Source organism: Mesotoga sp. BH458_6_3_2_1, assembly GCF_003664995.1.
Lineage (GTDB): Bacteria > Thermotogota > Thermotogae > Petrotogales > Kosmotogaceae > Mesotoga.
The window spans coordinates 1-57671 of the sequence record NZ_JFHL01000021.1 but is presented as its reverse complement, the minus strand read 5'-3'; the positions used below and the strand labels follow the sequence as shown (position 1 = coordinate 57671).

General features: G+C 47.4%; 49 protein-coding genes (1 of these 49 running past the window's edge). 23 read left to right on the top strand and 26 right to left on the bottom strand.

Going from position 1 to position 57671, the window contains the following annotated elements:
* The 3 genes in view from Y697_RS10330 to Y697_RS10320 are tightly spaced (at most 38 nt apart) and all read left to right on the top strand, a layout consistent with a single transcriptional unit that may run on beyond the window.
* Positions 1-679 carry the 3' portion of a carbohydrate ABC transporter permease gene (locus Y697_RS10330; RefSeq protein WP_183083787.1) on the top strand. 194 nt of this gene lie to the left of the window's left edge, so only the last 679 of its 873 coding nucleotides appear in the window; the start codon falls outside the window, past its left edge; its stop codon occupies positions 677-679.
* Entirely contained in the window at positions 672-1523 is an 852-nt protein-coding gene (locus Y697_RS10325; RefSeq protein ID WP_121551538.1) for a carbohydrate ABC transporter permease, read from the top strand. Before Y697_RS10330 ends, Y697_RS10325 begins: the two co-directional genes overlap by 8 nt.
* Positions 1524-1561: 38 nt before the next feature.
* On the top strand, positions 1562-2308 hold the full coding sequence (locus tag Y697_RS10320; protein WP_183083786.1) for a glutamine amidotransferase: 747 nt from the start codon (positions 1562-1564) through the stop codon (positions 2306-2308).
* Positions 2309-2520: 212 nt separating this feature from the next.
* Here the strand turns inward: Y697_RS10320 and Y697_RS10315 are convergent, their stop codons facing one another.
* The 3 genes from Y697_RS10315 to Y697_RS10305 form a co-directional block, all read right to left on the bottom strand.
* The gene (locus Y697_RS10315) at positions 2521-3957 is read right to left on the bottom strand and encodes a cell wall metabolism sensor histidine kinase WalK (RefSeq protein WP_121551536.1); all 1437 of its coding nucleotides are present in this window, start codon (positions 3955-3957) and stop codon (positions 2521-2523) included.
* Positions 3954-4628 carry a response regulator transcription factor gene (locus Y697_RS10310; RefSeq protein ID WP_121526474.1) on the bottom strand — a complete coding sequence of 225 codons (675 nt, stop codon included), beginning with the start codon at positions 4626-4628 and terminating at the stop codon, positions 3954-3956. The genes Y697_RS10315 and Y697_RS10310 overlap by 4 nt, the downstream gene beginning before the upstream one ends.
* A 316-nt stretch (positions 4629-4944) precedes the next feature.
* Entirely contained in the window at positions 4945-5328 is a 384-nt protein-coding gene (locus tag Y697_RS10305) for a hypothetical protein (RefSeq protein ID WP_121551535.1), read from the bottom strand.
* Positions 5329-5514: 186 nt separating this feature from the next.
* On the opposite strand from Y697_RS10305, the gene Y697_RS10300 reads away from it, so the two are divergent.
* Positions 5515-6564, top strand: a complete 1050-nt coding sequence (locus Y697_RS10300) for a BMP family ABC transporter substrate-binding protein (protein ID WP_121551534.1) — start codon at positions 5515-5517, stop codon at positions 6562-6564.
* An 807-nt stretch (positions 6565-7371) separates the two neighbouring features.
* On the opposite strand, the gene Y697_RS10295 is transcribed toward Y697_RS10300, so the two are convergent.
* Positions 7372-8658, bottom strand: a complete 1287-nt coding sequence (locus Y697_RS10295; protein WP_121551533.1) for a HAMP domain-containing sensor histidine kinase — start codon at positions 8656-8658, stop codon at positions 7372-7374.
* Complete coding sequence (locus Y697_RS10290; protein ID WP_121551532.1) at positions 8639-9316, bottom strand: response regulator transcription factor; 678 nt, start codon at positions 9314-9316, stop codon at positions 8639-8641. Before Y697_RS10290 ends, Y697_RS10295 begins: the two co-directional genes overlap by 20 nt.
* Before the next feature lie 137 nt (positions 9317-9453).
* On the opposite strand from Y697_RS10290, the gene Y697_RS10285 reads away from it, so the two are divergent.
* On the top strand, positions 9454-9711 hold the full coding sequence (locus tag Y697_RS10285) for a (2Fe-2S) ferredoxin domain-containing protein (protein ID WP_121551531.1): 258 nt from the start codon (positions 9454-9456) through the stop codon (positions 9709-9711).
* 14 nt (positions 9712-9725) lie between these two features.
* Here Y697_RS10285 and Y697_RS10280 read toward each other — a convergent pair whose 3' ends face one another.
* Both Y697_RS10280 and Y697_RS10275 read right to left on the bottom strand, forming a co-directional pair.
* Entirely contained in the window at positions 9726-10475 is a 750-nt protein-coding gene (locus Y697_RS10280) for a nitrilase-related carbon-nitrogen hydrolase (RefSeq protein ID WP_121551530.1), read from the bottom strand.
* Complete coding sequence (locus Y697_RS10275) at positions 10472-11074, bottom strand: pyroglutamyl-peptidase I (RefSeq protein ID WP_121551529.1); 603 nt, start codon at positions 11072-11074, stop codon at positions 10472-10474. The genes Y697_RS10280 and Y697_RS10275 overlap by 4 nt, the downstream gene beginning before the upstream one ends.
* A 50-nt stretch (positions 11075-11124) precedes the next feature.
* Between Y697_RS10275 and Y697_RS10270 the strand changes: the two genes are divergently transcribed.
* Both Y697_RS10270 and Y697_RS10265 read left to right on the top strand, forming a co-directional pair.
* Positions 11125-13122, top strand: a complete 1998-nt coding sequence (locus Y697_RS10270; protein WP_259462492.1) for a S9 family peptidase — start codon at positions 11125-11127, stop codon at positions 13120-13122.
* A 7-nt stretch (positions 13123-13129) separates the two neighbouring features.
* Positions 13130-14161, top strand: coding sequence for a GNAT family N-acetyltransferase (locus tag Y697_RS10265; protein WP_121551676.1), 1032 nt, complete (start codon positions 13130-13132; stop codon positions 14159-14161).
* Between the two features lie 82 nt (positions 14162-14243).
* Here the strand turns inward: Y697_RS10265 and Y697_RS10260 are convergent, their stop codons facing one another.
* Positions 14244-14567 (bottom strand): cupin domain-containing protein, encoded by a 324-nt coding sequence (locus tag Y697_RS10260; RefSeq protein WP_121551528.1) that lies wholly within the window; start codon positions 14565-14567, stop codon positions 14244-14246.
* A gap of 70 nt (positions 14568-14637) precedes the next feature.
* The gene (locus Y697_RS10255) at positions 14638-15657 is read right to left on the bottom strand and encodes a TIGR00341 family protein (protein ID WP_121551527.1); all 1020 of its coding nucleotides are present in this window, start codon (positions 15655-15657) and stop codon (positions 14638-14640) included.
* A gap of 56 nt (positions 15658-15713) precedes the next feature.
* On the opposite strand from Y697_RS10255, the gene Y697_RS10250 reads away from it, so the two are divergent.
* The 3 genes from Y697_RS10250 to Y697_RS10240 all read left to right on the top strand — a co-directional run bounded on the left by Y697_RS10250 (position 15714) and on the right by Y697_RS10240 (position 18548).
* A complete protein-coding gene (locus tag Y697_RS10250) occupies positions 15714-16655 on the top strand; it encodes a DMT family transporter (protein WP_310793769.1) in 942 nt (313 codons plus the stop codon).
* A gap of 67 nt (positions 16656-16722) precedes the next feature.
* A complete protein-coding gene (locus Y697_RS10245) occupies positions 16723-17598 on the top strand; it encodes an acetamidase/formamidase family protein (RefSeq protein ID WP_121551526.1) in 876 nt (291 codons plus the stop codon).
* Positions 17598-18548: a lysylphosphatidylglycerol synthase domain-containing protein gene (locus Y697_RS10240; RefSeq protein WP_121551525.1), complete on the top strand. Its 951-nt coding sequence runs from the start codon at positions 17598-17600 to the stop codon at positions 18546-18548. Before Y697_RS10245 ends, Y697_RS10240 begins: the two co-directional genes overlap by 1 nt.
* A 22-nt stretch (positions 18549-18570) precedes the next feature.
* Here Y697_RS10240 and Y697_RS10235 read toward each other — a convergent pair whose 3' ends face one another.
* Complete coding sequence (locus Y697_RS10235) at positions 18571-19239, bottom strand: DJ-1/PfpI family protein (protein ID WP_121551524.1); 669 nt, start codon at positions 19237-19239, stop codon at positions 18571-18573.
* A 196-nt stretch (positions 19240-19435) separates the two neighbouring features.
* On the opposite strand from Y697_RS10235, the gene Y697_RS10230 reads away from it, so the two are divergent.
* Positions 19436-20740 carry a glycosyltransferase family 4 protein gene (locus tag Y697_RS10230; protein WP_121551523.1) on the top strand — a complete coding sequence of 435 codons (1305 nt, stop codon included), beginning with the start codon at positions 19436-19438 and terminating at the stop codon, positions 20738-20740.
* Between the two features lie 33 nt (positions 20741-20773).
* On the opposite strand, the gene Y697_RS10225 is transcribed toward Y697_RS10230, so the two are convergent.
* The 9 genes from Y697_RS10225 to Y697_RS10180 form a co-directional block, all read right to left on the bottom strand.
* Complete coding sequence (locus Y697_RS10225; protein WP_121551522.1) at positions 20774-21844, bottom strand: DUF362 domain-containing protein; 1071 nt, start codon at positions 21842-21844, stop codon at positions 20774-20776.
* A 331-nt stretch (positions 21845-22175) separates the two neighbouring features.
* Positions 22176-24980, bottom strand: coding sequence for a response regulator (locus Y697_RS10220; RefSeq protein ID WP_121551521.1), 2805 nt, complete (start codon positions 24978-24980; stop codon positions 22176-22178).
* Positions 24981-25025: 45 nt separating this feature from the next.
* On the bottom strand, positions 25026-25499 hold the full coding sequence (locus Y697_RS10215; protein ID WP_259462490.1) for a hypothetical protein: 474 nt from the start codon (positions 25497-25499) through the stop codon (positions 25026-25028).
* Between the two features lie 181 nt (positions 25500-25680).
* Positions 25681-26349 carry a lipid-binding SYLF domain-containing protein gene (locus tag Y697_RS10210; RefSeq protein ID WP_121551520.1) on the bottom strand — a complete coding sequence of 223 codons (669 nt, stop codon included), beginning with the start codon at positions 26347-26349 and terminating at the stop codon, positions 25681-25683.
* A 25-nt stretch (positions 26350-26374) separates the two neighbouring features.
* Entirely contained in the window at positions 26375-26899 is a 525-nt protein-coding gene (locus Y697_RS10205; RefSeq protein WP_121551519.1) for a hypothetical protein, read from the bottom strand.
* A complete protein-coding gene (locus Y697_RS10200) occupies positions 26896-27609 on the bottom strand; it encodes a glycerophosphodiester phosphodiesterase family protein (RefSeq protein ID WP_121551518.1) in 714 nt (237 codons plus the stop codon). Before Y697_RS10200 ends, Y697_RS10205 begins: the two co-directional genes overlap by 4 nt.
* A 1048-nt stretch (positions 27610-28657) precedes the next feature.
* Positions 28658-29755: an ABC transporter ATP-binding protein gene (locus Y697_RS10190; protein ID WP_121551516.1), complete on the bottom strand. Its 1098-nt coding sequence runs from the start codon at positions 29753-29755 to the stop codon at positions 28658-28660.
* A gap of 23 nt (positions 29756-29778) precedes the next feature.
* A complete protein-coding gene (locus tag Y697_RS10185; RefSeq protein WP_121551674.1) occupies positions 29779-31992 on the bottom strand; it encodes an iron ABC transporter permease in 2214 nt (737 codons plus the stop codon).
* 74 nt (positions 31993-32066) lie between these two features.
* On the bottom strand, positions 32067-33068 hold the full coding sequence (locus Y697_RS10180; protein ID WP_121551673.1) for an ABC transporter substrate-binding protein: 1002 nt from the start codon (positions 33066-33068) through the stop codon (positions 32067-32069).
* Between the two features lie 1028 nt (positions 33069-34096).
* Between Y697_RS10180 and Y697_RS10175 the strand changes: the two genes are divergently transcribed.
* The gene (locus tag Y697_RS10175) at positions 34097-34693 is read left to right on the top strand and encodes a GGDEF domain-containing protein (RefSeq protein WP_121551515.1); all 597 of its coding nucleotides are present in this window, start codon (positions 34097-34099) and stop codon (positions 34691-34693) included.
* Between the two features lie 64 nt (positions 34694-34757).
* Positions 34758-35975 (top strand): MFS transporter, encoded by a 1218-nt coding sequence (locus Y697_RS10170; protein ID WP_121551514.1) that lies wholly within the window; start codon positions 34758-34760, stop codon positions 35973-35975.
* A gap of 89 nt (positions 35976-36064) precedes the next feature.
* On the opposite strand, the gene Y697_RS10165 is transcribed toward Y697_RS10170, so the two are convergent.
* The 3 genes from Y697_RS10165 to Y697_RS10150 all read right to left on the bottom strand — a co-directional run bounded on the left by Y697_RS10165 (position 36065) and on the right by Y697_RS10150 (position 39633).
* Positions 36065-37570, bottom strand: coding sequence for a bifunctional UDP-sugar hydrolase/5'-nucleotidase (locus Y697_RS10165; RefSeq protein ID WP_121551513.1), 1506 nt, complete (start codon positions 37568-37570; stop codon positions 36065-36067).
* Between the two features lie 1114 nt (positions 37571-38684).
* Positions 38685-39299: a carboxymuconolactone decarboxylase family protein gene (locus Y697_RS10155; protein WP_121551512.1), complete on the bottom strand. Its 615-nt coding sequence runs from the start codon at positions 39297-39299 to the stop codon at positions 38685-38687.
* Positions 39300-39435: 136 nt separating this feature from the next.
* Positions 39436-39633, bottom strand: coding sequence for a DUF6485 family protein (locus tag Y697_RS10150; RefSeq protein ID WP_039882561.1), 198 nt, complete (start codon positions 39631-39633; stop codon positions 39436-39438).
* A 160-nt stretch (positions 39634-39793) separates the two neighbouring features.
* Here Y697_RS10150 and Y697_RS10145 point away from each other — a divergent pair, with 160 nt between their 5' ends.
* The gene (locus Y697_RS10145) at positions 39794-40117 is read left to right on the top strand and encodes a hypothetical protein (protein WP_121551511.1); all 324 of its coding nucleotides are present in this window, start codon (positions 39794-39796) and stop codon (positions 40115-40117) included.
* 325 nt (positions 40118-40442) lie between these two features.
* Positions 40443-40655, top strand: a complete 213-nt coding sequence (locus Y697_RS10140; RefSeq protein WP_121551510.1) for a hypothetical protein — start codon at positions 40443-40445, stop codon at positions 40653-40655.
* A 645-nt stretch (positions 40656-41300) separates the two neighbouring features.
* Here Y697_RS10140 and Y697_RS10135 read toward each other — a convergent pair.
* Both Y697_RS10135 and Y697_RS10125 read right to left on the bottom strand, forming a co-directional pair.
* Positions 41301-41528, bottom strand: coding sequence for a HEPN domain-containing protein (locus tag Y697_RS10135; RefSeq protein ID WP_121551509.1), 228 nt, complete (start codon positions 41526-41528; stop codon positions 41301-41303).
* A 163-nt stretch (positions 41529-41691) separates the two neighbouring features.
* Positions 41692-42003 carry a nucleotidyltransferase domain-containing protein gene (locus tag Y697_RS10125; RefSeq protein ID WP_121551507.1) on the bottom strand — a complete coding sequence of 104 codons (312 nt, stop codon included), beginning with the start codon at positions 42001-42003 and terminating at the stop codon, positions 41692-41694.
* Between the two features lie 516 nt (positions 42004-42519).
* Here Y697_RS10125 and Y697_RS10120 point away from each other — a divergent pair.
* Together Y697_RS10120 and Y697_RS10115 are read left to right on the top strand one after the other, a co-directional pair.
* On the top strand, positions 42520-42939 hold the full coding sequence (locus tag Y697_RS10120) for a Thrombospondin type 3 repeat protein (protein ID WP_121551506.1): 420 nt from the start codon (positions 42520-42522) through the stop codon (positions 42937-42939).
* A 328-nt stretch (positions 42940-43267) separates the two neighbouring features.
* A complete protein-coding gene (locus Y697_RS10115; protein WP_147433196.1) occupies positions 43268-43987 on the top strand; it encodes a hypothetical protein in 720 nt (239 codons plus the stop codon).
* A gap of 559 nt (positions 43988-44546) precedes the next feature.
* Here the strand turns inward: Y697_RS10115 and Y697_RS10110 are convergent.
* On the bottom strand, positions 44547-45206 hold the full coding sequence (locus Y697_RS10110; RefSeq protein ID WP_121551504.1) for a molybdopterin-dependent oxidoreductase: 660 nt from the start codon (positions 45204-45206) through the stop codon (positions 44547-44549).
* Between the two features lie 1092 nt (positions 45207-46298).
* On the opposite strand from Y697_RS10110, the gene ltrA reads away from it, so the two are divergent.
* Together ltrA and Y697_RS10100 are read left to right on the top strand one after the other, a co-directional pair.
* The gene (gene ltrA, locus Y697_RS10105; protein WP_259462489.1) at positions 46299-47474 is read left to right on the top strand and encodes a group II intron reverse transcriptase/maturase; all 1176 of its coding nucleotides are present in this window, start codon (positions 46299-46301) and stop codon (positions 47472-47474) included.
* Positions 47475-48196: 722 nt separating this feature from the next.
* Positions 48197-49366, top strand: a complete 1170-nt coding sequence (locus tag Y697_RS10100; protein ID WP_121551503.1) for an ABC transporter substrate-binding protein — start codon at positions 48197-48199, stop codon at positions 49364-49366.
* A gap of 700 nt (positions 49367-50066) precedes the next feature.
* Here Y697_RS10100 and Y697_RS10095 read toward each other — a convergent pair.
* A complete protein-coding gene (locus Y697_RS10095) occupies positions 50067-51341 on the bottom strand; it encodes a hypothetical protein (RefSeq protein WP_121551502.1) in 1275 nt (424 codons plus the stop codon).
* A gap of 793 nt (positions 51342-52134) precedes the next feature.
* Here Y697_RS10095 and Y697_RS10085 point away from each other — a divergent pair.
* The 4 genes from Y697_RS10085 to Y697_RS14995 all read left to right on the top strand — a co-directional run bounded on the left by Y697_RS10085 (position 52135) and on the right by Y697_RS14995 (position 57652).
* Complete coding sequence (locus tag Y697_RS10085) at positions 52135-53943, top strand: hypothetical protein (RefSeq protein ID WP_121551500.1); 1809 nt, start codon at positions 52135-52137, stop codon at positions 53941-53943.
* A gap of 932 nt (positions 53944-54875) precedes the next feature.
* Positions 54876-55256 (top strand): hypothetical protein, encoded by a 381-nt coding sequence (locus Y697_RS10080; protein WP_121551499.1) that lies wholly within the window; start codon positions 54876-54878, stop codon positions 55254-55256.
* A 1252-nt stretch (positions 55257-56508) separates the two neighbouring features.
* On the top strand, positions 56509-57162 hold the full coding sequence (locus tag Y697_RS15000; protein WP_259462487.1) for a reverse transcriptase domain-containing protein: 654 nt from the start codon (positions 56509-56511) through the stop codon (positions 57160-57162).
* Complete coding sequence (locus Y697_RS14995) at positions 57128-57652, top strand: group II intron maturase-specific domain-containing protein (RefSeq protein ID WP_259462486.1); 525 nt, start codon at positions 57128-57130, stop codon at positions 57650-57652. Before Y697_RS15000 ends, Y697_RS14995 begins: the two co-directional genes overlap by 35 nt.
* Positions 57653-57671: the final 19 nt, after the last annotated feature.

Sequence of the window (57671 nt, the reverse complement as noted above, 5' to 3'; positions counted from 1 at the left end):
ACTGGTCAACACTCTCAAGCTTACACTGGTGTTTATCGGCGTGACGATCCCTCTTGGTCTCTTCCTTGCGGTGCTTCTAGACCTCAATTTGAAGGGAAAACAGCTGTTCAGACTTATATTTCTGCTCCCGCTATCCTTTTCCTTTGTTGCCTCGGCATCAATGTGGACTTGGATGTTCTCTCCGGAGATAGGCTCGGTGAATGCCTTGCTTCGGGCAATCGGACTAGATTCTCTTACTCAGCCGTGGATCACATCTGACAAACAGTCATTGATCTGCATTGCAATAGCTTATGTATGGCAATTTTCAGGTTTTTCAACGTTGGTATACTACGCTGGGATAAGCGGAGTAGCGCCAGAGATAACCGAAGCTGCGAAGATCGACGGAGCTTCGACTTTTCAGAGGTATATGAAGGTCATAATTCCCATGCAGAGACCGGCAACGCTCACGGTCCTCATGATTCTTCTCATGTATTCACTGAGAGTTTTCGACCTCGTCTGGCTAATGACCGGAGGAGGACCGGGCAGTTCTACGGAGATACTTTCGACCTTCATGTTCAGGACGGCCTTCAACAGAAATAGATTCGGATATGGGGCGGCCGTCGGGGTCGTGATGTTTGCCATATCGATCCTGATTGTCATTCCCTTCTTTGCGAAACTGAGGAGAAGCGAGTATGAGTAGGGCGAGATCAAAATCGATTTCAGGAGTAGGGGATATTACAAAGAAGGGCATCATCTATCTGTTGCTTCTAGCCGCAGCCTTCTTCTATCTCTTCCCGATATACACGGCAGTGAACACTTCTCTGAAGAGCAATCAAGAGCTGGCCTACGGTCCCGTCAATATAGTCAGAAATCCCGAATTTGCGAATTACCTCAAGGCCTTTTCCGAGATAGACAAACCGATCTGGAATAGCTTTGTGATAACTATGGTTGCAACTGCGATATCTTCGGCGCTCGGTGCATGGGGAGGCTTCGGATACTCCAAACTGAAATTCAGGGGAAGTTCCGTTCTCTTTCTGATTCTAGTTCTGGGATTTTACATTGCTCCCCAATCGATACTGATACCGCTGCTGAGATTCATTGGAAGTATCGGTTTGTACAACTCTTACTGGGGGCTGATACTTACACATACTGCGTACGGGGTTCCAATTACGACACTGCTTTTCAGGAATTATTTCGAATCTCTGCCCACCGAGGTTGTTGACAGTGCGAGAATAGACGGATGCAGCTACATAGGCACCTTCTTCAGGATTGCGCTCCCGCTATCATTGCCGGGTTTCGCAGTTGTAGCGATCTTCCAGTTCACAAATATCTGGAATGAATTCCTTTTCGGGTTGATCCTCACCAGGGGAGCCGATTCTCAGCCGCTTACGGTTGCGATAGGCAATCTGAAAGGGACGACCGTTGCATCGTGGAATATTCAGATGGCCGGGATGTTGATTTCTGTTCTTCCCGTACTTATCGTGTACATATTCTTTTTGAAGCTGATCGTGAAGGGGCTGCTTATGGGTTCGGTAAAAGGCTAATATATTGAAGATAAATGACTGAAAATGGAGGTGTTAGCGTGAAGAAAAAGGTATTGCTTCTTGGAGAAACATGGACAGTAACAAAGATTCACACAAAGGGTTTCGACGTTGTAGAGCTCGGAGGTTTCGATGACTACTCTGTGTATTTCAAAGAACCTATGAAGGCCTTTGAGGACATAGAAGTGACACACATCCCCAATCATCAGGTGCTCAGCATGTTCCCGTCGACCGCAGAAGAGCTGGCGAAGTTCAACGTAGTAATCATTAGCGACTGCGGAAGAAACACCCTGACAATGTACCCCGATATGTTCAAAGTACCTATGGGCCCGAACAAGGTCCAGATGTTGTCGGACTACGTTTTAGATGGCGGATCGCTCATAATGACTGGTGGATACGTTGACTTCCAAGGCTTCCAGGGCAAGGGTAACTACCACGGCAGCCCGATCGAGAAAGTAATGCCTGTCAATATGATGGAGACTGACGACAGGGTAGAGGCAACTCAAGGGGCCTCGGTCAAAGTATTGAATCCCAATCATCCGATCTTGAAGGGTATAGATACAACGTGGCCGAGATTCCTGGGCTACCAGAAGGTCTTTCCAAAGGAAGGTTCCGAAGTACTTGCCGAGATCGACGGCGATCCCTTCATAATTGTCGGTGACTCGGGAAAGGGCAGATCGATGGCCTTCATGTCAGATCTTGCACCCCACTGGGGAACTGACTTCGTGAAGTGGGAGTACTACGGCAAATTCTGGCATCAGGCTATTAGCTGGCTCAGCAAGGAGTAGATAAGAAGAGAGAGCTGAAAAAAGCTATCTGCCTAACTGGGGTTCGGTCACTATTCCAGTTTTATGCGAATGATTTCAGAGAATGGAAGGCTGGCCTTGGATGGGCCGGAAATACAAGAGGGCACGGTTTGCGCCCTCTTGTTTTGTCTCGATCATTTTGAATTCAGAAAGTGGCTAGTGTAGCGGTGTTCTTCCGGAAACAAAAAAGAATTCTAAATCGGTAGCTCGACTATCGTGGCCACGAACTCCTCTTCATTAACCATTGAAATGGTTCCACCATGCAGTTCGATAATTCTTCTCGTTATGCTCAGGCCAAGTCCGGTTTCTCCTCCAACCCCCTTGTTGAAGGGTTTGAAGAGCTCTTCCAGTTTGGCTTCGGCGATCTTCTCTCCATCGTTTGCGAATCGCATCAAAAGATTCTCTTCTCTCTCGTCTACTTCCATAGTTACCTCTATCCTGTTCTTTGCATAGCGAATCTGATTTGAAAGTATGTTTTCTATGGCTATCGCCAGCTGTTCCTCATTAACCTCGGTCTTGAAGTCTTTGAGATTCAGGTTCCAGTCAATATCGTCCCTCTGGAATGAAAATCGGCCGACTGTGTCCTCAACCAGCTCTGAGAGATTGACTTCCTCTTTTTCGAGGTCGTGACGCGACAGGTATTCAAGTCTCGTTATGAAGAGCAGATCCTTTACCCTCAGATCCATTCTCTGGATCTCTTTATCTATGACGTCTATAGCACTATCCAGGTCGCCCCCGGGATAAATGTCGTCTTTGATTGCCTGTGCGTAACTTCGTATAACCATGACAGGTGTCTTCAGTTCATGGGAGATAAACTGGAGCATTGACTGTTGTTCTCTGTCCTGCTCGCTGAGGCTCTTTCTCATATTTTCGATTGAATCGGCTAGCTCTCCGATCTCGTCGCTTCTATTCAAAGAAATCGGCCTGTCCCAGTTTCTCTTTGAGATCATTCGCACGTCCTCTGAAAGCTTCTTGAGAGGCTTAGTAAGGTATCTAGAGAAGACTACTATGAAAACCAGACTGACCACAGTCATTATCGCCATTACGAGCAGCAGCCTGGATAACAACGTTGATGAAAGAGTGTTCATGTACGTATCCCACATATAGGAAATCATCGTAACGTCTCTTCCCGAAATCTCTTCAGTACGAATCACATAGAAAAGACTCCGGCCGGAGAGAAGCGTTTCGTACCTCTCTGAAAGCGACGTCTGCTTTTCTGCGTTTTCTCTAATGGATTGCATAACAGGAAGTATTTCGGGAATAATCGTTCCGCTAATTAGTACGTCCCTGGAAGTTGAGTCCTGAAGTGGAGGAGTTCTGTCGGAGCTATCCTGGGTTCCAAATCTGTTCAGGTAGTAATCTATTAGGTCAAACTCCCTGTCGAAGACCATTATGTGTCCTACGTCTCTGGCATTTCTAAGACTGTTGAGGTCGATATCCTCGAAGGGGATGAACCCTCCCTGTAATTCGATAATCCTCACTTCTTGAGTGTACTCTATCGTTCTGTACGCTTCGGTGGTGAAAAAGTCTCTTATAGACCATCTGAAGACGATACCCAGAAGGAGGAATAGGATAGAAAGAACGGCGGCAAATAGCAGCCAGAGCTTGTCGGACAGACGCCAGGATTTCATATGTTCACACTCTTATAGCCAAAACCGTAGACGGTTTCGATCTTGAAATGGGGCATCTTCTTTCTAAGTCTCCGTACAAGATCGTCAACTGCTCTATCACTACCGTAGTGGTCGTAACCCCAGACTCTGTCAAGTATCTGGTCTCTTGAAAAAGGCTTGCCTTTGCCGTTGACAAAGAGCAGGAGCAAATCGAACTCCATGGAAGTGAGCTCAATAAGCTGTGACTGATTCTCGTCGATTTCTTCGGTAACTGTTCTTCTCGCCTCGTCGATCTTGTATGGAGGAACGTGTATGATTCCGCCAGAATGGTGGATGCGCTCAAGAATCTTCTTGACCCGAATGACAAGCTCCCTTGGGAGAAAGGGCTTGGACAAGTAGTCGTCGCTTCCCATCTCGAGTCCGACAACTCTATCAATATCTTTGTCCCTTGCTGAAATAAAGATCACAGGTATCATCGAATCTCTCTTCCTGATTTCTCTGAGAAGCTCGAAGCCATCGATCCCCGGCAGCATTATGTCAAGAATCCAGATATCGGGAGAGTCATCGATTTCATCGAATGCGTCGCTGCCGTTCTTGAACGACTTTACTTCCCAGCCCTCCTTCTCGAGATAGGAAGTCAGCACGCTGTTCAGATTTTTCTCGTCTTCAACAAGATTTATTCTTGTTCCCATGAATCACACCTCTGTTACTTCCGCCTCATTCAATAATAATCGATTACTCTGTGAATTACTAACCAATAAACCGGACTGCAAGGATATGTCTCAGTTTCAATATTGCAGTCCGGCCTTTCCAAAGAACTACCTTTTCTGAGTAACGATCAAAACACTGTCACATGCTGCACAGTCTTCGCCACTATCTATTGCCGTTCTCAGATTATCACGCTCCTTTACACGTACCGAATGGGGCGGTTCCAGTAATCTATGTCAGACTGTCATCGTAGCTCTGCTATTGTTCACGCTGTTCTTTGTTAAAGAGCTTTATAGAAACTTAACCGGGATCAACGCTCTTAACTGCCACAACTATTGTCTCAACTCCATTGCTCACCCTTGTAACCTGAATCGAGAACTCGGGCGGTTCGTAGATACAGCCCGCGGCAGATTGCAGTGTGTTGTGATTCATGTGAACCGGAGTCATATCGAGCATCATCACTTCCGTAATCGATTCCTCTTCCCAGGAACGCAGCGTTTCCTCAAGATCTTCAGGGTCGATTACGCGGTTATCTGTTACGAGACGAGTTTCAGTCCCTTCGATTTCGCTCACCACAACTCTGTTCAGAGAATACAGGCCCAAGTCCTTCAGCTTCTGGATAAGGTCGTCCAAAGTCATTTCCGTCTTATCTGAATATCGCTTCTCATGGCTTGTGACTAACATTTCTTCAACTCCTTGGAAGTCTCTGAGATCTAGTTCTCAGTAATATTATAGGAAGTAATATCCGAAAGAATTCGGCAAAAGTGTGGGATATAATGGGATTCATAAGACCGGAATTCCACTGGTATTGCAATGTAAGGTATTTAAAAAGGAGCGTTTGGGCTATTGAACTGCCTACGGAGGTGACTTATGAAAGGGATAATTACCGTTCTATTCATACTGTGCGCAGTTATTCTGGTTTCAGAGCCTCTCAGCATAGGATTCATCTATGTTGGTTCGGTCGATGACGGGGGCTGGACAGAGAAACACGACGAGGGCAGGCTGTATCTCGAGAAGACTTTTGGAAGTCAAATCGAGACTTCGTTCATAGAAAACGTGACTGAAGGAGAACAGGACCTGGAGGTTCCTAGAAGTTACGCCGAACGTAACGTCAAACTCCTTTTCAGTACAAGCTTCGGCTTCATGGACGACGTGCTGGAGATAGCAAAGGACTATCCCGATACGATCTTCATGCATTGTTCGGGATATGAGACTGCCGAAAATGTCGGGACCTACTTCGGAAGGATATATGAGCCGGCGTATCTGACCGGTCTCATAGCCGGTAAGATGACAAAGAGCAACATAATCGGCTATGTAGCGACATTCAAGATTCCGGAAGTTATCAGGGGGATAAATGCTTTTGCGATTGGAATCGCAAAGGTCAATCCCGATGCGCGCGTGCACGTTATCTGGACCGAGACCTGGTTCGATCCCTCTTCCGAAGAGGAGGCGGCCGACGCCCTCCTGGATCTTGGAGCCGATGTAATCGCTCAGAGCCAGGATTCGCCAGCTGCAGTTCAGGCGGCCGGACAACGGGGCGTTTACGCTATTGGTTACAACACCGATATGAGTGCCTTCAGTCCAGACACTTTTCTGACTTCTCCCGTATGGAACTGGGGAGTCTTTTACGAGAGAGTCGTAAAAGAAGTAATGGAGGGAAAGTGGACCAGCTATCAATACTGGGGCGGAATAGAGGACGGTGTAGTCGACATAGTGATGAGTAATCTGGTTCCCGCCGATCTTCAGGAACTTACGAATAAAGAGAGAAGCCGGATAATTGAGGACGATTATCATCCCTTCGAAGGGCCTTTGCAAGATCAAGACGGAAAACTAAGATATTCAGAGGGCGAAGAACCAACCGACGAAGAGCTTCTGACCATGGACTGGTTTGTGAGCAACGTCATCGGCAGCCCGAAGTGACTCTTATCTGTTTAGTCTAATGGAGCAGACCAGTCAAAAGGCGAGAATCATCGCCGCCAGTAAAGGCTTCGCCTTCGCCAGTACCACTTCGTGGTGCCAGTCTCGCCTTCGGCGAGGCCAGTTCCGCTGCGCGGGCAAAGAGCCATCCTTCGTTAATTGTCCCAAATCATGGACGGCTCTTAATGCTCTTGATCTTAAATCCCCGCTTGAGCGGGGGGGACCGCTTGCGGTGGGGAGTGTGGTCTTTGAACAGCTTTTGGAATAGATTGGCCTGTTCGAAATTGAACGACAAATTCACTCTTCAAGTTGTTTGGTCTGTGATCCATAGGTATTCTCATAGAAGCAACAAGGAATGAACATCGAACAACCGTCTCAGGGGACTATGTCAGGGCAGTAACTTTTCCAAACGTTGGAGACTCACACCCTCCGCCACTACGTGGCCCTCCTCCCTCAAGGGAGGATTAAAATCCTTATTCAGAAGCTCAAACAGTTTCTAGAGGATCATCCCTTGATCCGGGGCATGGACTGTTTTTTCACTGCGTGAAGCATTTTCTTTCAAACAAACAGCAGTCGTTTCGCCCGACATAGTGGGAGCTGGCCTACGAAAGCAGACTAGCTTCTGAATTCCTCCCGCGGAAGCGGCATCACTTCCCCGGATGCTCTTCCGGGCATCACTTCCCGACGAAGGCGGCCTCGCCTCCTGCCGGAGGCAGCATCACTTCTACTCTTGCTCTTCCTACCCGCAACCACCAACCCCGAACCTCGTTTTCATCATCATCTCATCAAAGTCCGGATATAAGAAAGAGCCTATTTGTGCTTTCTTGATGGTATTCGTATTTCAAATATGCTTCCTCCGCCGGGGCGGTTCTCGACAGTTATTTCGCCCCCTAGCGAGCCGATCATTTCCTTTGCTATTGAGAGACCCATGCCGCTTCCCGAGCTGTTGTGAGATTCGTCTATCTTGTAGAATCTATCGAATATCCTTTCCTTATCCGGGTCATCTATGCCGGGTCCGGAATCGCCTATCTGAATGAGGAGTGAAGCTTCTCTCTCAAAGGCCTTAACGGTGACATCGCTCTTCTCTTCGGTGAACTTGATAGCATTTTCAAGCACGGCCGCAACCGCGACTTTAAGTTTGTCCAGATAGGTCCTGACGAAGAGATCTTCATCGCTCTCAAGGATTATTCGGACCTCTTTCGATTCGGCGAAGGTTCTGTGATACTCTTTCATCTCTTCGAGAAACTCACGAACTCTCACATCCTGATAAGATATCACCGCCGAACTATCGTTGTTTGCTTTTGCCTGTAGCAGGAGTTGATTGACAACATTCTGCATACTCCGGGTAGCACCGTCAATCGCATCTATCTTGTCTCTCGACTCACTTTCCAGTGGTCTGCTCTTGAGCAGATCTACGCTCAGCCTCATAACCGTAAGGGGCGTCTTTAACTCGTGAGAAGCGTCGGCAGTGAAGCGCTGAAGTCTATCATAGCTTTCTCTCAGAGGTGTCAGAACGTAACCGGCTAAGGCCAGACCGACTATCCAGGAGATGGCCGCGACGAGCACTATCAGTAGAATCAGGGAAAAGAGAAGACTGGTAGATTTTTCGCTCAGCCCTTCGATAGATCTTCCAACCCTAAGGAAGAAAACCGGTTGTCCCGCGATATTTCTAATAGCTCTTGTAAGAATGTTGTATTCGAGTTCCGAGTCATCGTAATCAACGACCTTTGCCTTCGAAGCCCCCTCAACTAACGGCAGATTGCTCTTTATCGTCCCTCCGAGCTGAAGTACACTCTCTCCATCAGGAGTGACGAACTCCAGGATCTCGTTTTCCGCGGTGAAGAGGTCAAGATTTCCGGAATAGTTCCTGAGCATTCTCTCCAGGGCTATCAGGGGTGCCCTTCCGATTCTGGCCTCGATCCTATCTGCAACTCTGTTCAAGGCAGTTATTTCGGCCCCTCTTTCAAGCCTTAGGGCGAGGACGAAAATGAAGAGACTCAGCAGGGAAACGAGAGAGATGACGATGAGGGTGAAGAATAGCGTCCATCTCCTCTTTGCCTTTCTGAATGAGAGTCCTTCACCTGTCACTGATCTCATAACCCATTCCCCTGACCGTCTTTATCAGCTTCTTTCTTCGTCCTCCGTCGATCTTCTTGCGGATATTCTTTATATGGCTTCTAATTACGTCCGACCACAGTTCATCGTCTTCATTCCAGAGATGTTCTTCGAGCTCGCTCTTCGGAACGACCCTGCCACTGTTGAGCATTAGATATTCGAGGATCTGGTACTCCTTCTTTCGGAGTTCTATCTTCTCGTTTCCCCTGCTTGCGGTCTTAAGCGACATGTCCAGCTCCAGATCTCCTACTTTCAGAACTCTTGAAGGAGCTCCGCCAAACTGAGCCCTTCTCAAAAGAGACTGAATCCTTACCACAAGTTCCCTGATATCGAATGGCTTCGGAAGATAGTCGTCGGCCCCTAAGTCGAAGCCCCGGACTTTGTCTTCGATGCTATCCAGAGCCGTAAGCATCAGAACTGGTATTCTGCTTCCCGAATCTCTTATCTTCTCAAGCACCTGCCAGCCGGTAAGTTTGGGGATCAGAATATCCAGAACAATAACGTCAAAGGGGCCGTCGAGAGCCATATAAAGCCCCTCTTCCCCGTCGACTGCAAGTTCGGCGATGAAGCCCTCTCTTTCGAGAGACTCTTTAAGCAATCTGCCCAGACTACGCTCATCTTCAACAATCAGAATCTTCATTTCTACTCCTCCACGATGAAATCATACCAGTAGAAGTGTGAAATCTTCGAGAAAGCTGCGGAAGATCATGTTCCGAAAAAAACGTATTAATTAGGTTATAATCTGTTGTGAAAGTAGTCACAAATGGAGGTTTGCCCGTGATTATCAAAGTCTGCATGGGAAGCGCGTGTCTTATGAAAGGCTCTTCCGAGGTCAGTAAGAGGCTCATGGATCTGGTTAACGAACATGGTTTAGGCAACCTTGCCACCTTAAAGGCGTCCCACTGTATGGGACCCTGTTGCGACGGAGTTGTAGTCGACATAGACGAGAAAAGATTCACCGGAATTTCGATGAAAAACGTCGACGAATTCTTCATGAGAGAGGTATTGAAACTGGAATCAGATCAGACCCTCTAGTAGGGTTTAGAGCTTCATATATCCTTCAGGGCGGGGAATCTCTCCCGCCAGTCTCTTAGAATACTCATTCTCTCATAGTCCAGTTCCCACAGAAGCAATCCCTTCTCTGCTTCAAAGGGTACTTCGTTACCATCTTGATCGAAGAGTACTGAAAAAGCCTCGTCGTATTCTATGCCGTTGCCGTCAACCCCAGTCCTGTTTAGACCCAGAACAAATGACTGGTTCTCGATTGCTCTCGCCTTGAGAAGAGCTTGCCAGTGATTAGCTCGCTTTTCCGGCCAGTTGGCAATTACTATCATGACCTCTGCAGGCAAGTTGGCCCTGAAGAGCTCGGGAAAACGAAGATCGTAACAGATGTTCAGAGAGAAGTGTATGTTTTTCATCTTGAAAGAGAGATTAGTGTCACCGGGGCTGTAAACGATATTCTCCCCTCCGTAAGAAAACAGCTTTCTCTTCCTATATATCAAAGGCTCCGAATCCAAAGAAAGAAAAGCGGCGCAGTTGTAGAATTTCGAATCTCTTCTGTCTATGAAGCCGTAGACTGCCGGAATACCCCAGTGATCTACCTGCTTCTTGAAGAAACCACATGCATCTCTCACATAAGCCTTCTCTGCGTTAGGAGTAAACCCGCTCAAGGCAGTTTCGGGAAAAACAATCAGCTCAACGCCTGCCTCCGAGGCCCCGGCGAAAAGTCTTTCGATTATCTTCATATTTATCTCTGGAGACTCCCAAACTATGTTGAGAGGAACGCCGCCTATTCTCATCTATTTTCCTCCACTGCAAGATCTATTATCCTCGAAAGGACCCTAGCCGAGACTTCCGCCTCTATTGCAGGTCTCTCTTCTCCCGGACCTATCTGTTCGTGAATGCACGGTATATGTACGAACCCGGCCGGGATGTCTATGCCTCTCTTCGTGAGAAAGTCCATACACCTGTAAAAGAGATAGTTACAGACAAACGCGCCTGCTGAGAAAGACTTCTCGATTGGAAGACCCTCAGCCTTAAGTTTCGAGACGATCCCGTCGACCGGAAGCCTCGAAAAGTATCCGTCGGGAGAGGAAGGAATTATCTTCTCACCGGTCGCAATGAATCCGCTGTTGTCCGGAGTCGCGGATTCCTTCCAGTTGATCGCAATCTTCTCTGGAGTAACGAGAGATCTCCCGGCCGCCTGGCCCACCATGATCAACGCCTCCGGAACGTTGTCTAGGAGCCGCAGCCTCAGTCGAGAAAAGGCGTCGTCAAAGACCGTTGGTAGGCTCATGAGCTCAATGCCTTCCCTAATATCTGCTAGAAGCTCCACGACTATTTGCGAAGCGTTTATTTTACTTCCTCCGAAGGGGTCGAAATGGGTCACGAGTATCATCTTTTACACCTCTCATTCCCTATAATTTTAGCATCATAAGGAAGTCGAGAATGAAAAGCCGTCATTCTGGTAGAATGATTCTGAAAGGGGTGATCTCGTTGAAGAAGCTGAAGCTTGAGGATCTCTACAAATACTCCGCTGTGGGCGATCTTCACATTTTTCCCGATAGGGAGAACTTTGTCTTTGTAAGAAAGACTATGGACAAGAAGAAGAACCAGTACGAAAGCAACATCTGGTCGGGCAACATGAAAAGTGGAGAGGTCCGGCAGCTGACCCGTGGCGGGAAGGACGGTTCCCCAGTTGTCAGTCCAGACGGCAAGAGTATTCTCTTTGTCTCTGGAAGAGACAAGGATGCGAAGGGATCAGGGCTTTATCTTCTGCCTCTTGCGGGCGGTGAAAGCAGACTGGTGAAGACTCTTAAAGGAGGATTCTCCTCTGTCTCGTGGATCGATTCGGAGACGGTTCTCTTCATAACGAAGCACGCCCCCGGGGAAGACCCCGAGAAGATCGAAGAAGACGATTCTCCAGAGAAGAAGGTTTACGAAATAGACAAAATACCATTTGTCTCTAACGGCGCTGGATTCACCGAGAACAGAACAGGCCATCTATATAAGATGAAACTCGAAAATGGAAAGATGGAACCGATTGAGGCCGTCGGAGGCGATATCGAAAGCATCGTTTTATCTCCCGAGAGAAAGAGTGCCGCGGTGACGACAACGGAAGAGATGGAGAAGAGACCGATATGGAGCAGTCTCTACGTCCTCGATTTACAAAGCGGAACTGCGAAGAGAATCGGAGACGACACCCTCTCTTTCTATCATTGCGAGTGGTCAGACGATAGCGAACTCTTCGCTGTCGCGACAGACTTCAAGAAGGGCTTTCCAACCAATCCCTTCATAGTACACGTTAATCTGGAATCTCTTAAGCTTGCTGCTCTTGCACGAGAAATGGACCTGTACTTCGGCAACAGCCTGAACAGCGATGTGAGGGGCGTCTCGCCGAACACGTCCATAAAGGTAGTAGAAAACAAGTTGTATTCACTCGTAACTGCCGGGTCGCAGATAAAGCTGATTTCTATGGATAAAGAGGGAAAGGTCGAGGAAATCGCTGTCTCTTCGGGGAGCATAGACTGCTTCGATATCGCGGGCGAGGCGCTTCTCCTTTCCGAGATGACTACGACAGAGCCACTGGAGATCTACTCTCTTGTCAAAGGCAAGAGGAAGAAGCTCACAGACTTCAACTCCTGGATTAAGGGTATAAAGCTGTCGAAGCCGGAGAGCTTCGAAGTGGAGGCCTCTGACGGTCAAAAGATCGAAGGCTGGATAATGAGGCCGTTCAACTTCGAGGAAGGGAAGAAATACCCGGCCGTAGTGGAGATCCACGGAGGGCCGAAGACGGCATATGGCGGCGGATATATACATGAATTCCAGACTCTGGCCTCCGAAGGGTATGCAGTTATCTACTGCAACCCGAGGGGAAGCGCCGGTTACGGGACCGACTTCGCCGACATAAGAGGTCATTATGGAGAAAGGGATTTCGAAGACATAATGGAAATCGTCGAGTACGTGATAAATGAGTGCGATTTCGTCGACGAAGAGAGGCTCGGTGTCACCGGGGGCTCATACGGCGGCTTCATGACAAACTGGATTGTAGGACATACTGACGCCTTCAAGGCGGCCGTCTCCCAGAGGTCTATCTCGAGCTGGATTTCCTTCTTCGGCACTACGGATATAGGATATTTCTTTGCAAGCGACCAGACCGGAGGCGATTTCTTCGACAACCTCGAGGGTTATCTAAGGCAGTCACCTCTGATGTCGGCACCCAACGTCGTCACTCCGATTCTTTTCATTCACTCCCTTGAAGATTACAGATGCTGGGTCCCCGAAGCGATGCAGTTTTTTACTGCGTTAAGATATCTAGGCAAAGAAGCCAAAATGGTGCTCTTCCCGAAGGAGAACCACGAGCTTTCCAGAGGCGGCCTTCCCATACATAGAGAAAAGCGTTTGAGGGCAATACTGGAATGGTTCGATTCCCATCTGAAGATATGAGCCGTTGATGGAAAACAAGAAGGCAGGAAACATCCATGTAAGATTCGCCTCAATCGATGACAACGAAAAGCTCCTCAAGATCGAGCGAGAGTCGGCTCAGGAGGGGAGCATCTGGCTAGTTGCATTCAGAGAGGACTTCTTTGGAAGACTGAAGTACTTCGAAGAGGGTTTCATTATGATTGCCGAAGACGCCTATGACATCATCGGATGTATCGGTGTTGGAATCGACAACCTGATCGTCAACGGAGAGATCAAAAAGGGCATATATCTCTTTGGGCTTCGGACGAACCCGCAATACAGGCTGAAAGTCGCCCGCTGGCTGAAGTCGATCATTCAGGAACTGCAGAATCTTCTTGGCCCCACGGATTTCGATTTCGGATATGCCTCGGTTAAGGCCGACAACACCGCCTCGAAGAAGATTCTCGAGCACATGGGTTTCTCCACTATGGCGACTCTGGACTTCTACGCCTGCCCGGTTAGGAAGACCTCTCAGGAGAAGTCGGTTTTTGTGGAAAGGGAGGTCGACCTGGAAACGATTTTGGACCTTTACAAACCTCTCGAGAAGGATCATGACCTTCTTCTTCAAGGTACTAAGGCCTTCGAAGTGATGGTTACAGAGAGGAGATTGAGGTTATTCAAGACTGAAGGTGCATACGCCCTGGTTCTCGACACGAGCGGCGAGCAGGACTTTGGAATCACACGCCTTTCAAAGGGGTTGAGGGCCTTCCAGCTTCTGGCTCAGGGAACTCTTTCACCGCTGGTGAGGATCCCGAAAATGAACGAGCGATTGAGGTCCTGGGACGTTCTTCTCTTCGGCTGGGACGATATCCGAAGCGCGCGAAAGATCGTAAGAAAGATCCATAGATGCGCCTGGCAAGAGGGCATAACGCTGATAAACTTTTCGAGGGACAGGAGCCTCGGGAGTATGAAGGGTGCGGTAGGTCCTCTCAGTTTCAGGATTCCCTTTGAGATAATGATCTATGAGAAGAACAGCATAAATAGAGGAAGCAGACCTATAATAAGAACTCCGACGATATAACTTGAAAATTCTCTTTTCGGATTGACTGAAGACTTGGTAAATGAGAGGCCGGGTCGGAAATGCTTAGACCCGGCCTTAATATCTATGGATGAGGTGCCTTCACTACCAGAACCCGCAAAGTCTCTTCTCCGGTGTTGACTATTCCGTGCGGTATCATTTTCCGACTGTCTATGATGTCATCTTTCATTACTTCATGCTTATCTCCGCCGATAGTGATTATTCCTCTACCGGCGAGCACCAGTATGAAAACATCGACAGGTGTCTTGTGCTCGGCCAACTCCATCCCCTCGGCTATGTCAATGACGACCGCCTGCGCATTCTCTCTGTCGTAGATTATCCGACCCTTTAGTCCGGGTCTGTCAAGTGCAACTTTGCCCTTTTCAATTGAGCTCTTCACCAACTTCATCACCTCGCCTCTAATGTTAATACTATCTTAGCAAACCGAAGAGCCCCGATCGGTAACATATGTTACCGTATCATAGGACTTCGCTCAGGAATAGCGAGAGAGCCAGAAGCCCGAGGACTACTACCCAGCCAATTATCGTAACCCTAACAGCCTTGCCCGCCTTATTCGCTTCCCACCAGGAGCGCGGTTCTATCCCCTGAAGTCTGAACGTTATGATTGAAGCGAGGTTTATACAGACAATGTTGACGAAGAACAGGAGTATCGCTCCGGAGAATCCGTCGATATTTCCGCTTCCGAGGAGCAGCCCTGCCGCAGCCAGCGGCGGCATAAGCGAAACGGCTACCATAACCCCAATGAGCGAAGTGGATACCCCAGAGCTGATCGAAAGGGCAGCAGCCGTTCCCGATGCGAACGCCAGCACAATGTCGCCCAGGTTGGCCACTGTTCGACTGGTTATCTCGTTAGTAGTGTAATCTAGTCTGAATAAGAGCCCGAAAACAAGAGCAAAGGCAAAGCCCAGCCCGATACGGATCAGATTCGTTCTCACTGACTTTGCGAGAAGTCCGAAGTCTCCGAGCGTCGTTGCAAAGGACTGCGCGACGTTTGGCCCTAGCATCGGAGCGATCACCATCGCCCCGATGATTATTGCGGGGCTGTTTCTCACAAGGCCTATCGTAGCTACGATGGCCGACAATACTATCATCGCTATATCTACCGCGTCGTTCGAGATCATCTCCGAGATGTCGTGATAAAGCTCTTCTCTGCTTATCCGCTTGAAGATTTCCTTCTCGGGCTTCTTCTCCTCTTCCGTAGCCTGTTTCTCTTCTTCTTTTTCCTCTTCTTGAGCTCTTGGAAGCGAGGCTTCTACCTGAAAGAGTATTGCCCTGAAGGATTCATCCTGGGTGAAGCGCTGCTCGAGAGAGTCGAGGATTTTCTCGCTGTTCTCGGCAAGCGCCAGTATCTTCGTCTGCCAAAGCTCTTCCGACGTCTTAACAGTCCAGTAGCCGATTATCGATTTCTCTTCCAGCATTTCCTTCAGATCTTTTTCGGGGTCGGAACCTGAGAATACTTCTATCAGTCTTTCGGCCATCTAATCACCATCCCGTATAGAGACTGTGGCATAATTGTCTTGCTCGCTAAGAATATATTACACCTGCAAATAAGAAGAGAAGGCATCGGATCAGGGAGGTCGGAGTATTCTATCTTTTGCTGGCGATACTTTCCAGTTCCTCCATAGCAATGATTTTCAAAGTGACGGAGGGAAGAAGCTACAACAGGCTCGCGGTTACGACGTTCAATTACCTGAGCGCGTTTTTAGTAGCGCTCGTTATGATAGCGGTTGAAAGACCTGCCGTAGGTCCCGGCGGAGGATCTCCGGCCGAAGTCATAGTGAAGGGAGAACGTCTATTCAGCCTCACCAGCAGCGTAGTCTGGGGCCTGTCTTTGGGACTCGTTTCCGGCCTCTTCTTCTTTCTCTCCTTCATCTTTTATCAGAAGAGTGTCAGGGAAAGCGGGGCAAGCCTTTCCGGAGCCTTCGGAAAGCTGGGGATTCTAATACCCATGATTCTTTCTTTGCTAGTCTGGAAGGAGTATCCGGAAGCGCTGCAGTGGGTCGGGATCTTCCTTGCCATCTTCTCGATCGTACTCGTGAACAACCCTTTCGGATCGGGGAGGCAGAATTTCAGAGCCGCTTTAGTCATGTTGTTTATTACCGGCGGACTGGCCGAATTTATGAACAAGCTGTTCCAGAACTACACCGTCAGCGGATACAAGAATGTCTTTCTCTTCAGCGTCTTTGCAAGCGCATTTTCGATAAGCGCGTTCTTTCTGAAGAGGTCCGGTAAGTCTTTCCGTAAGAAGGAAGCAATCATAGGACTGATCGTGGGATTGCCAAACCTCTTCTCATCCTTCTTTCTCATAATGGCCCTGGAAGAAATGAAGGGTTCCGTGGTCTTTCCTGTTTACAGTGCCGGAAGCGTTGTGATGATAAGTCTTGGAAGCCTTATGTTCTTCGGTGAAAAGCTCAAGAAGCTCGAGATGATATCCTTAGGCATGGTGCTGATTTCTCTTATTATAATAAACATATGATATCTCTTTGGATTAAAACAACGTCGAGGTAGTATTGAGACAATATCAGTCAGTGGAGGTGCGTCCCGTGTTACACAGAATTGGAAGAGACAGAGTAGTGTACGATATGTCGCCTAAACACAAGCCCGTTCTGGAAGTCAGCCCGGGGGATACTGTAATAGTGGAGACGGAGGATTGCTTCTGCCACCGGATCGTCTTGGAGTCACAGACCGTCGGAGGAGACTTCGACTTCACTCATGTGAATCCGGCTACCGGGCCCATCGCCGTAAAGGGAGCGATGCCGGGTGACACGATAGTAGTCAGTATAGAGAGCATAGAGCTGGACAGTCAGGGCGTTGTCGAGACCTGCCCCTTCTGGGGCCCGGTTAGCAATGTCTCCAGGGAGTGCGTTACCGAAATCGTCAAGATCGACGGCAATTTCATGTCGTTTCTGGGAGAACGCATCGAAATAAAGCCTATGATAGGCGTAATCGGAAACTCTCCGGCCGAAGGTTCCGTTTCCTGTACAACTCCGGGATGTCATGGCGGAAACCTCGACACAAAAGATATTGCGGCCGGTTCGAGAGTTTATCTTCCGGTCTTCGTGAAGGGAGGGAATCTCTCCCTCGGTGACGTTCATGCGAGAATGGGAGACGGGGAAGTCGGCGGCACAGGAGTCGAGATAAGAGCCCTTGTGAGACTCAGTGTAGATATAGATAAGATGCCCGTCGAAAGCCCCACCGTCGAAACCGAAGAGGCTTTCTACCTTTTGTTCAGCGCAAAGACTCTTGAAGAGGCAAGCCGCGGCGCGGTTAAGAGGGCAATCGAATTCATATCCGACTGGAAGTCGATCCCGGCTGAAAAGGCATATATGCTGACAAGCATCACGTGCGATTTGATGATAAGCCAGGTGGTGAATCCACTGGTAACTGTGCGAGTTAGAGTTCCGAAAGAGATTCTCTAGTGATAGACATCAGAAAGGTATTTCTCTCTTTAAGAAGGCTTCTGCCCTTTCTGGGAATAGCTCTTTTCACTGTCTCGATCTACGTGCTCGTTCGTGAGTTGAGTCGATACACTATCAGCGATATTGCTGCAAAGATCGGGGAGGTTCCGGCTTCCAGGCTTGTGATAGCGGTCTTCCTGACCTTTCTGACTTACTTGAATCTGAGCTTATATGATCTGATCGCTTCCAGAAGGGCGGGAGTCAAACTGAAATTTACGTCGATCGCTCTTGTTTCTTTCGTTGGATACACTTTCAGCAAGAATATCGGTTTCACGTTTCTTTCGGGTACAAGCGTCCGCTTCAGGTTATACGGAAAGTGGGGAGTAGCAGGAGGGAAGATCCTCTTAATAATAATTCTCAACTATCTTACTTTCTGGCTTGGTTTCTTCGCCCTTTCGGGCATCCTGTTCACTCTTTGGCCGCCAGTTCTTCAGAGTGCAGTCAGAGTACCCTTCGGATCACTGAAGGTTATTGGAATAGCCTCTGCCGGCATCTACGTTCTCTATATGGTAGTGGTTAGCTTCAGAAAACGTCCGTTCAGAATAAGAGGAAAGAGTTTCACTCTTCCGGGGAGGTCTTTCACGCTTGTCCAGACCGGGATATCCATTCTCGACTGGCTGCTTTCTGCAGGAGTGTTTTTCATGCTTCTCCCCCCGGAAATCGGTTATTTTGAGGTTCTTGGCGTCTTCCTGCTGTCGCAGTTTGCAGGTCTGTCGAGTCAGGTTCCAGGAGGGCTGGGTGTCTTTGAAGCACTCACTATCGTTATTCTATCACCGACTCTGCAGGCGGATATAATAGTGGCTGCTCTTATACTCTTCAGAATAGTATTCTACCTTGCACCTTTCCTTATTTCGTTGGTTTTATTTGGGGTAAATGAATTTCTCTTCAGAAGCTCCAGAAATTCCGATTAAGAGAATTACTTTGTGCTTTCTGCTAATAAACCATTTCCAGAAGCTTCTCAACCAGCTTCTCGATATTTACCTTTTTTTCTGCGAGGTTCTTGAATCTTGAAAGAAGAGGGGCTGTGACAATTCTATTTGTTTTGTCTACACAGACCTCACCTTCTTCGCACGGAACATGATCGATAGCAAGCTTCTCAACGACACTTAATCTTCTGCTCGGGTTGCCGGAAGCAGTCACCATAAGATTTGCAGCGACATTTTCAAGAGACTTGGCAAGGATAAAGACCCCTTCGCCGGCCGCACCCAGAGGCTTTCTCTTCTTGAAACAGTTAACCAGAAGTCTTTGCAGACCATTATTCACTCTGAATTGCTCTTCCTCATCCTCAAAAGTCGACAGGCTATTGAGTACTCCTTTGCCACCGGGAATAAGGAGGAGATCCAGATCATCCTCACAGACGTCTTCGATTTCACTTACCAATCCGTTGAGTAATCGAGCAGATTCAGTGAGTTGATTCCTCTTCTGTTCTAATTCAGCCGATTTCCGGGTCTGGTGATTGAAGACCTCATATTGATCTTTGTCCAGTGCTACACAGAAGATCTCGGCCCCGGCTTTCTCGAGAGAAAGAAAGGTTATAATTGCTTCGTCGACCGCCGTTCCATCTTCAGTGCCGCATCCGGCCAGTACCACTCCACACCTCAATGTCTTTCCTCCTTACCGGAACCGCAATAACGAAGTAATCTCCAGCGGCGCCAGAAATATTAATGGATTTTATCATCTTTGCCGCCCATTCCAGATGACTCGTAAGTGTGTTGGCCATCTAGACTGTTGACATGCCGGCGAGATTATTGGATATTAGTAATGAATTCCTTTGACTATTCGGCAAGGGGGTGTTCTTATGAGAGTGGGTTTGATTCACTACAGGGCCGGACTGATGGACGGTGTTTCCCTTGAAATGGAAAAGTGGCGTAAGGTTCTCTCAAGAATGGGCCACTCGGTGGAGATCATTGCGGGAAACAACGCTCCCGGTGTAGATATTGTGATTCCGGAGATAGAATACAACGACGAGAAAAATGAAATCCTGAATTCGAAGCTCTACGGCAGAACGACTTCATCGGAAAGCGAACTGCTCGATGAACTTTCCACGAGAACCGCCGAGATGCTCGGCAGCTTCAGATCGGTTCTCTCTGACTTCGATCTTCTTATACCGAACAACATCTGGTCACTTGGATGGTCTATACCTGCGGGACTGGCTCTGCATGACTACGCAGAAGAGACAAAAAAGCCGTTTATCTCTCACAACCACGACTTCTGGTGGGACCGACCTTACTACTCCAGTCCTTATCGGGGAATAATGGAACTCTTACAAGACTACTTTCCTCCGGACCTTGAGAACGTGAGAAATCTGACGATCAATTCAATTTCAGCCTCTGACCTTCGTAGGAGAAGGGCGATTCGGGCTGAAGTCGTCCCTAACGTTATGGATTTTCGGCAGTCAGACTGGACTTCAGACAAAATCAATCGAGAAATCAGAAGCAGGTCCGGCATAAATGAAGGTGATGTTGTCTTTCTGCAGGCTACAAGAATAACGGAGAGAAAGGCCGTCGAAACAGCTATTAGACTTGCTGCTGAATTCAATATCGTTTCAAGATCGTTGACTGGTAAGAATCTGTACAATGGGAAAGCGTTCTCGGGAAGAGTCGTTCTTGTCTATTCCGGCATTACCGAAAGGCAGTCCAGAAATTACAGGTTGAGACTCGATGATCTAGCATCGAACCTCGGAGTCGAAGTAATCGATATCGCCTCTTGCTCTTCTTTGACTCAGCAGGCATTCCTCGAATCATATAGTGTGGCAGATATCGTGACGTACCCAACTATCTTCGAAGGCTGGGGCAATCAGCTCCTGGAGGCCCTCGTCTCTAGGAAACCCGTTGCCATTTTTAGGTACAGCGTTTTCATGAGCGACATTCAGGATAGTGGTATCTCCTTCATTGATCTAGGTGATCAGTATGGCTACAAGGAAGGGTTGGTGGAGATTCCCGCCATGAATATCAAGAACGCCGCAATAGAAATTTCCGAACTTCTCTTCGATCGAGAGAGATACAGAGAAGTCACTGAAAGAAACTTCGAGCTTGGAAGAGAAAAATTCAGTTTCGACACTCTCAGTGAAATAATCCAGGGACTGATAGCCGATCTGTCTTGAGCAAGAAAATAGCTTTTCCTGGATCTTTCATTGCTATCTGCCGAAGCAGGCGACTTTCTGGAGTTTGTAGGCGGTTTTTCCCAGTCCGATATTTTCGGCATGCTCCAGTTGATGATGCCAGGTGATACCGGGATGGGCCTTCTCAAAAGGATCATATCCCAGTCTTTTGATAACTAAGTCTATGCATGCCTTGTCCAGCGCTACCGGATCTCTGCTTGCCACTATGCCGATATCTTCCACTACTGGAGGCCTGTTTATGTGCCAGCAATCGCAATCCGGCGACACGTTGTTGATGAAGGAGATATAGAGGGCCTTCTTTCCTTTTGAAGCTGCAAGAGCGTATTCGGCAATCTTCTTGCTCAGAGACTCTGGGGTGCCGCCCGGTCCGGCGCTCATCGCACCGTAGTTGCACATGGCAATGCATTGACCGCAGCCGATACAGAGATCGTAGTTGATTCTCGCGACTCTTTCAACTGTAATCGCTCCAGTCGGACAGTTTCTCTCACACATTCCGCAAGCCACACAGTTTGTCTCTCTGACAACCGGCTTGGACTCGGAGTGCTGTTCCATTTTTCCGGCCCGTGAGGCTGAACCCATTCCAATATTCTTGAGTGCCCCTCCAAATCCAGTTTGCTCATGTCCTTTGAAGTGGCTTACAACAACAAGGGCGTCTGCTAGAGCTATCGCAGATGCGATTTTCGCTTTCTTAATGAATTCACCCTCTATTTCGACATCGATTTCATCCGAGCCTCTAAGTCCATCGGCAATTACAACCGGTGTGCCCACTGACTCCATCGTGAAGCCATTCAAGGAGGCAGTCGCGATGTGATCGACAGCATTTGCCCTGCTCCCTTTGTAAAGAGTGTTTGCATCAGTGAGGAAGGGAACGGCCCCCAGTTTCTTTATCTGATCGGCGATCACCCTCAGATAGTTCGGCCTGATGTAGGCGAGGTTTCCGTACTCCCCAAAGTGAAGCTTGATTGCAACAAGCTTGCCGGCCTCAATTACGTCTTCAAGACCAGCTTTCTTAACAAGAGCCTCGACCTTTGAGAGAAGTCCCATCTGTGGAGTGGTCTCCATATCAGTAAAGAATACTGTGGCCATGCTTTTCCCTCTCTTTCAAATGGAATCAGTACTGAAAATGACCGAATCACTTCTGGGTTGCGGATGTTCGAAATAGTCAGTTCCGTCTGCATTATTGAGTAGTATTCTCAATGTTACCATATCTTGAATGCCTGCTTCTCTCTTATGTTGGAGAATCAAGCTTGTATCGAAGTGGGGAAAATGAAATAGTGATTCTTTTGCACAGAACCCAGCGGAATTGGAATGGGAGCACCCATCGAGAGTTCTCAACAGAAAAGTGATGCGATTAGTCAAGACTGACAGAGAAATCCTTAAGGAAGCCTGGTCGAAGCTATAGATGCAACCTCAAATCCTACTCCCAGAATCTCCTATAAACCTTTCGCAGCCTTAGCAGATTATCAGAGACGTTTTGTTCATCGCCGTTTTTTGCTGCCGTCTCAATCACGAAACCTATCTCGGAAATCTCCTCTACACCGTACATCCTGCCGGAACCCTTAAGGCCGTGGCCCTCTCTGGAGATGAATGCCATGTCCTTTCTCTCGAGGGAGCTCTGGATATTGGCAATTGTCTTGTCAATGTGTTTCCCATATTCGGCGAACATAGCGGTTGCCTCTTCCACAGATAATCCCATGTCCTTTGCGAAGAGACTGATACTATCCGATGAATGCTTAGCCGCACCCGGCTTGGAAAAGCTGTCTGCTCTTCTATTTACGTTCTTTCCGTAAACACCAAGGTGGTAACGAACAACTTCGAGAAGGTCATACTGCTTAACAGGTTTCCCAAGGAAGCCGTCACACCCGGCCTCGATTGTCTTTTCCTCATCTCCCTGCATTGTGTGTGCAGTCAAGGCAATAATCGGTATCTTGTAACCTTCTTCTCTTAATATCTTTGTGGCTTCATAACCGTCCATAACAGGCATTTGCATATCCATAAGAACGAGATTGTAGTTGTCTCTCCTTATCTTCTCCACGGCCTCCTTACCATTGCCGGCAAGATCGACGGAATAACCTGCCTTTTCAAGTACTTCTTTTATCAACAGCTGGTTGGCTTCATTATCTTCAGTCAGAAGAATCTTATACTTGTCACTGGCAGAGTTCGGCTTTAGTTCGAAATAATTCCCAACTTTGCTCAGAAGCTCATCTTCCTTCACCGGCTTCTGAATTATTTCGTCTGCCCTGTCGCCAAACTGGACCTCATCCTTCGAAGCATCTGTTATTACTATTATGGCGGCTTCACTGATTTCGTCAAGAGCAGTAAGAGCTTCGCTCGCATTCTTCGGAGTGTCTACAATTACAAGAGATGCGCCTAGTTCTCTTACCGCTCTTGAGAGATTGGCTAGATTTGTAACGGGCTCGAAGCGTACTCCATTTCTTCCTAACATCGAGCCAATAATAATAAGAAAATCCTCATTTTCCGATGCAAGGATGACCTTTCCCGATACAGGGAGCTCTGCCTTTTCCTTCTGCTTAGGTATTTCCGTTGAGATCTGTGAAGGTATTCTCACAGTTACTTTCGAACCTTCACCAACCTTACTCTCAAACCTTATGGTTCCACCCATCAATTCAATAATTCTCTTCGTTATGGCCAGGCCAAGGCCCGTTCCACCGAACTTCCTTGACATTGTCCCATCTGCCTGGATAAAGGGTTCGAAAATCTTGTCAATTTCATCTCTGGAGACCCCGAAGCCTGTATCTTGAACGGCGTAGATCAGGTGTTTCCCATCATAGTCAAGAAGTATGGAAACATATCCCTTCTCGGTGAATTTCAGACCGTTTGAAATCAGGTTTGTTAAAACCTGTCTCATTCTGAACTCATCACCGTCGACATATTCCGGAACTCTTTCGGTTATGCTGTTTGCAAAATGCAGACCCTTTGAATATGCCATCGGAAGGTATGTTTCGGTCAACTCGCTGACCAGTTTCGTTGGGCTGTAAGGGGAGATCATAAGGTCGAAACGGGCCGCTTCAATTTTGGAGAGATCGAGCACATCGTTGATAAGGCTTAGAAGATGCTCTCCGCTTCTGTAAATAGTCTTCAAGTACTTCATTTTTTCAAGATTCGTCTCCTCGTTCATCAAAAGCTCGGCAAAGCCCAGGATAGCATTCATCGGAGTCCTCATCTCGTGAGACATGTTGGCGAGAAATTCCGATTTCATCTTACTCGCCTGCTGTGCTTCTTTTGAAACCTTTCTGAGCAACTCGTTGGAGTTCTTAAGTCTGTCCAGTGTCTTCTCTATGAACCCCATTGTGTTGTTAAGTTCTGAGGCAATCTCTCCGAGTTCATCGTTGGAATTGAGTTTCACCCGTGAAAAGGATCCCTTCTTTATCGATTCAAATCCCTTCAGCAACTCAGAAAGGGCTTTGGATATATGGGAGTTAAGAGAGAAGGAGAGTACGAATGAGAATCCAAATACACCCAGCACAACGATACTGAGAATCGGAAGAAGTCTGTTTCTAAGCATTACTAGAAGGCCTTCAGACTGAAGAACATATATATCTGCGCCGCCGATTGAAACCTTGTCTACCAAGAAGCGCGAACCGGAGGAAAAGATTGAAAAGGCTGGTCTTGGCTCGCTTACGGAGAATGGTATTTCGCTTGACCATCTCTCCTCGTCAAGTACCGTCCTGACGTAAAGGCCGGAGTCTGAGAACTCTCTGGAAATCACGAAGTAATCGTCAATAAGAAGAAAAGCGATTCCATCCTGTCCTAGAAAAAATGAAAGACTCTCTATATCATTGTTGTCGAAGACTATTCCGACCACGTACTGCGATTCGTTGCTGATCATTGTGGAGAAGTAAACAAGCTGTCTTTCAAACATTCTGAAGCCGTTCCCAGAGTTTTTAAGCTCATCGATTTCCTCTTCGGAAAGCGCGGACCTGTTTAGGATTATATCTCTTTCTTCCCCAAGTCGGACGAGAACGTCATATTCGTTGTTTAACACGCCTTCTAGAGCGTACCCGTCAACAAAGAGCTTCATGTCTCTGCGCAGATCGATGAACCACTGAAAGACAGATTGCTTCTTCGAGCTGAGATAGCTCTTGTATTCATCTGTGGCAGTGCGAACAAATGTTATCGAAAGTAGTGTGACGAGTACAGTCAATACCGCCAGAACGAAAAGCAGAAACTGAAGAGAGATCTTTCTGCTAAGCTTTCTCATCGCAGACCTCCGCCCCCTTTTTCTGAATCGAACTGCATTGTCTCGTCACATGACATTGTTGAACTCCCATTTGATGGTTGTTCCACTTCCATTCAGAACAACTGAATAGTAAATTGACGTATCGAGGTAAATCGAGAGAGCAACTACTAGTCTATTTGAATCAATCAGAATAAATGGATCATACCTTGCAGTTTGGACAAGAAACCCTTCCCCAATTATGTATAGATCTGCCCAGACCCCGTCCACAGGCTCGCCCCGCTTGCATTTCCCTGTTACAGTAACGCTCAGAAACGATACCTCCAGAGAGTTCTCCGGTAGCTCAAAAAACAGGAGGCCTACTAGATCATCGATTGGAATACCCAGTTCCGAAATGGCTTCATAGGGAATTGCAGTAACGGTTGCAACATAACCGTCTTCCATCTCAAAGCCCCTCGAATTGGTACTACAACAGCCATTCTTGAGGCTCTCGATTGTTTCAATATTCACAGCGAGGCCAGCGGATACAAGAGCAATGAACAAAACCAAGAGAAGTCTCAGAACCCTCACCTACCCTTTCTAGCCAAGAAGGAGCTGCCTTGAAGCCATTATAGTACGGGAAGGCTGGATACCGAAAGAACAGAAGCTCTCAAATCGGAGTTTCGAAGTTAAGAGCCGATTTGCTTTTCGGAATATTGCAGTTTCTTACTGCAAAAGCGCCAGGCTATTCTTTGGGGCCAATCAATGAATTGAGAAACCCAATGAGCTCTTCGATTTCCACTCCGCTGGCTTCCCTCTCAATAATCTCGGTGGGAGTAAGCGACAATCCATAGTATTCCCTGTTCGTTTCGGTGTCTTGGCGAACAATCGAACCGCCCAGTGAGACACCGGCGAAGATGCCGTTGCTGACCGAATAAGAGTAGATGGCAGCTTCAAGTTTGTAATCGGTATCGGCAGAAAGAGTCTTGCCCGTGGGCCCGGCTGAAATCGAGGCGCTTCCGCCAAGGGTGACGTTGTTGCTTAGAAAACCTTCAATGCCCTTCTCGTTCATAATGACAAGCACCAGACCGCTCTTCTGAACACCGGCCTGAAATCCGTAGCTTATGCCGTATAGCTTAAGGAATAACGGCCCATACCAGCGGCCATCTTCTCCTCTCTTAAGCATAAAACCTTCTCCGAACTGCCCGCCGAATCCAAGCGCGGCTTTCACCATCTCAGGGTAAATAACTATTCCGTTGGACTTGCCCATCAACTCAGCAAAGGATCCACTGTCTTCCGTTTCTGAAAGCTCTTGAAGAATACTTAGGGCATTTTGAATCCTTTCTTTGGGCAAACTTGCTCCGAATGCCATTAAAGAAGCCATAAGAATCACCACCACTAAAAGCCTTTTCAAGTCAATCCCTCCCGGTGCATCGAATCTACTTCACTCTAAGAAAAATCTCCTGCCTTTCTTGACCGAAGGTTACGCTAGACAATCTAAACTCTCCCTTTGAGGATATTCTTGTAATATCGGCGTTGTTGACAATAACATTTTGATACTGGAAGTACGGCAAGTCCTGAACTATTGGGGAGAAGCTTCCCTTTGAGTCGGTTATGCCATATAGAAATCGCAGGGCATCGATTACCTCTGATTTGATCACAGCAATCGTAACGTGGCCTCCCTTAACTTCACTTTGAGGGAAGTCCTTTGAGAAGATCTCTCTCCCTTCCCCGTCGTAGACTGCAATTGTAAGCTGAGGTTTTCCTGAAACGTCTAGCTTGACCTTGCTGAAATTGATCTCACTCTCTTCAATTCCCGAAAGAGCAAGAATCTCTTCCCCAGAAAGCGTGATTTGCTCTTCGGGCTGGACTGTCTTCTCTCCGCAAGAGGATACAAGAAGCATCATTAGTGAAATTAAGATTAGAAAGGTGACAATAAGGCTTTTGCGCGTAGTTTGCTTCATAGTACCTCCATCATCTTATCAGAACAGTCGGTAATCAGGAAGTCGCAGACTTCCCTAACCTTGAGGAGCAAATTCGGATCGTTCAGCGTCCAGAGAGAGATTCTGGTTCCGCCTTCACGCACCTTACGCAAAATGGAGAGGCCCTTTTCCAGTCCCAAGTACTCGAAGAGATCTTTATTGAGATTTACTGAGTAGGGCTTGTACTCCTTGATGACACCCGTTAGATACTCTTCGCCACCGACTTGACGGATTTCCTTATCTATTATAGGTGCAATCATTGGTTTACCGAAGAACTCCTGAGTGAATGCAATCAGACAATCATGATGAAAAGAGGAGAACATGGTTCTCTCGACTGCGTCAAACCTTTTGATAATCTTTATTACTTGCGGGACGGCTTCAACGGCCTTGATTTCAACATTAATAAATGTCTCTTCGGGAAGCTCTTTGTAAACCGTTTCGAGAGTAGTTAGAGAATCAAATCCAATCAGGCCCATCTTGTCCAGTTCGGTGAGTGAGGTTTCAGATAGATTGACATCTAATCCCATAGTTCTCTTGAGATCGGGATCGTGATTCAAGATCACCGCGCCGTCCTTCGTAAGCCTTACGTCGAGCTCAATACCATGTGCGCCGTAGGACAGACCCTCCTCAAAAGACTTCAACGTATTCTCGTATCTGCCCTTCCCCATACCCCTATGAGCCAAAACCAACATCAAAATCGCCTCCAAAGACGGCATATAGAGTTGCTGAATTCATTTTACTTTGTAAGTTTAACTCAGTCAAGGCGATGTGAGGTAAGAACAGCCAGTCTGCTTCGCAGGCCAGTCAAAAGGCGAGAATCATCGCCGCCAGTGAAGGCTTCGCCTTCGCCAGTACCACTTCGTGGTGCCAGTCTCAGCTTCAAGCTGAGGCCAGTCACTGCAAGCAGTGGCAAGAACAACCAAAAAACACAATTGATGCAGAACATCAGGACCATCGCACTTCGCGCGGCCAGTTCCGCTGCGCTGGAGAAGAGCCGCTGACCGCTGTGAAGAGCCGTCTCCAAAAAGAGCAGTTCTTCGTTCCGACGCTACGCGTCCAGGTTCTTCGTTTCTGGTCAAGCACATCCCGTCATTCTGAACTTGATTCAGAATCTTGGTCTTGAGAGCGCTTGACACTTGCCGAGAGACGTTAAACGATGTGAAGAACCGTCCTTGATGAAGGGCAGTTACTAGTTGCTTGTTCCGAGATGCAGGTCGTAAAGTGAAGAAACGTCAAATGCCGTCATTCCGACAAAACTAGTCGGAATCGTGATGCTGCTGCTTCACGATTTTGATCATGCGCGAAGAACTGATCTCTCTCTGGAACTAAGAACAGTTTTCTTCTAAGAACCATTCAACGGTGATACGTTTTCATTCTGGTCTTTCAGATGCGCAACCCGCTAACCTCGGCCACGGTTTTCAAAAACCCAGATCCCAAATCAAGTCCGGGATGACGGACTTAGATTATTCGCAAAACATCACATCCTGTGACAGCGTTTCCTAATTCTTAAGAATATAACAACCCGTCATTCTGAACTTGATTCAGAATCTCGTGTTTTTTGACTTAACCAAGAACAAAGATCTGATCCTCGCTCTGGAAAGAAGAACAGGTTCTTATTCGGAGAACGGAGAACCACTCAACGGCGATCCTGTTTCACTTGCTCTTACCAACCCGCAACCACCAACCCCGAACCTCGTTTGCAATGCCTACCTTTCAAGGGTTTACATGATTAAACAACTGTTATTCATCTTTATCCGGCAAGACTTTCGCCAGATGTGGAATGATCGCAATGGACACCTTTTCTCCTTCGGCGTAAACTTTTTTTTCGGCGGGGTTATCGATCTGAACGAGAATCTCTCCATGATCGGTCGTAACAAAGGATTCTAGGCTTCCTCCGAGGTATATGTTTGTCGCGACCTGGCCCTCTATCATCCCTTCACCGGGATCGACGAGTTTAAGAGATTCCGGCCTTGCCATAATGACGGCGCTATCTCCAGGTGACATCTCAGGAGAGAACTTGCGAACCTCCACAGTGTTCTCTTCAAACTTCACTTTGCATGTTTCGCCTATCTCTAGAACTTCTACCGGTAAAAAAGCGACTTTTCCAACAAACCCCGCAACGAACTTTGAGTTTGGATCCTCATAGATCACGTTCGGTGAGCCGATCTGCCTTATGAAGCCGTTCTTCATCACGATTATCCTGTCAGAGAGACTCATGGCCTCTACCCTGTCGTGTGTCACGTATATCGTGGTTATTCCAAGGGTCTTCTGGATGCGTTTTATTTCTACTCGCATCTGTTCCCTCAACAGGGCGTCCAGATTTGAAAGAGGCTCATCTAGAAGTAGCACGGAAGGCTCCACAATCAGGCTTCTCGCAAGTGCGACACGCTGCTGCTGGCCGCCGGACAGTTTAGAGGGAGCTCTCTGGGCAAGATCCTTCAAACCGACAAGGTCCAGTGTGTTCATTACCTTGTCCTTTATCTGCTTTGAGGGGAGCTTTCGCAGCTTGAGGCCGTACGCCACATTGTCGAAAACATTCATGTGAGGAAAAAGCCCGTAACTCTGAAAGACGGTTGCAGTATCCCTTTTATTGGGCGGCAGATAGGTTATGTCTTCATTGCCCAGATAGATCTTTCCATTCGTGGGAAGTTCGAATCCCCCGATCATTCTCAGGGTAGTGGTCTTTCCACAGCCCGATGGCCCGAGAAGGGTTACCAACTCTCCTGGTTCTATTTCGAAATTGGCATTGTTAACGGCAATAACATCTGCCTTCCCTTTGACATCTTTGAAGACCTTTGTGACGTTTTCGATCCTAACTGAGACAGAAGTTTTTGACATCAAACCACCTCGCAAACCAATAATCAGTTTAGAGTTACGTTCTTTTCCATGTACTGGTTCTTTCGCACAAGAAGTCTCATCAGTCCGAACGCGCCGAAGACGATGATAATCAATACGGTGGAAAGAACGCTAGCCAGTCCGAATCTTATCGATTCTGAGAAGTTATATATGAGAACCGTCATGTGATACCACTGAGCGGATATCAGGAATATGATCGCGCTGACGGCAGTCATTGATCGGACAAAAGTGTATGACATCCCGGAAATGAAGGCGGGACGTATCAGAGGCAAGACGATAGTCCGGAAAACAGTTGTAGAATCGGCTCCCAGATCTTGCGCCGCTTCCTCTATTGCTGGATCTATTTGCCTGAGAGTAGCCACACCTCCTTCGACGCCGACGGGCAGTTCCCTTATTATGTAGTTGATTACGATAATTGCACCAGTCCCAACGAGGATTAATGGAGGCTTGTTGAAGGCCAGCACATATGAGATGCCGATTAGCGTTCCGGGTATGGCGAACGGTGCGAGAATTAACCCCTCAAGAACTCTCTTCCCTGCAAACTTCTTCCTAACGATTACCAGCGCGGCCATCATAGCTATCAGTCCGGCGAATGGTGTGGCAACTGCCGAAAGGGTGAAAGTGTCTACTATTGCATCCCTTCCTCTCTGCAGGGCTTCCGTTATGTTCTTCAGAGTGAAAGAGTAATCTATACCCCAGTTGGCTACGAAGCAGCCAGCCACTATCGTTCCATACAGTCCGAGGATAAATACTATGAAGAGAACAATAAACGTAATGAGGCCGAATTTCACAGGTTTTGAAACGAGGTCGCTTAGCCTTGAAGAAGGCTTTCCAGTTACAGTTACATACGATTTCCTGCTCACCCAGAATCTCTGAACCAGGAAGGCCGTCAGCGTAGGCATCAGCAGCAGTATTGAAAGAGCTGCTCCGTGACCAAGTCTGTTCCTTCCGGTTACCTCAATATATGCTTCCACCGAAAGGACCTTGTACGAGCCTGCAAGAAGCAGGGGATTTGCGAAGTCGGCCAGCGAGTTGGTGAATACTAGCAGCCAGGAGCTCAGGACTCCTGGAATAGCCAGAGGGAACGTAACCTTAGAGAAGGTTCTCCAACGGCTCCCATTTAGGTCAAGAGAGGCCTCCTCAAGAGTCGAGTCAATGGCCTGCAGGACACCCGATAGAGTCAGGAATGCTATCGGAAACATGCCGATAGTCTGTACGGCTGTAAGGCCTCCAAGTCCGTATATGGTGAAGTCCTTCAGCCCGAGTATCTGCTTAGTAATTAGGCCGTTGCTCCCGAAGAGAAGGATAAGCGACAGTGACAGGGAAAAAGGAGGAGAGATTACAGGCAGAAGGCCCATAGTGCTAAGGAACTTCTTCCCCCTAGTGGCCGTCCTGTTTATCACAAACGCGAAGATGAATCCTATGATAGTCGAGAAGGAAGCCGTAAGGGTGCCTAACCTCACGCTTCCCCATAGCGCGCTAAGATACTGCCTTGAAGAGAGAATCGTAACCCAGGTCTGCATCGAGAACTTCCCGTCTTCAAGGAAAGTCAATCTGACGGCTTCAAAGAGAGGATAGGCTACGAAGATTCCAACCATGAGGAAGAGTCCCATTATGATGTAGCCCATGATAGGATCTCTGAAGAATTTCGAAATGAAATAGATAATGGCAAAAATGGCAAAAGCACCTAGCATAAATATATTCAGCAGGCTGGCATAATTTTCTCCTGCTTCCGCAGACATTAGGAAAACAAGAAATCCCGTCATGTCATAACGAGTTTCATCTATCAGTGGTGCGAGCACCATCGAAATACTCTTTCCTTCGAATGAATACTCGAGGGAAGAGTAGTAGTTTTCAAGATAGTAGACGCTTTCAAGCCCCTTTTCGAAGTCCTCCGAACTCCTATTCGATTCATAAAAGCTTCTCAATTGCTCGTTCGGGGTGAAGACCTGCAGTTCATCCCAGCCGGGCACTCCGTGAACATAGATTATTTCCGCTTCATTGAACTCCTTGTTTACTGCTGTAATCCAGTCCTCGGCCAGTTCCCTTTCTCTTGGTGCCGATTCGGCAAGAACAGTAACCAGCTGCCTTTGGTTTTCTCTAACAACTTTAAAAAAAGAGTCCTTCAGCGTATCGAAGATCCAGAAAAGGGCCACAAAGACCAAGACACTAATTAACGCAAATGATAGGAGTTTTCTCCAGGAATACAATTCGATCACACCCCAAGAGTAACTTGATTGGTGAAGCATAAATGAAGAAGAGCAGGAGACTAGCTCCTGCTCCGATCAACCAATTATTCTACCCCGCCGCCGATTTCATCGGTCCAGCGATCTAGCAGTCTTTCTTTGTTCTCAGCATCCCAGACGTAATTCTGGTTAACTGTCTTGATTTCGTCCATGCTGAAAGAAAGGGGATGCTTAGGAGCTATCTTTGAGACTGGTATAACATACCAACTTGCGATAATAGCCTGCGCCTCTTCGGTCAGAATCCAATCGTACAACTTCTTAGCATTGACAGGATCCGGTCCATCCTTGATCAAAGACATAGAAGCGATTTCGAAGCCTGTACCTTCCTCAGGAACAGTAATTGTGATGTCTGCCCCTTCGGCCTTGAGCTTGACCATATCGTGAGCATAGCCTATAGCAAAGGGAATTTCTCCTATTGCTACACTCTTTCCACCGGCGGAACCGGATCTTGTGTACATCTCAATGTTCTGATCCAGTTTCTCAAGATATTGGAAAGCCAGATCCTCGTCACCACCAAAGAGAGCAATCATGCAAGTGATAAGATTGTAGGCCGTTCCTGAAGTATTTGGATTCGCCACTCTCACGAGGCCCTCGTACTTAGAATCGATTATGTCGAACCAGCCCTTGGGTGCTTCAAGTCCGAGTTCTGCTGCACGGCCGTTGTGAGTGGCGAAGGCCAGCGGTCCGAGATAAAGACCTATCCAATAGCCCTCGGGGTCCTTGTACTGCTCGGGGGTGTTTGCAGCGGCTCTAGAGAAATAAGGGGTGGTGAGACCCTTCAGCTTTGCGCTGATGTGGTTCAGTCCGACTCCTCCAACCCAAATTGAGGCCTGCGGATTCAGCTTCTCAGCTTCCATTCTAGCTTCTGCCTCTCCACCGGACAGTCTAACCCAGTCAACCCTTATACCGGTCACTTCTTCGTACTTGTCGAACAGCTCTTTCGCTGCAAGCTCTTCAAGAGTCGTGTAAACAGTAAACGAGTCTGCAGCGAGAAGGGTTACAGAAAAGGCAACACAGATGACAGTAATCAAAACCAGAAATCTTCTCATTTCAAAGAAACCTCCTTGAAAGACGTGTGATTTTGGAGAACGGTTGTCATTGTTGCGTTGGATTAAGGTAGGATGAATTATGTGACTTGTCGCGATTATACCATTGAAAAGACTCCAAACTGACATAGATTTTTTCAGTTTCGCGGAGGAGGAGAGCCCGCTGACGAAGGAAAAAACATAAGGCGCACTGAGTCGGAAAGCATCGATGGTCGCAAGGCTCCCTTCGGCAGGAGGTCTTCTCAAGTCTACCGTCAACGGTTCTCCGTCCTCCGAATTAGCCCACAAATTCGTTATTAAGTTGTGTCAGCATGTCGATCTTGGAGCCGCTGGAGACTTGCTAAGAAAAGCTGATGGCTGATCGCTGTGAAAAACCATCCTTGGTCTTTCATGAAGAACAGTTGCAGTTTGTAAGAGCTGAAGTAAAAAAACGTCAAGTGCCGTCATTCCGACAAAGCTCCTGGTCGGAATCTTGATGAATTGCTTCACGGCTCTCCCCAGCGAACGGATAACCGTTTTGTTTTGATCTTTCGAGACCCGTTTCGTTTGGCTTTTTTACTTGCAACTCACAACTTGCAACTTGGAACTGATCTTCTGTTCTTTCCAACCCCCTATCCGCTACCCCCCGGCCACGGTCTTCAAAAACCCAGATCCCGGATCAAGTCCGGGATGACGGACTTAGGTTATTCGGAAAACATCACATTCCGACAGCGTCCTGTAATTCTTAAAAACACAACAACCTGTCATTCTGAACTTGATTCAGAATCTCGTGTTTTTTGATCTCAACCAAGAATTAAGAACGAATTTTTCGCTTTTGAACGAATGACAAATTCTCCTCGGAGAACGGAGAACCATTCAACGGTAATCCTGTTTCACTAGCTCTTACCAACCCGCAATTACCAACCCCGAACCTCGTCATTTATTCTTCCACGTCTGTCTTGCAAGAGTTAACCTTCCGGAAATCGGATATAAATACACTTGGTGATAATATATCCATATACATATATCAGTATATACATAGGAGGATACATATGACTTTTGATCAGTGGAAAGAAGAACTCGAGAAACTCTCCAACGAAGGCCCCTTTGCTATTGCAGATATAGATATCGACAAGTTTTCGCTTTTGAACAAGGAATATGGAAGAGACTGCGGAGACAGGGTCTTCGAAATTCTCGACAAGACGCTGAAGGAGAATCTCCCGGATAAGCTGTCGTTTGTCAGGTTTGGAGACGAGTTTTTTGTCTACAGCAGCGAGTACACCCTTGAGACTCTGTTTATGGAGATGCAGGATTTGACTCAGACTATTTCGAAGCTCTCATTTGAATGCAAGGGAAAGACGGTTAGGTTTACCGTCAGCGGTGCAGTAGGAGAGTTTCCAAGGAACGCGTCGACGGTCGAGAAACTGCTGAACCTCCTTTCGGAGGGAATGAGAAAGGCAAAGGTCACAGGGAGAGCACAGATAATCTTTGCGCCGCTTGAAAAGGAATCGAAGATGGTTATGAAATCCAATTACTACTTGAGATCGCAGCTCGACGGACTGGTAAAACTAACTGCCCTTTTGAACAGAACCGAGTCATCACTCTTACGGGAAGCGCTGGATGATCTACTGAGAAAATACAAATTGTAGAAATCTCAGAATACCGAAGAGAGGGTGGCCGGGGAGCCACCCTTTTTGTTTAGGAGATGATCTCATGAGGGAGAAGATGAATCGAAATATCTCAGTTTACTACCGTTTCAAGTTTTCACAGAACATGCTCATCATTGGTCCGGTTCTTGTCCCTTATATGCTTTTCAAGGGGCTGAGTTATTCGGAGATGATGCTCCTGCAGTCGATCTCGGCAGTGGCAGTTGTTCTCTTCGAAGTGCCGACCGGTTCGATAGCCGACAGGGTTTCAAGAAAGTTCTCCCTCACGATTTCATCGGTAATAATGGCCTTCGGACTGTCTCTGTATATTTTCTGCGGAAGTTTTCTGGCCTTTGTCCTTGCAGAGCTGCTCTTTGGGCTTGGAATGACTTTCAGCTCAGGGGCGGACTCGGCGATACTTTACGAGAGTCTTTCAAGAATGGAAAGAGAGAAGGAATACAGCAAGATAGAAGCGAAGGCCATGTCAAATATCTTCGTAGGTCAGGCCGTTGGATCGATAGCAAGCGGGCTTCTATATTCAGTTTCACCTTACATTCCCTTCTGGATATCTCTGGGAATGCTGTTTCTATCGAGCGGCTATTCCCTCTTCTTCACAGAGCCTGACCATGGAGAAAGATCAAGAGAGTCGTATCTGGTTCACGTTGCTAGGTCTTTCGGCGATGCCGTAAAGAAGCCGAGAGTCAGATGGGCCCTGTACTTCTCAGCGCTGATGGGAGTGATGTTGAGGGCAAGCTTCTGGCTGTATGAGCCGTACTTTAAACTTGTCAGGCTGGATATTGCCCTCTACGGGGTTGTCTTTGCTGGGTTCAACGTCGTTTGTGCGCTTTCGTCAAGGTATCTAATGAAGCTCTTCGAAAATGTCAGGCCGAGAAAATCGCTGACACTCCTTGGATTACTGATGGGAGGCGCGTATCTAATCCCTCTGATTCTTCTGAACGTCGGTTCGCTTGCATTTCTGGCGCTTGGTCAGATAGTCAGAGCTATATACCAGCCTATCATGAGATTCTATATCAACAGGCAGATAGAAGATGCCTTCAGGGCGACGATAATCTCGATAGTTAGTCTCACCGCCAGTCTCTCCTTTGCAGTTTTTTCGCCGCTAATCGGGTTGGGGCTGGACGAGGTAGGCGCAATTCCCGTTTATGTAGTAATGGGGCTTGTTTCGGTCGGCGGATCGCTGTTCCTCTGGAGAGTCAGAAATCTCCAGAAAAGAAAGAAGGCCGCGGCAGATAGAGAATCTGCGCCGGAGGAGACAGTCAGTTAAACTGAAACGGGTTGGAAGTCCGGAAGACGATATTTCCCGCACAAGAGAAAACCCCCACCTGAGTGGGGGTTTGTACTTACGGTTATCTATTACCTAATTCTTCCGTCAAGTCTGGCGCTTACCGGGCTGTTGTTCTGCATATATTCCTTGACTATCTTCTGTACATCCAGTCCGGTATCGGTGTATGGAAGCCCCGCAAAGAGATCCTTGTAACCTGGAGCGAAGAGTCCCTGGTAATTCGTTGTAGCTACCAGATAGGTTGCCTCGGGATTCAGTAAATCGAAGCTGTCCGGGCATTCCAAATCCGCCTGGACCTCAATCGACTTTGCCTTTCCGTTGCTGATTATGAATCGCACACCGGAGACCTGAGAGAAGAACCCGGTGCCGCTCTGGCTGACTGAATGGTTCAGAATCTTCTCAAGCGTTTCTCCCTTCACCTCATAGACATAGATTATGTTTACATAAGGAAGGGCGTTCTTCAGATCCTCGTAAACAGTCGATCCCGGTGCAATAGATGCCCTGAAGCTGCTCGAAGTAGAAAGGGCTACGTTTGCTCCTGATTTCTCTCTAATGATGTCCATCACGAAATTGCCGAGAACCGATTCTCCCGTGTTGACATTGGCCGCAGAGAGTTCCGTTTCGACATCCCCGATCCATTCGAACAGGTGAGCGAACTCAGGATCGCTTTCCAGTTCGTACTGAAGTTTTTCTACCTTATCCGCTATGACTGGATCCTCTGGCATGGAATCGTCCATGGGTATTAGCGATCCCGAGACGGATTTCTGACCGTCGGCTCCGAAGTAAACTACCACTTCCGCCGCATATGTTCCATACTGATAAGGCGAAATGAAGTATGTTTCAGTTCCCTCGATCTTTGTAAGAGGGATCTTGAGATGGCTGTGTGTACCGAAAATCAGGTCTATGCCTTCGATCTCTCTTGCCAATTTCAGCGTCTCCTCGTACTCTGCATGTCCTATAAAAACGATGAGATCGACTCCCTCTGCCTCCATTTCGTCAACGATCTCACTCGCAGTTATCATAAAATCTCCGAAAGTCGCTCCTTCAACTGGCCTTGCAGCTGGCTTGACAAGACTATCGAAATCCGATCCTGCAAGAGCGAAGACACCGATTTTCTTGCCTTCAACTTCTAGGACCAAGTATCTCTTTCCAAAGTATTCGAAGACAGGTACGCCGCCTGCATCGAGAACGTTGGCGCCAAGAATCGGATAAGTGACATCTTTCCAGACTTCCTGAAAATCTGCCGGTCCGTATTCCGAGTCGTGATTGCCGTAAGCCATGGCATCGAAGATGTTGTTGAACCAGGGCATCTCTATGGCGTGGAACTTGTCGGACCACGCCGGGGTCCCGAGGTTTATCATGTCTCCGCCGCCAAAAACGAGAGTGTCTTCATCGCCGGTTTTGTCTTTCAGAAAAGCAATTATCTTGGCGATTCCCCCGAACCCGCGTTGCCCCTCAGAATAGAAGGGAATTGCGTGAGAGTGATAATCGGTTACTAGATACATCTTGATGGTCGTTGAGAACGAAAGGATTGAAAGAAGGAGAACAACCAGAACAAGGAATTTAGCCTTTTTCACTGTCAACACCTCCTCGTGGTATTACACCAAATTCTAACATTGTTAGTTCCGATCGAATTCCTCTGGTTGGATCTGTTGACTGAAAGATAGATGGGGCGAAGAGATCGCCGGAAGTGAGGCTCGCTGGTGCGAGGAAGTGATGTTACTATAGTCAGACGCGATGCCGCCTTCGACAGGAAGCCTTCTCGGGTCCACCGTCAACGGTTCTCCTCCGAGAAGGCCAAGAGCGTAAGTGATGTCGCTTCCGCGGGAGTCATTCAGAAGCCAGTCTGCTTTCACAGGCCAGCTCCCACTATGTCGGGCGAAACGACTGCTGTTTGTTTGAAAGAAAATGCTTCACGCAGTGAAAAACAGTCCATGCCCCGGATCAAGGGACGATCCTTTAGAAACTGTTTGACCTTCTGAATAAGGATTTTTATCCTCCCTTGAGGGAGCTCATCATTAACCATGAGTTAGGTAGTTAAATTTCATTAATGCGCTGGTTCTCGCGCGAATGCTGTGTTTGGCTCCCGATGATCCTGATCTTAAGTCCTCCCTTGAGGGAGGAGGGCCACGTAGTGGAGGAAGGTGTGAGTCTCCAACGTTTCGAAGAGTTGCTGCCCTGACATAGTCCCCTGAGAGGGTTGTTCGATGTTCATTCCAGGTTGCTTCTATTAGTATGCCTATGGATCACAGACCAAACAACGTGAAGAGTGAATTTGTCGTTCAATTTCGAACAGGCCAACCTATTCTAAACGTTGTTCAAGGAGCACACTCCCCACCGCAAGCGGTCCCCCCCGCTCAAGCGGGGATTTAAGATCAAGAGCATTAAAAGCCGTCCTTAGTCTTTAATGAAGAGCAGTAGCAAGTTGAAAGCGCTGGAGTGAAGAAACGTAAAATGCCGTCATTCCGACAAAGCTCCTGGTCGGAATCTTGATGCTACTGCTTCATGGTTCTAACCAAGAACGAAGAACTAGTTTTTTATTCGGCGAACGGAGAACCATTCAACGGTGATCCTGTTTCACTCGCTCTTACCAACCCGCAACCACCAACCCCGAACCTCGTAATTTATGCTTGCAACTTACCACTGATCCTTTGATCTTCCTACCTGCTACCACCTACCCGCAACCACGGTCTAAACAGCAGCTTCCTGCGTCTGGAAGGCAATTATGGGCTTCTTGAAAAGACTTGCGAGCAAGGCATGGACGATCGCCACGGGGATGAAGAAGATGAAAGAGACGAGCATGCTGATTTCATACCATAGGCTGCTTCCCTCAACTTGCTTTCCCTTAAGACGGTTTACCAGTGCGCCCCACACTATTCCGAAGGTATTTCCCATCATGATTGTCCTAACGGCACCGAGTATTCCCTTGGCTTTCGATTCCCCATAGAAGGTCTTAAGAGAACTCCATGAATCCTCGGAAGGGTTTCCCGAAGAGTTTGCATATTCTCGCGAGAATAGGATGGCGGGAGCATCCTCCTGCGGGATCTCTTCAACGTCAGCCACAAAGAGCATCTGAATCTCTTCTTCCTTCATTCCCTCTTTCTCGGCGACCTTGTTGTGGAAGACCGAACAGACCTCGCACCCGTTTATTTCGGTTACGGTAAGCATGACCTTTTCTATCAACTCGGTGCTAAGTTCTTCTTTTCTCTTTGCACGGCTCATGTGTTTCATTGTTCTCATCGCATCGAAGAGAATCTGGTAAGACTCCTTTATCGTAAAGAAGCGCTTATAGAACTTCTGATTCAACTCTTCCTCCAGAAGAATCTCGATCCCGAATCGAGATTAGACAATTTATAATCATTCCATTTTATCATCTATTGCTATATCTCATTTGGAAGAGGATATCCATTCCACTTGTTGGAGATTTCAACATATCTGAATGCTATCTCTTGCTATTGACCTTTACAAAGTACTCAACGCTTCTGTCCCAGGTCTTCTCCTGTTCTTCAGTGAAGTAGCAGGCCGGGAGTTCTCCGTTTCTACGGTGATAAGCGATGCACTCGCAGCACTTTCCTTTTCTTGGACAGCCCGGATAGGTGCAATTGCAATTCTCAAGATTTCTGTCGACTTCACATTTCAAGATCAGTGCCTCCTTTTGTTCATGTCATCCCTGATTGTATCAGACGAGTTCTCCTCAAATGATTCTGCATATCCGGCTTTCCAAAAGACCTTTCTTTATTAATCTCTCTTTAATCGCGAATATTCTAATATCTAAATGTACAAGAAGGGGGTTAACCACTATGAGAAAGGCTATGTTGATTCTACTGTTCGTTTCAATGATATTTGGCTTGACCCTGGCAAATAATGGCAAGGGTCCCGGTGATGGCATCCCCGACAGGCAGGAGCCCGGGGCAGGATTTGGTTCTCCGGGAATAGGAAAGGGAGAAGGTCCCGGCGCTGGTAAAGTTGACTCTGGAGGCAGCACGACATTGCTGCTGGAAAACCTGGAGGCAGAAACGGAAAGTTCAGAGCCTTTGCTTGTCCGCTTAATGAACAGATTGGTCATGAAGATCCAGAACGCTTTCAAGAATATCTTTAGAGTTGGAAAGCCCGTATCCGATTGAGAGTACCACACTAGTACCCCTGTTTACCCCTAGTCCAGCCGCCGCTATTTTACTACCAGGTAAGCGGCGGCCTTTTCTATGGTTGGTATGCCTCCAAGCGCTTCGAATTGAATCAAGGAATGCAGTCAAATTGGTACGACTAACCTAACGCTGCCATTAAGATTCTTGCTTCAGATTCGAGCGAATAGATTAAAAGTCCGCCTCATCTTACGGAAAGCTCTGGTTGGAGAGAACTGGCAGGCAATTTGAATATGTAGGTCTTTAATAACTCCTTAATGAGGCAAGTAATAAAATCTAATCATTTGAATACAACGGGTGGATGAAAGTGAAACGAATTATCGCAATTGTGGTTTTCCTATTACTAGCTTTTGGAATCGTGCTTTCAATCAACGGTAGCGGTCCTGGCGACGGTGTGTCCGATGGCCCTGATGACGATGCGGGCTATGGAGCACCAGACAATTCCTTCAATGGGAATGGCCCCGGCTTAGGGAAACCAGCACTAGATGAAGATGAGATCTTTATTGCAGAGATTTCATAACAGGGAGCAGTTTTCTGAACCTTGAATCTTGAGGGGGGCCGAAGAAAGCCGGTCCCTTTAAACTTTCTATATGAGCGTTTTCGATCGACAGTTAATGCCTTTCGGAAATTCCAGTACTCTATCTTTGGAAAAGGAAGGAAACAGCGAATAAGAAGTCACAAATCACAAGGCATTCTAATTCTAGAGTCTGTAAGAATTATCTTAGGGCAATTCTCGCACTTGCAAATTGGAACTGAGAACTGTTCTAAGAGCCGTGGTTGGTGGTTGGTTGGAGCTAAAGGAAGAGAAGACAGCAATCACCCCGCGGAAGAATATCAACTTGTTTGAACCAACTCAATTTGCCATCCTAATGTGATCTTGATCAGGATCTAATCTTTGATCTTATAGGTGAACGGATTCATGATCTGGGACGGTCAACGGTGAACAGCTTCTCGCAGCGCTCAGAGGCTCTCAGGATCGAGATGCTGAAACAAGTTCAGCATGACGAATTATTACGCTTTCGGAACAAGCATTCGTTGTCATTACACGGAACCTGCCCTGAAGCCTGCCCCAAAATGCTCTTGTTTGGGGTCTCTGTTTAGGGCTCCTGTTTGGGGTCTCTGTTCAGGGTTATCCCGAACTTGATCCCGGATCTGGCCTCGATCACTACTCTGAACTCATAATCGAATCAGAAACCCATTCGAAAACGAACTTGGCTGATTCGAGAGCCATTTTGTATTCAGATTCGGTAATAGGTTCAACGATTCCGGGATATCGAGAAGAGACAGCATAGCCTGTAAGCTTAGCCGCTTCAAACACTTCTTCCGGAATTTGTATGCTGTCGGGTATATGCTGAATGAGAACGTTGATATTCTGGGTTCTCGGAAACTGAATTCCGCACTAAATCAGCAGTGCCTTGAGAGACTTCTCACAAGCCTGTTGTGCGAGAAAACACAGGGTACCCGGTAGAATCGCACCTTCCGGTTTTGTGGAAGCCAAAGAAAGGTCACTTTCAGGGTAACTGAGCCACGTTTTCGAAATACCACGATTCACTTCGTCAAGATGCATATAGCTCTATTCTTTCCTTCAGGGCACTATTGAAAACCATGAAGGGATTGTCTGCGTAATCCGCGATATCGCTCTCGGTAGCTACAATGAGGTCGAAAGGAGTTTTAACACCTTTGATTTCTCTGTACAGCATCTGTGCCGTTCTCCTGCGGCCTTCCCCATCCTTCACAATAACCAGGAGATCATAATCGCTCGTGACTGAACCCTCGCCCTTGGCGCGCGAGCCAAACAGCAGTACTCTTAAGGGAGACGCCAGCTGAACAATCTGATCCAGTAATAGATTAAGATCATTATCGGCCATATTGACACCTCCTCGACTCCACTAGATTATAGCAAAATGCTGTTTTCTCAATAACGAAGTCGAAAAACTAACAGAAGCATCGGGGATTCATGCTCGGCTTCGGCAGAAAGGAATAAATGTGGACTTTCCAAGAACGTCACATACTATCATCTGAACTTGATTAAGAATCGCTCTCTAGAACACGCTGGTCGCTACAGAGAGCCCTCCTTTGTCATTCATGAAGGAAGTTGCAAGTTGTCTGTTCCAAGTTGCAAGCTGAAGTTCCTAGGAAAAGAACGTCAAATTCCGTCATTCCGACAAAGCACCTGGTCGGAATCTTGATACTACTGCTTCACAGCTCTCCCCGGCGAACGGAGAACCGCTAAACGGTAAACCAGTTTCTCTTGCTCTTCGAACCTCTGACCACTGACCTCTAACCTCGGTTTTCTAAGCAAACTCTAAGGATTTACTAAGGAGTCTCTAAGAAATGGACCTTAGACTGGGAATGTACCTAAAATCAGATGGAGGTGATAGAAGATGAAGAAAGTAGTACTGATTACGATAGCGGTTCTTTTGATCGGCGGAATGACTTTGGCTGTTGGTTATGGTTCAAGGCAAATGAAGAGAGTTCAGGATGTGGCGGCATGTGAGACCTTCGTGGATGAAGACGGAGACGGAATCAACGATAACTGCCCCGTAGACGGTGAAAAGGTTTACATGAATAGAAGAGCACAGGCTGGTAATGAAGAGGCAACAAGAGCAATGCAGAGAGTTCAGGATCCCACAACCTGTGAGAACTTTGTGGACGCAAACGAAGACGGCATTAACGACAACTGCCCGAACGGCGGCGAAAGACTTATGGAAAACAAGAGCGCACAGGACGGAACAGGATACAGATACGGCGCCTCTGGCGAAAAAGGTCCCGGACGCGGTAAAGGCTTCGGAAAGACAAGATAACCCCATCCCCCAAAGATCTAGATAGGGCCCTATATGGGCCCTTTTTCTTGCAATCAAAATCTAATTCTTCAGAAGTGCTTTGTTCAAGATCCTTCCGCCCAGAAAATCATGCCTACAAGAACTTATCCGTCTCGAGCAGAGTTTCATTAGCATTCCGCTTTCGGAAGCATCTCGACAAGACTCTCCAGAAGAACGGAACAACTTGTTAAATGTATATAATCATTCTAACGATGACAAATTGGATCTTTCAGATTTGAGCAGGTAATTTCTGCCACCGTTTTGAAAATCAAAATAGAGAATCCCTTAGTGGAGGAGGATGAGCAGAGCTATGAGAAACAGATCTATGGACCTTAATTACAAATCGTTCACCAGAAACAGGCTTACGATGTTTGAGTACAGGAAGAAGCCGTTGCTCGATCAGCTGGAAAGAATCGAGAACGATATGGAAAGACTCATACCTCAGAACGACAGCGAGAAGCTGAGGAGGCCCGGTTGGGCAAGGACGTCAGAAAGAGATGTATCTCAGCTGCTAAGCAAGTTGAGCCAGTTCGATCAAAGAAGATATGCCGATCTCCAGGAAAGAATGAAAGAAACCGAAGAGAGACTAGATGCCGTTGAGATTGAAGAGGAAGACATCGAGCTGGAAGCGATCGCCGACGAAATCAAGCACTTCGAAGAATTCCAGAAAGAGTACATGGAGGAAGTAGAAAAGGCCAAAAAGAAATTCGAGGAAGAATGGGATCTAACAAATATCGAGCTGAAATACTCGGAAAATGACTATATCTATAAGGTGATGTCTAAACTTGAAGAGCTTCGCGGAAGGCAGACTGAAATAAACAAGGGCAAAGCGCTGCGGGAGCTCCGTAAGAAGAAGGAGGCCGAAGGCGTCCTCAAATTCGATGATAAAGAGGACAAGGATACTTACGTAAGACGGGTCGCACAGAGACCAGTCAGCTCCGTAGAGCCCCCGACTAAGCCGGAAACGGAAGAACCGCCCACAATAATGAGAAGAAGGGGCGGCGGAAGGATAAAGCGGGACGAAGAATAAGCCGCATAAACGACTCATTCTAGGAAGTTCAGGCCTTTATTTTCCGGAAAAACTTGCCTGTTTTGATTCTGGTGGTCATTTTTGTATAATAATCTTAAGGAATAGGTAATCGAGTTGATTTGTGTTGACTTTTTTCCATTTCGTATATGGGTGATTTGCAATGAAGCGCGCTGGAGTGAATATCACGATGGCTGCGCTTTTTTCTTTAGAGCGGTCAATGTGAGATCTGTTTTGGTTAAGAGGTTGCTTTATGTGGAAGATTCCCGAAGGTGAGTGAAAAATGAAGACGATTCACAAAAAATCGCATGTGTCGTTTCTAAAAGATGCGGCGTGAGTTCGATCTCCAACCTGCAATGCTTCTTAAATTGGCGATTTGCTGAAGTTCTTGTCTGATTGAACTTCATTTCCTGGCGAAAAATCCCCGAGAATCCTGTCTCAAAGAACGCATCCTTCTTCTCAGAGCACAGACTCGCGGGGAATGTAATATCACTCTTCCGGGTCTTCTGCTGTATTCAGTCAGCGTACAACACGATAGACCGCCTTAAGGTCAATTCCCGTTCTACCTGTCGAACATCGGTTTGTCCAGGCTTCCGTCTTTGCTGTATCCGAATTCTTCCCAGTAACCTCTATACTTATCGTCGTCTGACAGTTCGATCTCCTCGACCCAGCGCGCCCACTTGTAGCCCCATTTGTCTTCGGCGACCACAATGAAGGGAAAGCCCTGAGCCGGCGGCAGTTCGATGCCGTTCAGTTTGTCGGCCAGTATGATATTCCTTTCCCGAATGTAGTCGAGGGTCAGGCTTGTTGTGTAGCTGTCGGTAGACTTGAATATCACATTTGTCACTCTATCATCCGGGTCGGCCTTTTCGATCAAATCCATTAGCGGAATCCCTTCCCAGAGCATCTTCGCCGTCCACCCCTCCACACAATGCAGTGTTACTAGCTTTTCTACATGCTGAAGCTCCTGCAATTCCGAGTAGTTCATGAAATAAGGGGTTTCTGCAAGACCGCCAATCTTCAAGGCGTATTCTTCGATGTTTACGTACTGCACACCCTTTATCGAGTTCTCTCTGAAGGCGCTCAGGTCGTCCAGCTTGACGCCCTGGTATTCCCTCACGGTCACCACGTCTAAAGGTGCATCATTCATGCCGTTTGTGACTCCAAACACAATAATAACCACTGCGATAATTCCTATAAGAATCAGAATCGGTATCTTCAAAATCTTCTCTCCTTCGTATTTAGTATCGTTCTAAATTAGATAGTCTAGACAAGACCTTTGTTCAGAAGCAGGAAATTCCGCTAAAGAACTTTATGGTCAAACGGGTAGCAGCGATCGTCCAGCTTTGGAACTAAGAATACAGAGTATCTTCAAAACGTCCAGCGGTCAGCTGTTTTCATTCCTGCGAAGTGGCGCTGGCATCACGAAGTGTTACTGGCTCTGACAAGGGCAGAGGCTGCCCACCGAAAATGACTGTCTTCCTTCAACTTATAAGTTCATTTCTTGTAATTGTTTTAAAGCCCAGATCCCGGATCAAGTCCGGGATGACGGACTTAGGTTATTCGGAAAACATCACATTCCATGACAGCGTCCTGTAATTCTTAAAAACACAACAACCCGTCATTCTGAACTTGATTCAGAATCTAGCTCCTAAGAACCGCTGGACACTTGTAGGAAAAGCTGATGGCTGATCGCTGTGAAAAACCGTCCTTGGTCCTTCATGAAGGGCAGTTGCAAGTTGTGGTGTGCCAAGAAGGCGAAGAAGGGAACTTCTAGCCATGCTTAATCGAAGATGAGGGAGGGCCCCTCGAAGCCGCCATGCAGGTGGAGGCTTCAAACCACCGTAAGCTGCTGTGGTAAAGAGCCATGGTAGTGAACGTTACGGGAAAAGGCGGGACAGTGATCCCGTCAGGTGAGTACCAGAGGAGACGAATACAAGTGAACCACCGTGAACGTGTCGTAAGAACTACTAGTGTCATCTAAACCGGGGGGTGGAACTATCCCGGGATAAGTCTGGAGGAAACCTGCTTACTGTCCAGATGGTGACCGGCATATAGGTGGCGTGACCCTGGTACAGGCTTCGATTAGGAACTTGGGAACCTGGATCTGGATGTTAAGGGAAAAGCCGCAAGTGGAAGACCCACGAGGGTGAAAGTACCGATGCCAGATTCAGGGGCGGAACAGTCCGTAGTAGTGGAGAAACTCCTGTAATGGGAGTGGAGCGAAGGGACTGTGTTATCCAGTTTTGTAGGTTAGTCAACCAACTCTGTGCAGACAACCGAAAGGGAGGAACTGTGAACAGAGGGAAGGGAAGTGCTAACAGACAAAATGAGGTCGTATGAAATCCCCAAGAAAGTAGTACTGGAAGCATTCAAGAAAGTGAAAGAGAACAGAGGGGCAGAAGGAATAGACGAGGTAAGCCTGAAAGAGTTCGAAGCCGATCTGGACAACAATCTCTACAAGATTTGGAATCGAATGTCCTCAGGCAGTTACTTTCCACCTCCAGTAAAAGCTATAGAGATAGAAAAGAAGAGTGGAGGCAAGAGAGTACTGGGAATCCCCACAGTGGGGGACAGAGTAGCCCAGATGGTAGCCAAAATCTATCTAAATCCCCTGGTAGATCCACACTTCCATAAGGACTCCTACGGATACAGGGAGGGAAAGTCAGCGGTAGATGCCCTTGAAGTAACGAGGCAGAGATGCTGGCAGTATGACTGGGTACTGGAATTCGACATTAAAGGACTGTTCGACAACATAGACCATGAACTACTAATGAGGGCAGTCAAGAAACATGTGAAGATTCCATGGCTAATACTCTACATAGAGAGATGGCTGAAAGCACCCTTTATGCAAGCGAATGGAAGAGTCGAAGAGAGGAGCAAGGGAACGCCACAGGGAGGAGTAATAAGCCCTGTACTGGCTAACCTCTTCATGCATTACGCCTTCGACAAGTGGATGGAGAGAACTCATCCGGATAAGCCCTTTGCCAGATACGCAGATGATGGAGTGATACACTGTAGAACTCTGGAGGAAGCCCGGCTTTTTCTTGAAAGTCTCAAAGAAAGACTGGAAGAATGCAAACTAGAGCTTCATCCAGAGAAGACCCGTATTGTCTACTGCAAAGACGATAAAAGGAAGGACGAGTATCCAAATACAAGCTTTGACTTTCTAGGATACACCTTCAGAGTCCGTAGCTGCAAAGACAGAAACGGGAGAATCTTCTACAGCTTCACCCCTGCAGTGAGTGAACAGGCAAAGAAGGCGATGAGACAGAAGATCCGGAGAATGAGACTTCAAACCAAGTCATACCTGAGTATTGAAGAACTCTCAGAAAGAATCAACCCGGTAATAAGAGGGTGGATAAACTACTATGGACACTTTCGCAAATTTGAGGAGTATGTATACAGTACTGAGTCGGCTAAACAAAGCCTTAGTTCAGTGGGTAAGAAACAAGTACAAGAAAAGGAGAGGTCACACAAAAGCGAGTAAATGGCTAGAAGCTCTTGCTCGCAGGGAGCCTCATCTATTTGTACACTGGACAATGGGGATATTCTATATGGCTGGATAATGGGAGCCGGATGAATCGAGAGATTCAAGTCCGGTTCTGAGAGAGCCTGGGGGTGAAATCCCCCTGGGCTACTCACCTGTTCCAAGATGCAGGTCGTAAAGCGAAGAAACGTCAAATGCTGTCATTCCGACAAAGCTTTTGGTCGGAATCTGGATGCTCTTGCTTCATCGCTCTAACCAAGAATTAAGAACGAATTTTTCGCTTTTGAACGAATGACAAATTCTCCTCGGGGAACGGAGAACCATTCAACGGCGATCCCGTTTCACTCGCTCTTTCTAATCCGCAACTACCAACCCCGAACCTCGTCATTTATTCTTACAACTCACAACTTGCAACTTGGAACTGATCCATTGTTCTTTCCAACCACCGGCCACAGTCTTCAAAAGCCCAGATCCCGAAACAACTTCGGGATAACGGTGTAAGAAGATTCCGTAACTCTTTTAAGGTGTGAACAGCCCTTGCATTGAGAAGACTCGTCTCGTAGAAAAGATTCCTGGATAATTCTTGAAGACAATGAATTGAGTCGTGTCGACGATGTTCAGATGCGCATTAGTAGAGTACTCCTATAGGAAATGGTAGTATACTTCTTTTCAATAATACTTGCCGGGTACTGTAGAATTGCTGCAAAGGGGGGATTGAACTCATGAAAAGACATCTGATAATAGCCGTTTCACTATTTGTCGTTATTCTCTTAACAGCTGCCTCGGCGCAGGAACCTATAAAGATAGGCGTAGTGATGAATCTTACCGGCCACTGGGCCTCGATAGACACTCCCTGCACAAATGGAGTTAAACTGGCTGCATCCCAGATAAACGAGGCTGGGGGTGTTCTGGGGCGCGAGATTCATCTGGAGATTGTCGACACCATGGCCGATGAAGAAGAAACGAGAAGAGCGGTAGTTAGGCTCATAGAGGATAAGAAGGTATCCGTTTTGATAGGCTATTGCGATACTCACTGGGTTAATATTGCGGCTACTGTTGCCCGAGAATATGGAGTCCCTTTCGTTACGCCCGGAGCGACACATCCCAGGATTCCGGAGCGTTTCGGGGCCTGGCTGGCCTGCTTCGGAGACAATGCCCAGGCTTCGGCGATTGCAGAATATGTTGTGAGAGAGCTTGGACTGAAGAGAGGCGCCGTCTGGATCGACACGGCGGTGGATTTCAGTGTTGCTGTAACTGAGTATTTCATAGATGCACTTGAGCATTACGGAGGAGAGACAGTTTTTGAAGACTACTTTGAGGTAAGTATGAAGGATTTCTCCTCAATGGCCGTCCGTCTGAAGGGATATCAGGACAGGGGCGAGGTTGACTTCGTTTACGTCGGCGCCGTTCCTGACAACTGCGGTTTGATCGCCAAACAGCTTCGGGAGAGCGGGGTTACAATTCCAATTTTCGGAGAGGACGGCTTCGATACATCGCTCCTTGTAGAAATCGGAGGGGAAGCGGCCGAAGGCGTCGTCTTTGCGACTCACGTTTCACTCGAAGCCCCAGACGGAACTGTCCGGAAATTCGTGTCGGATTACGAATCAATGTTCGGAAAAATCCCCGAAAATGCCTTCGCAGCGCTGGGATATGATGCCCTCAGATTGGTCTCAAAGGCAATCGAACTCGCCGGGAGCGATTCTCCAGCAAAAATCCCTGAAGGCTTGGCGCAAATTGAGGATTTCGAGGGTGTCTCCGGAATAATAAGCTATAACGACGGAAGCAAGATTCCCGATAAATCAGTGTCGATTATCCAGGTTGAGAACGGAGAGTTCAGAACGGTGAAGCAAATGATCCCCGAGTACCTTCCCGATCCGGCTATTGCAGAATAGACAGAAGAGCTTTTTGCTGCAAGTCTTGGCCTGTAAATGCCAGTTCTACTCCTCTGGTGAAGACTTGCCTTTCGCTGGCCGTTGCAAAGACCCGGTAACGCTTCATAAAATACGCTCAACGCCGGTAAGACAAAGGATCTTTTGCACGTCAACGGTCCGCCATAATCCGAGAATAATGGTTGCAAGAAGGCAAAATCTTGCAACTAGTTCTTTAATTTGCAAACGCGCTACAAGCAACCCCAATGTTCAAAATCCCAGATTCCGTAACAAGTTCGTGATGACCCTGAACAGGAGACCCCAAACAAGAGCCCTGAACAGAGACCCCAAACAGGATCATTTTGGGGCAGGCTTCAGGGCAAGCTTAGTGGGATTATTACTAACGGTTATTGCGAAAAGGCAAGATTTCGTCATTCCGACAAAGCTCCTGGTCGGAATCTTGATGCTACTGCTTCATTGCTCTAACCAAGAACGAAGAACCTGGACGCGGAGAGTCGGAACGAAGAACTGCTCTTCGCTCTGGAACGAGCAAAAGGTTTTTTATTCGGAGAACGGATAACCATTCAACGGTGATCCTGTTTCACTCGCTCTTACCAACCCGCAACCACCAACCCCGAACCTCGTCATTTATTCTTGCAACTTGGAACTGACATTTTGCTTTTTCCAACCCCCTACCCGCTACCCTCCGGCCACGGCCTTCCCTTCATTCCCATGAGGAGTATTTCTCAGGCACAGACTTTTTTATTCTGTTCGAAAGATCAAGGTTTTCACTATAATAGGGAGCCCAGTTTCCAAGCGCGGCCAGATGGGCTTTGTTGAGCAACATGCTAATGACCGGCACATTATGTATTACGGAGTCGGCTTTTACCAAAGTGAACTGCACCGGATTGTTCAAAATGCTTACCGCTCCCTCGACTATCGAGCTCGTCCATTCGCTTCCAACATCTGAAGAGTTGAAATCGGTCAGAAAGTCGTAAGGGGAGACCAGTGAAAAGCGCTCATCCATATCGCGGGAAGCGCCTTCTTTTTCTCGACAGGCAGCCAGGACGGTTCTTACGTTGGCCAGGGTATTCATGTCATTTATAAAGCTTCCGGCATGACAGGAACCCAGAAGTAAGTTGAACTCAGTCAACGGATAGCTGTTGAAGACTGTGCTGAACTGCCATGCGAAGTGCCAGACGCCTCCGAGTCTTACCGCATCCGTGTCTCCGTGGGCGATGATGTAAACAGTCACTATCTCTTTTTGAAGGGCGTAGGAATTTATGCTGGTCAGGATATTTGCCGAGCCCTCCCCCAAAATGCCCTGCACTTCAACCATTCCTTCAGGCATTGCATCCCTGTATGCCAGGGCCAGATTCAAGAACTGAGTATATGTCTGAATCGAATCCGCGTAAAGAGATTCCGAGGGCAGCAAACCCTGAACGACAATGATCGCCTCTCCCTCGCCCCAGTCGGGGATGATTTTGTCGATCACCGGATTCTTCAAGACACCGGACGGCTCCTTCAGAACAGCATTCCAGTCGACAAGCCTTTCTTTTGGGGGAATGGGCAGTTTCAGCTCATCCGGGACGACTTCATCTACCCTGGGCAGCCATTTCCCTGAGATAATCCTTTCCTGCCCGCTCTCTCCCACTACTATCGCCTTGACGGGATGAGCAAAGAACGAGCCGGGATCAAGATCAAGAAGAAAGAGGTATGAAGGCTCACTTACCGTGATTGTATTGTCCATTGAAGGCGTGCCATCCAGACCTCCGTCGACAATAGAACCCGGGTTTTCAAGGTCGATTTTTGATCCCGATGTCAGCTTTGTGGAAAAGAAAGAGCAGATGTACTCTGAGTCTTGAGGAATCTCACCCGGCAGAATGCCTTTGACGATTTCTATCGCCGCTTGCAGATCCTTCGGAAGTTTCGGAAGACAACCGGGAAGAATCAGGAGCAGCAACGCGACAGCAAAAGCTGCGATTAGAGCCTTGCGCACAAAAACACCCCCATTGAGTCCCTGCCATGCAGAAGACCAAAAAGTAAGTTGAGTGGATCCTGTCGGTGAAAGAGCAAAGCAACTAGATATCAAACGAATGTATCACATACGATAGGAAAATCATCACATTTGAGGGAGTATGGTCTTCTCGCACATGCGTCAAAAGGAACGCGGATCTTCTTGGCTTATCTATTCTTGGCCGATCCTTTCGATCGGTAACAAATCTTCCGCGAAGATAACTGCAGAAGCCCGTCATGAACTTGTTTCAGCATATCGGTCTCGAGAGGCGCTAGACGCATTATGAGTGACGCTGAGCGCTGTGAATAGATGTCTTTGGTCCTTCATGAAGGGCAGTTACAAGTCGCTTGTTCCAAGTTGCAGGTTAATGACCCGAAAGCAAAAACACCACAGCCCGTCATGCTGAACTTGTTTCAGCATCTTGGTCTTGAGAGGCGCTGAGCGCTGAAAGATCAGTTGCAAGTTCTCAGCTGCAAGTTGCATGCTGAAGTCCCGAGGAAAAACGTCAAATGCCGTCATTCCGACAAAGCTCCTGGTTGGAATCTTGATGCTGCTGCTTCATTGCCTAACTAAGAACGAAGAACTTGGACGCGAAGCGTCGGAAAGAAGAACTGGTCTTTTTGGGGACGGGTCTTCACAGCGTGCAGCTGACTCAAAGAACGAAGACAGGTTTTTGGGGTTTATTTGTATAAAGTGTAAGATTGAATCGGGAAAGCTATGCGAAGTAAACCAAATACCGTTATTCAATACCATCATATAAAAGGGAGGAAAAGAAATGTTCAAGAAGATCCTTGTGTTTCTTTCTCTATTCACCTTGATAGCGCTCGGCGGTTGCTCTCTATTCAGAGCTATCAAGATTGAGATTCCCGATCAGCAGGTGACAGAGGGTGAAGAGCTGGTTGTTGACCTCAATCAGTTCGTATTATCATCTGTCTCCGACGGGATATCATTCTTAGTAAGCAGCGGACCTGGGAGAATCGACGGAAAGAGTTATATATTTACATCTCTGCCCGGTGACGGCGAAAACAGCCCTTTCAAAGTGAGAGTGAGCGTAAGGGATGAAGGCAAGAGTGGAGTGGCGGAGTTCCGGATCAACGTAAGTCCCATTCCGGAAGGTGAAAAGGCCGAGATCAAGTTATCTGGGGAGACTGCCGAAGAGTCTGAAGAGATTATTGACGACTTCGTGAAGAGAAATCCTGAGAATCCCGAAGGTCACGCCATTCGTGGAGCTATGAAGGCAATTCCGCAATTACTGAAGCTTCTGGACATATACAATTCGCAGATTGGTTCTCTTGACATTGCAGGAACATTTGATCGAAGCGAAATGCTGTCTGGTTTCGAAGAACTTGTTTCGAATCCTGATCAAGTTGTTCAAAGCATTTCAACAGATATGCGCGCAAGACTGCTGAATATGAAGCTGAGATCGTTGTTGATTCTCAGAAATCCGGAGCTTCTGGTAAATTTCCTTGCTTCAAGCAGCTCCGTAGCAGAGAATTCCGGTTATTCAACTTGCGGGGAGATCGGCGATTTTCAGGATGAGATGGAGGAGTATGCGGACAGCCTTCAGGAAGTCTGGGACGATATCTCCTATTTGAGTGGAGAGATGAATATTGTTGTGGAAGTATTTCTCAATGAGTTCGACTGGGACGAAGATGGAGCTGTCGAAAGCGACAGAGAGCTCGTGCTAGAAGTAGTGAGCAAGGAGGATTCTATAACGTACACAGAAAGTTTGCGTTTGTATACGGATATTCTTTTCCTGGAGAAAGAGCCAAAGGGAGATCACATAGTCTCGATCGAGGTTGATCCCGATGGCGGAGATGCGGTGTTCGATCTAGATTTCTGGTTCATGATCTCACAGGGACTGGAAATAGAGTACGCTCCCGGATTCGATGAGAACGATTATCTTGTAATCGATGAAGGAGAAATAGCGATTTTGAAAATGCTGGTAGGCAGTGCCCTTTCAAGTGCCAGAGCATTCACCGTTTATGATCTTGAACCATCAGAGGCTTTCATGGAGTATGTCGAAGACGCCGACGATGATGAGATCGACCCTCCGGAGATCGACACAAATAGTGACGGAAATATTGACGCGTCAGAAGTAAAAGCATTTATTGGCACATCCTTCTTGACATTTAGGAACCCCTCCAAAAGTCCTCTTTGGCTGAGTTCAATAAGGGATATCGCTTTGGAGGCACCTGAAACTACTATGCTTCTGGCAGAGGATCTCCTGAAGGACACGCAGACCGAAGACAATAAACATAACCTGACTTCACAGTGGTACATCCCGTTCGATCAGGACGCTTACGATGCCCTGGCAGAAAGTTCGAGCGAACAGGAGGAACTTCTGGACTACATAAGGCCGAACGGAGAAGATCTCGATACTGAGATGCCGGTTGATGAAGATGAAAAGACTATTATCCTTAGACTCTACAACATCTTCGACCACCCAGAACGTTTTTCAGATCTCTTAAGCTACTTCCCCATCCTCATAAACTATGAGATGCTCGAGGGAATTGAATTCCCTGATCCGACATTTGGTGGCGTCGTAGTTAACCTTCCGAAGTCGATCTCGCCGGATAATTGAGTTCGGACTCAATCGAGATGAATTGTGGGGCAACGAGTTGTAGACAACTGTTCGTTGCCCCATTTGTTAGAAGTAATCGAAGTATGATACTGCTGGTGAAGTTTCCAAAGAGTTATGGGTTTTCATACATGAACGTTCCGAAACAGCGAAAAAACGATCTGTATACTGCACAGTAAGTTACTGACCAGTATACTAATTTGAAGAAACACTCGCAAACGCTAATATAAAGCGAGATACAAGTGGTTCAGGACTGCCGATTTCATGTACTTGATTAGGTAAAAGAGTCTCGGCACGAACAGAAATGGGTGACTCGCCGCATAAAATCTCACCGGTTGTCGATGCGCTTTTTTACTTTATTTCCCGGAGGACGGAGAACCAGTTCTTTTGTTCTTCCAACCCCCTACCCGCTACCCCCGGCCACGGTCTTCAAAAACCGAGATCCCGTGCACAAGCATCACGGGATGACCCTGAATAGTAGTCCAAAAAAGAAATCGCAAACAGAAGCCCTGAACAGAGACCCCAAACAGGATCATTTTGGGGCAGGCTTCAGGGCAGGCTCATTGGGGCAAGCTAATCAGGGCAAGCTAATGAGGGCAAGCTTAGTGGGATGACTACTAACGGTTATTGCGAAAAGGTCAGATTCCGTCATTCCGACAAAGCTCCTGGTCGGAATCTTGATGCTACTGCTTCATTGCTCTAACCAAGAACGAAGAACCTGGACGCGAAGCGTCGGAACGGAAAACTAGTTTTTTATTCGGAGGACGGAGAACCAGTTCTTTTGTTCTTCCAACCCCCAACTCGCTACCAGAAACCCGGGTCTATTCCTTCCCCTACCAAATCGATATCACTGTAAAACTCCGTTGCTCTCGCTTTTTTCTTTCGCTCCCTTAGTGCTAATATTGGCATGAATATGAGTCGAAGGAGTTGAGAGGATGAGGATAGCGAAATCGCGTTCATGGGAGGCTTTCAGGACTGGAAGGGAACATGGAGTATGGGGTTGCAACAGAAAGAGATACGGCAACTGGAAGCCCGGTGAGAGACTGCTCTTCTTCATCGAAAACAACGGCGTTGCAATTTGTGAGATAACTGGCGAGCAGTTTCAGTCTGACGAAATCATCTGGGAAGACAACCTCTTTCCCAACAGAATAAAGTTTAGCTGCTCGAATGTTCTGGAGGGAAAGAGTGGAGCCGAGCTTCAGGCTTCGATCAAGAAGATTCTGAAGGAAGGTTACGGTCCCACCTACGGGACACTCATTCTTTTCGGTACGAAGATACCCGAAGAGCTTGAGAAAGAGATAGAAAGGCTAATATAGATGTTTCAAGAAAAAAACATACAGACCTTCTGTGGGAGCGGCAGAAGGTTTTTTCGATTCATAATGAATCTGGAAGTCTCTTCGAACTCAAAATCTATGAATCTGAAGGTGCGCATACTTTGTTCTGAATGTGAGGTACGTTCTCGATGTGCTCAACACACCCCGTCGACGATGGAGCCGCCCCCACTCTCGAGAGTTCATCATTACCCACATGATCTTCTCTGGAGCTCAATCATCTTGTTCCTCAATTCCAGAATCAGCTAGAATTCTTCGTTTCTTCAGTCTCGCCATCTCACTTATTCTCTCTCGCTTTTTAACCAAGAACGAAGAACCCGGACGCGTAGCATCGGAACTAAAAGCCGCTTTTCTCTCTTTTACGAGGGTCCTGTTTACGGCTCCTAAATGTGATCTCATCACGTCGGTATTGCGCACGCCCCGTACGTATAGAGGTGACAGGAATGAAGTTAGAGGTTAGAAAGGCAGCAAGATCAATTGCTCTTCTTATCTCTTCACTTTGGCTTCTTACGTCTTTTTTGCCTCCTGCGAAGCAGCATCACTTCCTCGCGCAGCGAGCCTCACTTCCCCGGATGCTACTCCGGGCATCACTTCCTGGGATGTTCTTCCCAGCATCACTTCTGCTCTTACCAGACCCTAGACCCGACAACCCCAGACCCGGCTCTTCCTGGCTCTTGATCTTAAATCCCCGCTTGAGCGGGGGGGACCGCTTGCGGTGGGGAGTGTGCACGTCCAGCTAAGGCAAGAATGTTCAGTGGGGAAAAAGGCCCACCGGGGAAGAAGTCAGAGCCCCGTAGCTTGGATAGCAGTGGTAAAGGTAACTGAACCACTGAAGTCTATTGACAAAGCCATATTAAGTATGGTGAGCGAGTGGTCAGGCCATAACGAAAGTGAACGCACGAGTAGCCTCGAGACTACAGTTCCGGAAGTCGAGCCCTTGCACTCCGGGCGAAGACAGCAGATATGAGTGAAGACTGACTGAAACGCGAGTATCTTCCGGCGGGGTGCTAGCGATGGCATGATCACAAGGACATTCTATGCAACTGGAGAAGCCCTACTGGTACCTGGGAGAAATCCCTTGAACGAGGTAGGTCATATAACCGGAATGGGAAATTGACCGAAAGACCAGAGGGTGGCGGATGGGTTCGTACTAGCAATGACGGAGGGTAACTCCTCCCGAGTAAAGGAGCCCTACTGTATGTAACTCTTGTTACCAAGAAAGGAGGCAGGAATCGGAATGAGAAAAGGATTCATACCCCTGCAGGAAGTGAGGAACAAGATATACCTCAAGGCGAAGGCCGAACCAGAATGGAGATTCTGGGGACTATACACCCATATCTGTAAGGTAGAAACACTGGAAAAGGCCTACTACATGGCCAGAAAGAACAACGGATCTCCCGGGGTGGATGGAGTAAGCTTTCATGACATCGAGGAAATAGGTGTAAGGAACTATATCCTCGAACTACTTCAGGAATTGCTCAAGGGAGAGTACGAACCATTGGAATACAGAAGCCTATCCATACCTAAGGCCAACGGTAAAGAGAGAATACTGAAGATACCGACCATAAGGGACAGGATAGTACAGGGAGCAATGAAGCTTATCCTCGAACCAATATTCGAAACGGACTTCCAGGAGGGATCGTTTGGATTCAGACCGGGAAGAAGCGCGCATGATGCAATAGAAAGAGTGGACAAGGAACTGTTCAAAGGAAAGACAATTGTGATAGACCTTGACCTCAAAGGCTTCTTCGACAATGTCAAACACTATATACTCTTTGAGAAAGTAGCGAAGAGAATAGACGATCCAGAGATAATGCATCTACTGAAACTCATATGCAAGATATGCAGACGACCTTGTGGTCCTTGTCTATCCCGGAGAGTGGGTAGATAAAGTCAACAGGAGACTACTGGAAGAATTCGAGAAGATAGAGGTTCAGCTCAATGAAGAAAAGAGCAAGATAGTCAACATGGAGAAGGGTAGCTTCCAATTCCTTGGATTTGAATTCCGGATGGTGAAGGCCAAGAATGGAAAACGTAGACCTGACTACAAACCAAACAAGAAGGCTAGAAAGGCATTACTGGAAAAGCTGAAGTACCAGTTCCACATTTATCGCTCCAACTCCTTAGAAAGACTGGTGGAAGCGATAAACTCAATATTGAGGGGCTGGGTAAACTACTTCAGGATAGGTAATTCAAAGAAAGTCTTCAGTTTCATAAGAGACTGGGTGAACAGGAAACTCAGAAGACACATGATGAGGAAGAAACAGAAGAAAGGCTTCGGCTGGAAGAGGTGGAGTAAGGAGGAGTTACTCAAGATCACTGGAATCTACAATGATTACAGGCTAAGATATCTCCGACAGAAAGCACTCCCGGCACGATAGGTCAAATAAGCCTTGAGAT

Excerpts from the sequence above, each read along its gene's own strand:
- Y697_RS10190 (WP_121551516.1), bottom strand. The coding sequence starts at position 29,755 with ATGTCAAAAACTTCTGTCTCAGTTAGGATCGAAAACGTCACAAAGGTC.
- Y697_RS10145 (WP_121551511.1), top strand. The coding sequence starts at position 39,794 with ATGAGAAAGGCTATGTTGATTCTACTGTTCGTTTCAATGATATTTGGC.
- Y697_RS10290 (WP_121551532.1), bottom strand. The coding sequence starts at position 9,316 with ATGAAGATTCTGATTGTTGAAGATGAGCGTAGTCTGGGCAGATTGCTT.
- Y697_RS10270 (WP_259462492.1), top strand. The coding sequence starts at position 11,125 with ATGAAAAGCCGTCATTCTGGTAGAATGATTCTGAAAGGGGTGATCTCG.
- Y697_RS10280 (WP_121551530.1), bottom strand. The coding sequence starts at position 10,475 with ATGAGAATAGGCGGCGTTCCTCTCAACATAGTTTGGGAGTCTCCAGAG.
- Y697_RS10315 (WP_121551536.1), bottom strand. The coding sequence starts at position 3,957 with ATGAAATCCTGGCGTCTGTCCGACAAGCTCTGGCTGCTATTTGCCGCC.
- Y697_RS10255 (WP_121551527.1), bottom strand. The coding sequence starts at position 15,657 with ATGGCCGAAAGACTGATAGAAGTATTCTCAGGTTCCGACCCCGAAAAA.
- Y697_RS10120 (WP_121551506.1), top strand. The coding sequence starts at position 42,520 with ATGAAGAAAGTAGTACTGATTACGATAGCGGTTCTTTTGATCGGCGGA.
- Y697_RS10115 (WP_147433196.1), top strand. The coding sequence starts at position 43,268 with ATGAGAAACAGATCTATGGACCTTAATTACAAATCGTTCACCAGAAAC.
- Y697_RS10100 (WP_121551503.1), top strand. The coding sequence starts at position 48,197 with ATGAAAAGACATCTGATAATAGCCGTTTCACTATTTGTCGTTATTCTC.
- Y697_RS10325 (WP_121551538.1), top strand. The coding sequence starts at position 672 with ATGAGTAGGGCGAGATCAAAATCGATTTCAGGAGTAGGGGATATTACA.
- Y697_RS10300 (WP_121551534.1), top strand. The coding sequence starts at position 5,515 with ATGAAAGGGATAATTACCGTTCTATTCATACTGTGCGCAGTTATTCTG.
- Y697_RS10205 (WP_121551519.1), bottom strand. The coding sequence starts at position 26,899 with ATGAAGCAAACTACGCGCAAAAGCCTTATTGTCACCTTTCTAATCTTA.
- Y697_RS10295 (WP_121551533.1), bottom strand. The coding sequence starts at position 8,658 with ATGAGATCAGTGACAGGTGAAGGACTCTCATTCAGAAAGGCAAAGAGG.
- Y697_RS10125 (WP_121551507.1), bottom strand. The coding sequence starts at position 42,003 with ATGGCCGATAATGATCTTAATCTATTACTGGATCAGATTGTTCAGCTG.
- Y697_RS10260 (WP_121551528.1), bottom strand. The coding sequence starts at position 14,567 with ATGAAGTTGGTGAAGAGCTCAATTGAAAAGGGCAAAGTTGCACTTGAC.
- Y697_RS10310 (WP_121526474.1), bottom strand. The coding sequence starts at position 4,628 with ATGGGAACAAGAATAAATCTTGTTGAAGACGAGAAAAATCTGAACAGC.
- Y697_RS10225 (WP_121551522.1), bottom strand. The coding sequence starts at position 21,844 with ATGGCCACAGTATTCTTTACTGATATGGAGACCACTCCACAGATGGGA.
- Y697_RS10180 (WP_121551673.1), bottom strand. The coding sequence starts at position 33,068 with ATGAGAAGATTTCTGGTTTTGATTACTGTCATCTGTGTTGCCTTTTCT.
- Y697_RS10175 (WP_121551515.1), top strand. The coding sequence starts at position 34,097 with ATGACTTTTGATCAGTGGAAAGAAGAACTCGAGAAACTCTCCAACGAA.
- Y697_RS15000 (WP_259462487.1), top strand. The coding sequence starts at position 56,509 with ATGAGAAAAGGATTCATACCCCTGCAGGAAGTGAGGAACAAGATATAC.
- Y697_RS10275 (WP_121551529.1), bottom strand. The coding sequence starts at position 11,074 with ATGATACTCGTGACCCATTTCGACCCCTTCGGAGGAAGTAAAATAAAC.
- Y697_RS10200 (WP_121551518.1), bottom strand. The coding sequence starts at position 27,609 with ATGTTGGTTTTGGCTCATAGGGGTATGGGGAAGGGCAGATACGAGAAT.
- Y697_RS10265 (WP_121551676.1), top strand. The coding sequence starts at position 13,130 with ATGGAAAACAAGAAGGCAGGAAACATCCATGTAAGATTCGCCTCAATC.
- Y697_RS10305 (WP_121551535.1), bottom strand. The coding sequence starts at position 5,328 with ATGTTAGTCACAAGCCATGAGAAGCGATATTCAGATAAGACGGAAATG.
- Y697_RS10170 (WP_121551514.1), top strand. The coding sequence starts at position 34,758 with ATGAGGGAGAAGATGAATCGAAATATCTCAGTTTACTACCGTTTCAAG.
- Y697_RS10085 (WP_121551500.1), top strand. The coding sequence starts at position 52,135 with ATGTTCAAGAAGATCCTTGTGTTTCTTTCTCTATTCACCTTGATAGCG.
- Y697_RS10230 (WP_121551523.1), top strand. The coding sequence starts at position 19,436 with ATGAGAGTGGGTTTGATTCACTACAGGGCCGGACTGATGGACGGTGTT.
- Y697_RS10080 (WP_121551499.1), top strand. The coding sequence starts at position 54,876 with ATGAGGATAGCGAAATCGCGTTCATGGGAGGCTTTCAGGACTGGAAGG.
- Y697_RS10220 (WP_121551521.1), bottom strand. The coding sequence starts at position 24,980 with ATGAGAAAGCTTAGCAGAAAGATCTCTCTTCAGTTTCTGCTTTTCGTT.